Below are 56,408 nucleotides of genomic sequence, written 5' to 3'. Positions count from 1 at the left end.
CTTCATGCCGAGCGAGTAACCCTTGAACTTCCGCTTGGCCGCCGGCGTGAGTCCCACCAGCGCCAGCGCCTCGTCGGCCCGCTGCTTCGGCAGCCCGGCCGCCGCGCAGGTCACCCGCAGGTGGTTGATCCCGGTGCGGCCCTTGTGCGCGCTCGACGCCTCCAGCACCGCACCGACGTGCCGGATCGGCTGCGACAGGTCGGCGTAGCGGGCGCCACCGATCGTCGCGGTTCCCCCCGTCGGCGTGACAAGGTTGAGCAGCATCCGCAGCGTGGTCGTCTTGCCGGCACCGTTCGGCCCCAGGAAGCCGGTCACCCGGCCCGGCGCGACGGTGAACGACAGATTGTCGACCGCCCGGACATTGCGATAGACCTTCGTAAGGCCGGAGACCACTATCTGGCCACTTCCGGCCGTTGGGCTCAGTCGCCCGTCGGACATCTCTCTCCCCTCCGTGCGGCGCCGCCCTGCCGGCCACGCCGTCACCCAGCGTCGACATTGTGGGCCGCGCGGTCAATCAGGATGGCGGTCAATCAGGATGATTGCGTAACCGGTCGTCATACCTGGGCAGGAGCCCGTCCTCCTACAGCACGAGCCGCGCGGCATCTGGGGAGGAGGGGCGAATCTACCAGCTCGGACGAGCTGCCGGGGGACGGCGCGCTGCCGGGGCGGCGCGCGAAGCCGGCCGTGCCGGGCGATACCACATCCCGTTCACCGGATCGACACGCCACCGGCCGTCGGTCGACACGTCCAGGGCAGTCCAGGGGCCTACACAGAGACCATGGCCGTTCTGCTCACCGCCCCGGCACAAACCGGGACCAGCGGATACACCCTGCTGATCGCCGACAGCGCGTCGCAGGTTGCCGCCGCACAGCGCCTCCGGTACGCCGTCTTCGTCGAAGAGTTCGGCGCGAAGCTCGACTCACCGGTGGCCGGACTCGACGTCGACGAGTTCGACCCGTACTGCGAGCACCTGATCGTCCGGGAGGACGAGTCGGGCGCGGTGGTCGGCACGTACCGGATGTTGACGCCGGACCGGGCCGCCCAGGCCGGCCGGCGGTACGCCGAGGGCGAGTTCGACCTCTCCCCGCTCGCCCCGCTGCGCGACGAGCTGGTCGAGATCGGCCGGTCCTGCGTCGACCCGGCGCACCGGACCGGTGCCGTGATCAACCTGATGTGGGCGGGGATCGCCCGCTACCTGCAACTGCGCGGTCTGCGCTGGCTCGCCGGCTGCACCTCGGTACCGCTGGACGACGCCGGGGCGACGGCGGTCGGGGTCTGGTCGGAGGTGCGACGTCGGCACCTGTCGCCGCCGCCGATGCGGGTCCGGCCACACCGGCCCTGGCTGGCCGAACCGGCCGGCGTGGCCGCGCTGGCGACCGCCGAGGCGGAGGTACCGCCCGGGGCGCCGGCCGCCGCCCGTGGCCGGGTGGCGATGCCGCCGCTGCTCCGCGGCTATCTGCGGCTGGGCGCCTGGGTCTGCGGGGAGCCGGCGTACGACCCGGAGTTCGACGTCGCCGACTTCTACGTGCTGCTCTCGATGGACCGGATGCCCGAGCGGTACCGCCGGCACTTCCTCGGCCCGGACCAGTGAACACCCGTACCCGCACGGTCCCGGACCGGCCCGGACCGGTGGACACCCGTACCCGCACGGTCCCGGACCGGCCCGGACGGGTGGACACCCGAACCCCGACCACCCCGGACCGGCTCGCGGCGGCGCACGCCAGTGGATCGCTCTGGCGGCCGCACTCGATCTGCGGGCCGGCCTGCCTGCCCGACCCGGGCCAGACGCCGAGGGCCTCCGGACCGCGCCAACTGGGTCGGCTGGTGGCACTGGTCGGCGCCCTGCTCTTCGGCGGGGTGCTGCTCCCGGTGCTGCCGGTACTTCCCCGGTCCGGTCGGCAGGCCGCCGGGCGGGCCTGGGCCCGCAGCGTGTTGCGGGCCGGTGGGATCCGGCTCGACGTGCGGGGCCGGCCGCCGCTGCGGCGGGCGCTGCTGGTGGCCAACCACGTCTCCTGGCTCGACGTGGTGACGATCCTCGCCGTGACCCCGGCCCGGCTGCTGGCAAAGCACGAGGTGCGGAACTGGCCGCTGATCGGGCCGCTGGCGGCGCTCGGCGGCACCATCTTCATCGACCGGACCCGGCCGCGCACCCTGCCACAGACCGTGGCCGAGGTGGCGGACGTGCTGCGCGCCGACGGGGTGGTCGCGGTCTTTCCCGAGGGTACGACCTGGTGCGGCGTGCCCCGGGCGACCGGAAGCTGTGGCTGGGCGGTCCGGTTCCGTCCGGCGATGTTCCAGGCCGCCGTCGACGCGGCGGCCCCGGTGGTGCCGGTGCACCTCGGCTACCGCATCGCGTTCCCTGCCCGACGCCGGGCGGCCGGCGCGGTCCGGGGCGCCGACACCACGGCGGCGGCCTTCCTGGCCGAGGAGAGCCTCTACACCTCGGTACGCCGGGTACTGGCGCTGCGCGGTCTGGTGGTGACCCTGACCGCGATCGACGAGCCGTGGTCCGACGGTCCGACGGACCGGCGCCGGCTGGCCACGGCGGCCGAGTCGGCGGTACGCGCGACCGGTCCCACGGCCCCGCCGGAGCGTCCGGCCGGCGGGGTACCACTGGAGCTGGCTGCCTGACACCCTCGCCGGGCCGCCCGGAGAGGCGTTCCGGAACGGTGCTCCCCGGGTCGGCCGGACCGGTGTTCCGGAAACGCCCGGTGCTGCCGGGTCGGCCGACGGGCGTTCCGGAACTGCGCTCCCGGGTGGCCGGACGGGCGTTCCGGAAACGCGATGTATCGCGTTATCGTGGCAGGACGCACCTCCGCCGTCCGTGCCTGCGGCTCCCGTCGGCCGGACCGGCCAGTACCCGGGGAGTCGCCATGCCGAGCTGGACCGTGGACAGGCCGCGCCGGCTGACCCTCACCGAACCGGTCGTCCGGCTCGTCGTCCGGCTCAACTCCGGCCGGGTCAACGTGGTCGGCACTGACGGCCCGGCCCGGATCGAGATCACCCGGACCGACCGGCAGCGCCTGGTCGTCGAGCACCGGGACGGCACGTTGTCCGTCCGGCACCGGACGTTCCGGAACTGGACCTTCCGGAACTGGACCTTCCTGCTGCGCCGGTTCGGGCTGGCCGCCGGGCCCGAGATCTCGATCGGCGTACCGGCGCGGGTGCGGGTGGACCTGCGGCTGCACGAGGGCGCGGTGGTCGCCTCCGGGCTGGCCGAGACGACCGAGGTGGACGTGACGGCCGGCCAGGTCACCCTGATGGGGCTCGCGGGACAGACCAGTGCGCGGCTGGTCTCGGGGCCGGTGGAGGCGCTCGGCGTCTCCGGCGACCTGACCATGGAGACGGTCTCCGGTGAGCTGATCCTGGCCGGGGGGACCGCCGAACGGGTCCGGGCCAGTACGGTTTCCGGGGCGATCACCTGTGACCTCGGCAACCCGGGCCGGAGCGAGATCCAACTCGGCGCGACCACGGGCAGCGTGACCGTACGGGTGCCCGAGGAGAGCGACCTCGACGTGCACCTGCACACCACATCGGGGCAGATCACCACCGACTTCCCCCAACTCGAACCGGGCGCCGTGCCGAGCTGGGCGAGCGACCGCCGGGGGACCCTCGGCGCCGGGGGCGGTAGTCTCCGCGCGACCACCATGTCCGGAAGCATCGTGCTGCTGGCCCGGCGGTCGGCGGAGTGAGGACGAGATGACGACGGTGTTCGGCCACGGCCGGCTCCGGCTCTATCTGCTCAAACTCCTGGACGACGGCCCGAAACACGGCTACGAGCTGATCCGGCTGCTGGAGGAGCGCTTCCTCGGCCTGTACGCGCCGAGCGCCGGTACCATCTATCCCCGCCTTGCCCGGTTGGAGGCCGAGGGGCTGGTCACGCACGACGCCGTCGGCGGCCGGAAGGTCTACCAGATCACCGAGGCGGGCCGGGCCGAGCTGCGGCAGCGGGCCGACGAGGTGACCAGCCTGGAGTCGGAGATCCGGGCTTCGGTCTCCGACCTGGCGAAGCTGGCCGGTGAGATCCGCTCCGAGGTACGCGGCTCGGTGCGGGACCTGAAGCAGGAGCTGCGGGCCGCCGTCCGGGAGACCCGCCGGGGTGACCGGAGATCCGCCCCGGAGGCGGCATCCCCAGGGGCGGCGGCGGGTGACGGAGCGGCCGGCGGCGGCTGGTCGGCCGGGGCAGGTGCCGGGGAGCAGACCCCGGGCGGCTGGTCGGCGGGGGCGCGTGCCGGGGAACAGGCGCCGGGCGGCTGGTCGGCGGCGCAGGGGGACGCCGATGATCCGGCTGCCGAGTTCGACCGGCAACTGCTGCTCTTCGTGACCGAGGTACGGGCGCTGGCCCGCAGCGGCCGGTTCACCGAGGCCCAGTTGCGTACGGCGGCCCGGGTGCTGCACGGGGCGCTGGACGGGTTGCGCCGGCTGCTCCGCTGACCCCGTCGACTGCGCCGGCTGTCCTGCTGACCCGCCGGGTCGCGCCGTCGCCGTCGACTTGGCCGACGGCAGCACGGGTCCCGCTGACTCCGCCGGCTGTTCCGCTCACCGGGCGGCGGGTGGTGCCGTCGCGGGTGCAATGCGGGCCGAGGTGCTCTCAGAAAGTTTTCAGGGGATGCTCAGCCGAGCCGCAGCGGAGGCGCGGATGATGGCCAGATGGCAGCGACAACGCAGAGCGAGGCACGGCTACTCGTCGTCGAGGACGATCCGAACATTCTCGAGCTGCTCTCCGCCAGCCTGCGCTTCGCCGGCTTCGACGTGGCCACCGCCACCAGTGGAAGCGCGGCGGTCAGCGCGGCGAAGGAGCGGCGACCCGACCTGGTCGTGCTCGACGTCATGCTGCCCGACCTCGACGGCTTCGAGGTGATCCGGCTGCTCCGCGAGGGCGGCACGCGTACCCCGGTGGTCTTCCTCACCGCCAGGGACGCGACCGACGACAAGATCCGGGGGCTGACCCTGGGCGGGGACGACTACGTCACCAAGCCGTTCAGCCTGGAGGAGCTGACCGCGCGGATCCGGGCGGTGCTGCGGCGTACCGCGACCGGCGAGCACGCGCCGTCCCGGCTCACCTTCGCCGACCTGGAACTGGACGAGGAGACCCACGAGGTGCACCGGGCCGGCAAGCGGGTGCAGCTCTCGCCTACCGAGTTCAAGCTGCTGCGCTACCTGATGCTCAACGCCAACCGGGTGCTCTCCAAGGCGCAGATCCTGGACCACGTCTGGAACTACGACTTCCGGGGCGACGACAACATCGTGGAGTCCTACATCTCCTACCTGCGGCGCAAGATCGACACCACCCAGCCCCGGCTGATCCACACCCTGCGCGGGGTCGGTTACGTGCTCCGCAAGCCGGCGGCGTGAATGTCGCCCTGCCGCTGAAGGGGCGGCTCCGCGCCACGCCGCTACGGGTCAAACTGGTCGCCTCCGTGCTCGTGCTGGTCGCCGCCGCGCTGGTGGTGATCAGCGTGATGACCGCCTTCTTCCTGCGCAGCTATCTGGTCGGCCGGATCGACGACGAACTGGCGAGCTTCGCCCGGGACGCGGACGCGCAGCAGGTCCAGCGCCTCTACGAAGACGTGGCGGCCGGCCGCAGCGCGCTGCCGACCGACTACCTGATCGTGCGGGCCGACCGGGAGGTCGGCATCTTCAACCCGCTCTACGACCGGACGCTGAACGAGAACAACCTGCCCGCGCTCAACGACGCCAACTGGTACGAGCAGCACGCCGGGGGCGACTTCTTCACCGTCTCGTCGACCGACCACAGGTTCCGCTGGCGGATGATGGTCGTGCAGTGGCCGAGCGGCACCTTCCTGGCGGTCGGGCAGCACCTGACCGACGTCGACCTGGCGGTCAAGGAACTGATCTGGATCGACGTACTCGTCGGCGGCTCGGTGTTGATCACGCTTGCCGCGGCGGGGGCGGCGATCGTGCGTACCAGTCTGAAACCGCTCGTGGAGATCGAGCGGACCACGGCCGCCATCGCCGGCGGCGACCTCTCCAGACGGATACCCGATCCCGAGCCGGGTGAGGCGGAGGCGAAAACCGAACTCGGCCGGCTCTCCCGGGCGTTGAACGCGATGCTCAGCCAGATCGAGGTGGCCTTCACCGCGCGGGCCGCCTCGGAGTCGGCCGCCCGGGCGGCCGAGACGAACGCCCGCAGCGCGGCGACGGCGGCCCGCAACGCCGCGCTCGCCGCCCAGGCGTCCGAGTCCCGGGCGCTGCGCTCCGAGGAGCGGATGCGGCAGTTCATCGCGGACGCCTCGCACGAACTGCGTACCCCGCTGACCACCATTCGGGGCTTCGCCGAGCTCTACCGGCAGGGTGCCGCCGGGTCGCCCGAGGACACCGCCCGGCTGATCCGCCGGATCGAGGACGAGGCGGCCCGGATGGGGCTGCTCGTCGAGGACCTGCTGCTGCTGGCCCGGCTCGACCGGGAACGGCCGCTCACCCTGGCGCCGGTGGAGCTGTCGGTGCTGGCCAGCGACGCGGTGCAGGCCGCCAAGGTGGTCGCGCCGGACCGCTCCATCAGCCTGGAGATCGAGCCGGGGGCCGGCTCCCTGGTGGTACTCGGCGACGACGCCCGGCTGCGGCAGGTGCTCGGCAACCTGATGACCAACGCGCTCACCCACACCCCGCCGACGGCGGCGGTGACGCTGCGGGTACGGGCCGAGCGGGACGATGCGGTGATCGAGGTCGCCGACACCGGTCCGGGGCTATCGCCGGAGCAGGCCGAGCGGGTCTTCGAGCGGTTCTACCGGGCGGACGCCGCGCGTACCCGAGCGGCGGGTGGCGGGGTCAGTACCGGGCTCGGGCTGGCCATCGTCGCGGCCCTGGTGGCGGGGCACAACGGCAGCGTCGAGGTGGTCGACACCCCGGGCGGCGGTGCGACCTTCCGGGTCCGGCTGCCGCGCGCACCGGAGGTCTCCGAGGATCCGGAGATTGCCGAATCAATCGACGTAGAGTGATTCTCAGCCAATATCCAGGCGGACTCAAGGTAGGTCGCAGAGCGAGGGGGCAAGGTAAGGACATGAGCGACTTCGAGACCGACCCGCAGCGGCGGCCGGTGACCGCCGACCGCGAGCACTCGCACCCCACCGCCGAGCTGCCGCGCGACGATCGCGGGCAGTCCGACTCCGGCGCTTCCACCGCCGACCCGGCCGACCCGGCCGCCGCCAGTCCCGCCGGCTACACCGGCTCGACCGCCAGCTTCGCCGCCACCGGTGCCTCGGACGGCACCCCGGCCGGCGAGCGGTCCGAGTCGTCGACCGCCGTACCGCCCGCCGCCGCCGAAGCGTACGGTGCCGGGGCGTACGGAGCGGCGCGGCCGAGCGCCGAGCAGCCCTACAGCGGGGTGCCGGCCTCCGGCCAGCCGTACGCGGGAGCGCCGGCCTCGGGCCAGCCCTACGGTGGTACGCCAGCCTCCGGACAGCCCTACGGCGGCAACCCCCACGCCGCCGCCCCCACCACCGGGCAGCCCTACGGCACCGGCCAGTACGGCGCGGCGCCCGCCTCCGGTCAGCCGTACAGCATGCCGCCGACCGGCCGGACCGGTGGCGTTCCGGCGCAGGCCGGCAACAGCCCGTGGCAGGTACCGACGGGTGGTCAGCCCCAGTCGCCCTGGACGCCGGGGCATCCCGGTGCCGGGGCGCCGCCCCAGCCACCGCACCTCGGCGGCCCGGTGCCGCCGCCCTGGGCCACCCCGGGCACTCCGGCACCCTCGTCCTCCGGCCCGGGCCGGGTCGGCCGGGCGGCGGCGATCGGTGTGGCCGCGCTGGCTCTGATGGTCGGCTCCGGCCTGGCCGGCGGGGCGATCGCGACGGCCCTGGACGACTCGCCGACGGTGACCAACCGGACCTACTCGGCGGCCCCCGTGATCAACTCGGCCGACCTGCCGAAGATCGCCGCCCAGGTGCAGGACAGCGTGGTGTCGATCAGCACCGGCAACACCGAGGGCTCGGGCGTGGTGATGAGCGCCGACGGCTTCGTGCTGACCAACAACCACGTGGTGGCCGCCGCGAACGGCGGTACCGTCAAGGTGTTCTTCGCCGACGGCAAGAACGTCGACGCGAAGGTCACCGGCACCGACCCGAAGACCGACCTGGCCGTGGTGAAGGCCGAGGGGGTCTCCGGGTTGACCCCCGCGAAGTTCGGCGACAGCGACGCGATGCAGGTCGGCGACCAGGTCCTGGCGCTGGGCAGCCCGCTCGGCCTCCAGGGGTCGGTGACCGCCGGCATCATCAGCGCCCGGGACCGGACCATCCGGGCCGGTAGCGAGGGCGAGCAGCAGAACCCGTTCGAGCAGCCGCAGCAGCAGGGCGGCGCCAGCTCGATCTCCGGGCTGTTGCAGACCGACGCCCCGATCAACCCGGGCAACTCCGGCGGCGCGCTGGTCAACACCAACGCGGAGGTGATCGGCATCAACACCGCGATCCTCACCGCCGGTCAGGGCAGCGGCAACATCGGTGTCGGCTTCGCCATCCCGAGCAACAAGGCGACCGCGGTCGCCGAGGCGCTCCAGCGCGGCGAGAAGGTCAGCCACCCGTCGCTCGGGGTCCAGGTCAGCCCGGCCGAGAACGGCGGGGCGCTGATCGGCGGGGTCGTGCCGGACAGCCCGGCCGCCAAGGCCGGTCTCCAGCAGGGCGACGTGGTCACCCAGTTCGGCGACACGAAGGTCGGCGATGCTGACGATCTGGTCGGGGCCGTACAGGCCGGCAAGGTGGGTGACCAGGTGCAGGTGACGTACACCCGAAACGGAGTCGAAAAGACGGCAACCGTGACGCTCGCCGAAACGTCGTAAGGAAAGAGCGACCGTACGCTTCCGGGCAGACCTTCCGCACGACGGAAGTAAGCCTCCTCCCCAGAGCGGCGGGCGACATGACCAAGGGGGTTGGTCAGGTCGCCCGCCGCTCCTCCTTTCCCGCGCTGTGCGGCCCGGTCCCGCTTCACCTGGTCGGGGTGAGCCTGGCTCACCCCGACCAGGGCGAATATCGGGGTTGGCCTGGCAGGACCGATCCGGCCGCCGGCCGACGACCGCGAGCACCCGGGGAGGAGCGGCCGATGAGTACCGCGACCATGGCGCGCAGCGACACCGACATCCAGCGCGACGTCCTGGCCGAGCTGGCCTGGGACGCCCGGGTACGGGCCAGCGAGGTCGGCGTGTCGGTCTCCGGCGGCATCGTGACCCTGACCGGCTGGGTGGACAGCTACGCGAAGAAGTGGGCCGCGGAGCGGATCGCGCACCGGATCCGGGGCAACCGGGCGGTCGCCAACGACATCGAGGTACGCCTGTCGGGTACGGCCGAGCGCACCGACACCGACATCGCGACGGCGGCGAGCCGGGCGCTGGAGTGGGACGCCTTCGTGCCGATCGGCCGGATCGAGGTGACCGCCGCCAACGGCTGGCTGACGCTGCGCGGCGAGGTCGAGCGGGGAGACCAGAAGCGCGCCGCCGAGCGGGCCCTACGCCGGCTGACCGGGGTACGCGGGGTGACGAACCTGGTCGCCGTGCAGCCCGTCGGCGACCTGCGCGAGGAGGACCTCAAGCGGGACATCCGGAGCGCTCTCGCCCGGCGGATCGACATCGACGCCGACCTGATCGAGATCGAGGTCGACGAGGGGACCGTGGTGCTCACCGGCGAGGTGCGGTCGTGGCTGGAGCGGGAGGAGGCGGAACGGGTGGCCTGGGCCGCGCCCGGGGTGGGCGAGGTCGAGATGCGGCTGCGCCTCGCGACCTGATCCGTGTCGGCCGCGTCGCGAGGGAGGACGCCTCCGTGAGTACGAACCCGTCCGAGCCGGCGCGGCCGGAGCGCCCGCTGCGGATCGCGATGGTCGTCCCGCCCTGGTACGAGCTGCCCCCGCCCGGCTACGGCGGACTGGAGCAGGTCTGCTCGGCCCTGGTCGACGGACTGGCGGCCAAGGGGCACGAGGTGACCCTCTTCGGCGCGGGTACCGGGACGGGCACCGCGGCGCACTTCGTCGGGACCGTACCGGAGTTGCAGCACCATCGGCTGGGCCAGACCCTGCCGGAGTTGGCCCACCTGACCCGGGTCAACCGGATGATCTCGCCGGAGTCGTTCGACATCGTGCACGACCACACCACCGTCGGCCCGTACGCCGCCCACCGGTCGGTGCCGACGGTCGCCACGGTGCACGGCAAGCCGACCGGCGAGTTGCGGGAGGTACTCGCCGACGTCGACCCGAAGGTCGGACTGGTGGCCATCTCGCACACCCAGCGCCGGCTGGCTCCGGAGCTGCCCTGGGTCGCCACAGTGCACAACGGGATCGCGACCGGCAACCTGGTGACCAAGTCGGCCCCGGGGATGGGCCCGGTGCTCTGGCTCGCCCGGTTCAGCGCCGACAAGGGCCCGGACCTGGCCATCGAGGCGTGCCGGGCGGCCGGCCTGCCGCTGGTGCTGGCCGGCAAGTGCGACGAGCGGTCCGAGCGCCGCTATCTCGAACAGGTCGTCGAGCCGATGCTCGGGCCGGACGTGACGGTGCTGCGCAACCCGGACCGGGACGCGACGGTGCGGCTGATGCTCGCCGCCCGCTGCCTGATCATGCCGATCCGCTGGGAGGAGCCGTTCGGCATGGTGATGGTGGAGGCGATGGCCACCGGTACCCCGGTGGTGGCGCTCGACCGGGGAGCCGTGCCGGAGCTGGTCCGGCACGGCGAGACCGGGCTGATCTGCGACGACCCGGCCGAGCTGGGGCCGGCGCTGCGCGAGGTGTCCCGGCTCGACCCGGCCGCCTGCGTGGCACACGTGCGCCGGGAGTTCTCCGCCGAGCGGATGGCCGAGGACTACGAGCGGGTCTACCGGAGCTTCGTCGAGCCGGGCCTCGAATCACCGGTCCGGCCGGCGTCGGCGCCGACCGTCGCCTGGTGACACCCGCCCGTTCGGCCACCGTCGCGGGCGACCGCTTGATTTCGGGTACGACGTCAGCCACGCTCTGCGTCGGGTAGTGGACGCGAGCGCGTGAGGGTGGGATCGGGCCTTACTCTGCATGCCGCAGCGGGACGCGGAGGGCAGGGGTCGGTGGCCGTCGTCGAGAGCCGGGTGAGCGTCTGGGAGGCGCTGGCCGGCCGTGCTCCGGGCAGTCCGCTCGGCCCGGCCGACTCGGGGCTGTGGACCGCCGTCGTCGAGCGGCTGAACCCGGCCCGGGCCCGCCCGGTGCTCCGCCCCGGCATCGAGCGCGCCGAGCTGGTCTCGGTACGCGGCGTCTCCTACGTCATGCTCCGCTCGCCGGATTCCCGGGGTGACGCCTGCTATCTGCGACTCTCCCCCGAGGAGTGGCGGCTCGCCGAGCTGATGGACGGCTCCCGAACCGTCGCCCGGCTGGTCGCCGAGTTCGCCCGGATCGCCGGCCGGCTCGCCCCGGACCAGGTCACCCGGGTCGTCGCCGACCTGGCCGGCAACCGGATGCTGGCCGAGTTGCCGGTGGACGCGTTCCGGCCGCTGGACCGGGTACACCGCCGGCCCTGGCCGCTGCGGCTCGGCCGGGGGCTGGTGGCCGCCGCCAAGGGGCAGCGCACGGTGGTGGCCGACGTCGACTGGCTGGTCGACCTCGCCTACCGGGCCGGCGGACGGCTGCTCTTCACCCGGGTCGCCGCCGGGCTGCTCGGCGCGGTGGCGGTCGCCGGGCTGCTGCTGTTCGGCTGGACGTGGTGGGCCGGCGACCAGTCGCTCTTCCTCACCGACGGCTCGTACGCGGTCGGCGCGGCGGTGCTGGTCGGGTTGAACGTGTTCGCGCTGGCCTGCCACGAGCTGGGTCACGCGCTCGCCACCAAGCACGCCGGTCGGCGGGTACCAGCCGCCGGCTTCCTGGTCTACTTCGGCATCCCGTCGGTCTTCGTCGACACCACCGACGTCTGGATGGCCGGTCGCCGGGCCCGGATGCTCACCACGGCGGCGGGTCCGGCGGCCGGGCTGATCCTGGCCGGTCTCGCCCAGCTCGTCGGCCTGCTGGTGCCGGAGTGGGCGCCGTGGACGTTCAAGCTCGCCTTCGCCTGGTATCTGAACGCGCTGTTCAACCTCAACCCGTTCCTCGCACTCGACGGCTACTACCTGCTGATGGACTGGTTGGAGATCCCCAACCTGCGCGCCCGTGGTCTGTCGTACGTGCTGGCCCGGCTGCGCCGCCGGCCGCCGAGCTGGGCGCAACTGGACCGGGAGGGCCGGATCGTCGCCCTGTACGGCACCCTGGCCGTGCTCTGGCTGGTCATCGCGGTGAACCTCGGCTGGCGGATCTGGACCGATCGGGTCGGCGGGCTGGTACTCGGACTGTGGCGGTCCGGCTGGCCGGCCCGGCTGCTGCTGGTCGCCGTGGTCGCCGGCCTGGCCGCCCCGCTGGTCTACCTCACCGCCGGCTGGCTCGCCCGACGGGTCCGGCGGGTAAGGGCCCGCTGGGCGGAGCGGCGGCAGCGGCTGGACCTGCCCCGTCGACTGGACGCGCTGCGGAGTTCGCCGCTGGGCCGGCTGCCCGAGGCGACCCTGACCGAGCTGGCCCAGCGAGCGCGCTGGGTGCGCCCGCGTACCGGAGAGCACCTGGTCTTCGCCGGGGCCGCGCAGTCGACCGTCTTCCTGGTGGTGGACGGCGCGATGGAGGGTCGGCGGCCCGGCGACCCGGGCGGCCTGGTCCGGCAGCGGCTCGGCCCGGGTGGGGTGATCGGGCTGGCCAGCGCGCTCACCGGGGCCCCGGCGGCCCTCGACTGGCACACCGCCGGGACCGTCCTGTTGGGACTGCCGACCTCGGCGGTGGTCGCCGGGGTCGGGCCGCTGCCCGGTCCGCCACCCGCCGATCGGGCCGAGGCCGAGGCGCTCTTCGCCGAGGCGCCGGCGCTGCGCGGGCTGAGCCCGGAGGACCGGTTGGGGCTGGTCGCCGGAGCCCTGGTGTCGACGGTTGCCGCCGGTGAGCCGATCGTGCTCGCCGGGGCGAACGACGCGGTGGTGGTGGAGTCCGGGGTGATCGAGCTGCCGGACGGCACCCAACTCCGCCGGGGGACCCTGATCGGCCCCGCCGGGGAGGGCGAGCCGGGCACGGTGGCCACCGCCCGTACGCCGGTCCGGGTCTGGGCCCTGCCGGCGGTCACCGGCCTGCCGCTGCTCTTCGGTACCCCGGGCGCGACGCCCCCGGCACCCGAGCGTGCTACCCCGGGCAGTGCGCCCCGGGTCGGCGTACATCCCGACGGGGGTTATCCGCCGCTGGCCGCGCCACCCGGACCGCCCCCGCCCGGCGCGGACCCCGACGTCGACCGTCGGTTCGAGCGGAAACTCTGGTGGCTGGTCCTGCTCCTCCTGCTGCTGGCCCTGCTCAGCGCGGCGAGCAACCTGATCCCCGGCCCGGCCTGGGCGGAGATGCCCGACGACCGGGCACTGCTCGCCGCCGACTCCGGTCGGGTCGAGGCGACCGTGCACGGCCGGAGCGTGTGGCTGGCCGAGGGGGACCGGCTCTACGTCTCGGAGGGCGACCAGATCCGGGTACCGGCCCGGTCCCGTGCCGTACTCACCTTCCGGGGTGGCGGCACGGCGGTGTTCTGCGCCGGCTCCCGGGCGGTGCTCGGTCCACTCTGGAGCGACGGGGGGCGGACGGTCGACCCGCACGGCCGGCTGACCCTGCACACCGGTCGGATGCTCGCCGACACCGAGAGCCCGAGCAGCGCCTTCGCGCCGCTGTCGCTGCTGGTGGACCGGACCGGCGGCGGGATCAGCAACCGTGGAGCCGCCCGGTACGCCGCCTGGCCCCGGGGCATCGAGGTCGCCACCGGCGAGGTACGGGTCACCGGGGTACGCCAGCCGGAAGACCGCCGCCCACTGGCCTGCGGTGCCGGTACGACGCCGGACGGCACCGGATCCTCCCCGACCGGTACCCCGGGCGACCCGGAGTCGACGACCCCCGGTCTGCCGACGCCGTCCCCGTCCCCGACCGCGTCGCCGAGTACCCCCGGGCCGACGCCGAGCACTCCGGGCAGCACCCCGACCCAGACCGCCAGTACGCCGGGCACCACCCCGACCACCACCGGTCCGCCGCGTACCCCACCCCGCACCACACCCCCACCCACCACCGCCGCACCGACCACACCGCCCAGGGACACCGTCGGGCCGACCTTCTCCGGCGTCTTCGCGAAGCCGACCAGCATCTCCCGGCCGTCGTGCTCGGGCAACGGCGTCGCCACGATCGGTGGCTCGGTGGCCGACAACGTCACGCCGGCCGCCGAGATCAAGGTCTCCGCGAGCTGGTCCTTCGGTGCGGGCGAGGGCGGCTCGGTGCAGCTCGAACGGTCGGGCGCGTCGTTCCAGGGCGACGTCGTCGTTCCCTACACCCGGGCGAACAACGGCGGCGGGCCCGTCCGTGTCGACATCCAGGCCGTGGACGCCGCCGGAAACCCGTCGGGCAGCGAGTTGACGATCACCCTGGAAGCGTGCGGCGGCACCATCGTGAGGAGTTCCTAGTGCTCTGTTGGTTCTGTCCGAAGGCGGCGCGGGGCGGGTGCCGGTTCTGCGGGCGCGGCGTCTGCGAGGACCACGCCCGGTTCGGCCCGTACCTGTTGCAGGTGCACCGTTCGGAGGCGCGCGGCCGGGCCGAGGGACTGGTGGTGGAGGACGCCCTCCAGTGCGGCACCTGTCGGCCCCGCCCGCAACCGGTGCCGATGCCGGAGTTGGACTGAGCCGTCGCCGTCCGGCCGCCGGGGCTTTGTTGGTGGCGGTGCGCGGATAGCCTGGGAACGCCCGGCGCGCGGAGGAGGCGACCGTGAGTGACTTCGACGACGTACTGGAACGGCTGGTCACCGATCCGGCGTTCGCCGCCGCGCTCGCCGCGGATCCGGTCGGCGCCCTGGCCGGCTATCGGCTCGACGCGGACGAGCTGGCGCTGCTCCAACTCCAGCTCGGTGGCGGCACCGACGGTCAGCACGGCGTCGAGACCCGGGCCAACCAGTCGAGCCTGTTCGGCATGTTCACCCCGCTCGCCGGGCTGGCCGGCGCGTTGCCCGGAGTCGGCGAGATCGGCACCGCCGGCCTCGGACCGGCCGGGAGTTCCGGTGCCGCCGGAGCGGGGCTGGTACAGGGCTTCGGGGCGGCGGCCGATCCCGGTCCGGGCGTACCACCGTTCGTCGAGGCGCCGGGCTGTGCCGTGCCGGTCGGGCCGGGGAGTGCCGGCGTACCGGTGGGTGGGCTGACCGGCCTCGGCGACGAGATCGGCCGGGAGATCGGGTCGGCCACCGACGGGGCGCTGGCGCAACCGGCGGGCGGGCTGGCCGGCGCACTGGCCGATCCGGACGACGGGCTCGCCGCCGCGTTGGCCGACGCCGAGGTCGGGTTCGGGCCGGCGGCCGAGGTCGGGTTCGGGTCCGCCCCCGAGGCGGGGCCGCCGGCCGAGGTGGGCTTCGGACCGGCCGAACCACTCTCCGGTACGGAGGGCAGGCCGGCGGTACCGGAGGGTTACCGGACCCGGGTGGACGTCGACGGCGACGGGGAGTGGGATCGGCACACGTTGCAGGGCCGGGCCGACGGTGGGGTGGACATCCTGGTCGACCTCGACCGGGACGGTCGTACCGACTTCGTGGGGCACGACCTGGACGCCGACGGGCTGGTCGACATCAGCGAGTACGACAAGAACCGCGACGGCTTCTTCGAGAAGCGGATGTACGACGACGACGGCGACGGTTGGATGGACCGGACGGTACGGGCCGAGCCGCCGCCCACCGACAGCAGTCAGTGAGGGGTGGTCGCCGTGGTCAGCATCGCCACCGACCGGCTGACGAAGGTGTTTCCCGACGGCACCGTCGCGGTGGACGGCGTGAGCATCGAGGTCGGCTCGGGGGAGTTCGTCACCCTGCTCGGCCCGACCGGCTGCGGCAAGTCGACGATCCTGCGGCTGGTGGCCGGGCTGGAGGAGCCGACCAGCGGCCGGGTGCTGATCGACGGCGAGCCGGTACGGGCCGGGCCGGGCCCCAACCGGCAACTGTCGATGGTCTTCCAGGACTACGCGCTCTATCCACATCTGACGGTCGCCGAGAACATCCGCTTCCCGTTGAGCCTCGGCCCGGACTCCCCGGCCGCCGCCTCTGCCCGGGTTGCCGAGATCGCCGACCAGCTCGGCATCACCGGCCTGCTCGACCGGAGGCCGGGGCAGCTCTCCGGTGGGCAGCGGCAGCGGGTGGCGATGGCGCGGGCGATGGCGGGGGAGTCCCGGGCCTTCCTGCTCGACGAGCCGCTCTCCAATGTGGACGCGGGGCTCCGCGCCGAGCTGCGTACCGAGGTGGCAGCCCTGGCCCGGCGACTGGAGATGACCACCCTCTACGTGACGCACGACCAGGTCGAGGCGATGACCATGGCCGACCGGGTCGCGGTGCTGCGCCGGGGGAGGCTCCAGCAGATCGGGCCGCCGGGCGAGGTCTACCGGGATCCGCGGACCCTCTTCGTCGCCGCCTTCCTCGGTACGCCCCGGGCCAACCTGCTCCAGGCCGCCATCTACGCGCCCGACGGTGGTGTGCTGCTCGACCTCGGATCGCAACTGATCGAGCTGCCGCCCGGGGATCCCCGGGTACGCCCGCTGCGCGAACGGCACACCGAGCGGGTCACCTGCGTACTGCGGGCCGACGCGCTCAGCCCGGTGCCGGACCCGTCCGGCCCGGCGCCGGTGTTGCGGGGTGTGGTCCGCTCGGTCGAGAACCTCGGTCACGAGGCGCTGGTACGGGTGACGACCGGTACGGTGCCGACCCCGTCGGGACAGGCCAGCCTGGAGCAGCCGACCAGCGGACAGCACCTGTCCGAACTGCTCGCCGACGACCTGCCGGCCGGGCATCCGGTGCGGGACCGGCTGGCCCGGATGATCCCGCACCCCCGGCCGGAACAGCCACCCGCCACAGCCCGCACCGAGTACGGCTTCTATCCCGTGTACGACCCGGAACTTCGTGGCGAACCGGCCGACGCTGGTGCGGTGGTGATCCGGGTACCGATGCCGGTGCTGCCCCGGGTCGGAGAGCCGATCACGCTCGCCGTCGACCTGGATCAACTGTTGCTCTTCGACACCTCCGGCGACCGGATCCGGCTGGGTTGACCGGGCCGGGCCGGACCACACACCACGAGCGGCACCGACCTCGGCCGGTCCGTACGCTCCGGCCGGTCCGGTCGGCCGCAGCGGCGTCAGCTCGGCGTGTCAGCGCAGCGGTGCCAGTTCGGCGGTGCCGGCGCGGCGGTGTCAGCTCGGTCGTGTCGGCGCGGTCGTGTCCGCGAGCTGGTGCCGGGCCCACATCAGCGCGAACCCGAGCAGGTTGAGCCCGCGCCACCGGGCCGGGTCGGCGGCCAGGGGATCGTCGGCGGCGAGCCCGATCCCCCAGATCCGGTCGATCGGACTTGCCTCGACGAGGATCCGGTCGCCGCTGCCGAGTAGATAGTCGCGCAGGTCGGGGTGCTGGCCGAACTTCGCCACGTTGCCCGCCACGACCAGGTCGAACCGGTACTCGTCCCAGCGCGCCTGGTCGAAGCCGCGTACCCGCTGGCCGAGCGCCTTGGCCGCGCCCGGGGTGGGTGCCCGGAGAATCTGCTCGGCGATCGTGGTGTCGCCGAACAGCCGGGCCTTGCCGGCCATCATGAAGTGCTCGGCGGTGGCGTACCGGACGTCGTCGACGACGAACGGGGACGACGGCCACCACTGGCTCAGGCAGCCGGATCCGGTCGCCCCGACCCGCCCCGGCTGGTGCCCCCAGAAGAAGAGGTACTTCGGCCGGGCGCCGCCGGAGAGCAGCGTACGGAGTTCGTCGACGGTGCGGGGCGGCGGCGTACTGGCGACCATGGTGGGCAGCGTGCCAGAGCGTCGGGTCGGCGTACCACCGGTTTCGGCGCAGACCCGGGTTCACACCGCCCTGGCCAGCCGGACCAGGGCGGCGTCGAGCAGGTCGGCGTACTCGGGTGAGATCGAGCCCTCGTCGCGCCGGACCGTGACCTTGTCGCGCAGCAGCGACACCTGACCGGCCAGGTCCGCCGTCGCGCCGCCCGAGTCGGCCCGGAGGTTGCGGAGCTGGTTGCGCAGGTCCACCCCGGCGTGGTCGCGGATCTCGTTCGTCGCCACCCCGTCGTCGACGATCCGGTAGAGCTGGGACATGACCTCGCTGATCGGCGGCGGCGGGATGTTGGGATTGTCCTCCGCATCCGGTTGCCCGCCCGGGGCCGGCGTGGACGGCGGCCCGGCCGTCGGCACTCCGGGCGCCGGACTGCCGGTCGGGCTCGGCCGCGACGTCCCGTCCGGCCCGGCGGTCGGCGCCCCGGTCGTCGGCCGCGACCCCGGGCCGTCCCCGAGCGTGGAGACGATCACGACGGTGGCGGTGAGCGCGACCAGCACGGCGGCGGCGACCAGCAATACTCGGCCGGGCCGGGTTGGCACGCCGGCCGGACCCGTCCGGTCGGACGGCGGGGCCGGCCGCTCCGGGCCCGTCCCGGGTCGATCCTCCGGAGCAGCCACCTGCGGCCCGCCCGGCGCCACCGGCTGGACCGGCGATTGCGACTCCGGCCGAGCCCCCGAATCGCCCTGCCACGTCCCCGGATCGCCCTGCCACGCCCCAGGATCGCGCTGCGGCGGCGCGCTGGCTGGCTGGACTGCGGCGGCAGCGTCCCGCAGTCCCGTCGGACGCGCCTCCGCGGACGTCGGATGCGCCGTCCCGCCCACCGCCGTCGCCTGCCCCGTCGCGTCCGCAGCCGCCGCGTGCACCGTCGCATCCGTCGTCGTCCCGTGGGCTGTCACGCCCACCGGCGTCCCGTGCGCTGTCGCGTCCACCGGCGTCGGGGGCGCTGTCGCGGCCGCCGACGACATCTCCGCTGTCGCATCCACCGGCGCCGCCTGCACCGCCGCCGTCGGCTGCACCGCCGTTGGCGGCAGCGGGTGCGCCGTCGCGGTGAGAGGCGCCGCTGACAGCGTCCCGGTGGCCGGCGACGGCACGGGCACGGCCGCCGGGACCGCGCCGGGCCGGGTGTGGGACGGCATGACACGTCGCGGATCGGCGGCCAGCAGTTGGTGGCGCAGCACCTCGCCGACCTGCGCGGCCGTCGGCCGCTCGACCGGATCGCGGGCCAGGCAGCGCAGGCAGACGTCCGCCACCGGTGGCGGCAGATCGGGTACGCCGGCCAGCGTCGGCTCCGTCCCCGCCTCCAGCGCCCGGCTCAGTTCCTCCCAGGTGTCGGCCGGGAAGGGCACCCGGCCGGTCAGGGTCTCGTGCAGCAGTACCCCCAGCGAGTACGTGTCCGTCGCCGGCTGGGCCGGAAGCCCGTCCAGCCGTTCCGGCGCGACGTACGCCGGAGTGCCGAACGTCTCGCCGTCCTCGTCCTCGTCCGGGGCGCCGACCTGGGTGGCGATGCCGAAGTCGAGCAGCTTGGCGCCGGTCGCGGTCATCATGATGTTGGCCGGGGTGATGTCCCGGTGCACGATGCCCAGCCGGTGTGCGGCGGCCAGCGCCTCGGCCACCTGGGCGCAGATCTCCACCGCCGTCTGCCAGGGCAACGGGCCGGCGGTGAGTTCCGCCTTCAACTCCTCGCCGGTCAGCAGTTCCATCACCACGAAGGCGGTGATCCCGCCGTCCGGCCCCAGGGTCTCGCCGTAGTCGTGCACGGCGGTGACGTGCGGATGTACGAGCTGTGCGGCGGACCGGGCCTCCTCGCGGACCATCTCCCGGAACTTCGCGTCGGCGGCGAGTGACGCGGCGAGCACCTTCACCGCCACCACCCGGTCGAGCACCTCGTCCCGGGCCCGCCAGATCACCGACATACCGCCGGCGCCGATCCGGTCGATGAGCCGATACCTGCGGGCGAGCAGGCCGCCTGCCTGCAACGCTGCCATTGTCGGTCGCACCTGCCTGCAAAGTCGGGGGTCGCATCAGGCTGTGTGGGGGTCGTATCAGGCTCCGTGACCGGATACCTCCTGTCAACGACGGACCAACAGCCGGACACACCCAGGTTTGTCACGACATGCCGTCCGGGAACGCCACGGGTGACCACATCCACCCACGGTCGGCCGCACGCATCGACGGACGGTACCTCCGATGCGCCGAACGGTCGTCGACGCAGGCAGCGGCCACCCCGGGCCGGCGGCTCGGGGTGGGCGGCCCGTGCCAGGATGAACGGCATGGTCAGCGGTCCGGTGGCGTTCGTACTCGGCGGTGGCGGCGTGCTCGGCGCCGTCGAGGTCGGCATGTTGCGGGCGCTGTTCCGGGCCGGCATCCACCCGGATCTGGTGCTCGGCACCTCGATCGGGGCGGTGAACGGCGCACTGGTCGCGGCCGACCCGTCCGAGGCGGTCACCGACCGGCTGGTCCGGCTCTGGGCCTCGCCCGAGGCGAGCGAGGTGTACGGCGACTCGATCGCCCGGCAACTGCGCCGGTTCGCCGCCCGGACCCACCTGCACTCGCCGCGCCCGCTGCGCCGGTTGCTGGAGGCCGAACTCGGCGAGCACACCACGTTCGCGGATCTCAAGGTGCCGTTCCGGTGCTGTGCGGCGAGCATCGAGCGGGCCGCCGAGCACTGGTTCGGCACCGGCCCGCTGGTGCCGGCGGTGCTCGCCTCGGCGTCGGTACCCGGGCTGCTGCCGCCGGCCCGGATCGACGGTGAGCACTTCGTCGACGGCGGGATCGTCAACTCGATCCCGATCGGCGAGGCGGTCCAAGCGGGCGCCACGCAGATCTTCGTGCTCCAGGTCGGCCGGATCGAGCGGCCGTTGAGCCCGCCCCGCCGACCGTGGGAGATCGCCCAGGTGGCCTTCGAGATCGCTCGGCGGCACCGGTTCGCCCGGGAGATGGCGGCGCTGCCGGACGACGTGGACGTGCACGTGCTGCCGACCGGCGGGCTGGGCCCCCGGGACGACACCCCGTGGGCGTACCGGGACATGGCGGCGGTGGGTCGGCGGATCAGCCGGGCGTACACGGCGTCCCGGCGCTATCTCAGCGAACACCTGGGCGCCGGCTGATGCCGTTGCCGCCGAGGTGGGTCCGGCGAGCCGTACTCGCTCCGGGGACGGTGCTGCTCGCCGTACTCGTGGTGACGACGCTGCCGGTCTGGCTGATCATCGCCGCGGCGGCCTCGCCACTCGTCCCCGGCTACCTGCGCCCGCTCCGGGTGCTCTGGGTCGGGATCGTCTACCTGGTCTGGGACGCCACCGCGCTGGTCGCGATGTTCGGGCTCTGGCTCGGCTCCGGCTTCGGCTGGTACAAGCGCTCCCCGGCCTTCCAGCGCGCGCACTACGTACTCGCCGGATGGTTTCTCACCGTGCTGTTCTGGCAGGCCCGGTGGACGCTGCGGCTGCGCATCGACGTCGTCGGCACCGACCCGGACACGGCGCTGCCCGGCCGCCCCGAGCTGGTGCTCTGCCGGCACGCCGGGCCGGGTGACTCGTTCATCCTGATCCACGCGCTGGTCAACTGGTTCAAGCGGGAACCGAGGATCGTGCTGAAGGACACCCTCCAGTGGGATCCGGCGGTCGACGTACTGCTCAACCGGCTGCCCAACCGGTTCATCGCGCCCCGGCACCGCCGGCAGGCCCGGGTCGGCCCGACCGAGCAGGTCGGCCCGCCCCGGGAGACGCTGATCGAGCAGATCGGCCACCTCGCCCGCAACCTCGACGAGAACGACGCCTTCGTGATCTTCCCCGAGGGCGGCAACTTCACGCCCCGGCGGCGGCGCCGCGCGATCGACCTGCTCCGGGCCCGTGGCCTGGACGAGATGGCGGAGCGGGCCGAGGCGATGCGGCACGTCCTCGCGCCGCAGCCCGGCGGGGTGCTCGCCGCGCTGGACGCCGCGCCCGACGCCGGGGTCATCTTCGTCGCGCACACCGGGCTGGACCGGATGCTCACCGTCGCCGACGTGTGGCGGGAACTGCCGATGGACAAGCGGATCGTGATGCGGTTCTGGTCCGTACCGCCGGACGAGGTGCCGAAGGAGCGCCAGGAGCGGATCGACTGGCTCTTCGACTGGTGGGCACGGATCGACGAATGGGTCGATGCACATCGTGGCGGCGGCGATCCAGCGTAGGGTGCCCGGCGTGGACCAGATCTGCATCGTGACGACCGTGGTGGACGCGCGGGCGGTCGCGGACGTGCTCGCCGCCGCCGCGGTCGCCGGCCGGCTGGCGGCATGCGCGCAGGTGACCGGGCCGGTGGACAGCACCTACTGGTGGGAGTCGCGGATGGAGACCACCCGGGAGTGGACGGTGGTCTTCAAGACCGCCCCGGACCGGGTGGAGGCCCTCGTCGACCAGGTACGGGCCGCGCACCCGTACGAGGTGCCGGAGGTGCTGGTGACCTGGGTGGAGGGCGGCAACCCGGAGTACTCGACCTGGCTGCACGGGCAGACCCGCCCCTGACCGGGTACGGACCGGCCGACCCGGTCGGGATACCCGCACCGTCGGGATACCCGCACCGGGATAGGTACGCGCACTCTGTGAACCGGCTCGGCGGTGGCCGAGCATGGCGACGTGACCGCTTCCGCGAACGCGTATCCGTGCCCGGTCTGCGGGGCCGGTGCCGACCTGGCGACCGGATGTCCGGGCTGTGGCCGGGCTCCGGATCCGACCGCCGCCGAGGTGATCCGGCTCGGCGTGGAGATCGCCGCGCTCGGCGGGCGGGTGGAGCGGGCCCGGCAGGCGTACCTCGGTCTCGACGCCGCACTGTGGCAGCTCCGGCGGCGCCGCGACGCGCTGGCCGAGCAGGTCCGGGTCGCCGCCGCGTCCGCCCGGGTGCCGGCGCCCGCCGCTCCCGGCACACCGCCCGCCGGTTCCGGCGGACCGGCCGTGATCGCCGCGTCCGGGCCGCAGGCACCGCCGGCTCCCGCACCGGTACGCCCGGAGACCTCCACCCGGACCGTGCAGAACGTGCTCTTCATCCTCGGCGGGCTGCTGGTCGGCACGGCGGCGATCGTCTTCACGGTGGTGGCCTGGGCCACCGTCGGGGTCGGCGGCCGGGCGTTGATCCTCGGCACGCTGACCGGGCTGGCCCTGGCCGCGCCACTGCTCGCCCAGCGGCGCGGGCTGACCGCCACCGCCGAGACGTTCGCGGCGATCGGCCTGCTCCTGGTGGTGCTCGACGGGTACGCCGGATGGACCGTGGACCTGTTCGGCGTGGCCGGCTGGCCGGCGGTCCGGTACGCGGCACTGGTGCTCGGGGTCGGCGCGGTGGTGGCGGGGGGTTACCACCGACTGACCCGACTCGCCGCGCCCGCGTTCGCCGGCCTGCTGCTGGCCCAGCCGGTGGTGCCGCTGCTCGCCTACGACGCGGGGTTTGGCGCCGCCGGCTGGACGTTGGCGCTGGCCGGACTGGCGGCGGTCAACCTCACCATGACCCGGGGGCGGGGTGGCGACGGACCGGCGGACCCGGTGGGCGGTGTCCGCCGGTCCGTCGCCTGGGTCGGGTACGGGGTGGCCGGGCTCGCCTCGGCGCTCTGCGGCACGCTGGCGGTGGTCACCACCGACGGTCCGCTGGCCGTACTCGCCGGTGGTCCGCTGCTGGTGGCCGCCCTGCTGCCGATCGCCGGAGCCGTCCGGTTGCGCAGCACCGCCGCCGGGGCCGGCGCGGCGGTCGTCTTCGTCGTGGTCCTCGCGGTGGCGCTGGTCCGGGCCGCCGCCGAGACATCGTGGCCGCTGCTCGGCTCGGCCGCCGGGATCGTCGTGCTGCTCGCCGCCGCGATCACGGCCACCGCCCGGCTGCTGCCGGCCGGACTCCGGGTCGGTCCCCGGGCCGGCGGGCTGGTCGTGGCCGGCGCCCTGGCGGTGCTGACCGGCTCGATGGCGCTGGTGGTCGCGGTGGCCGTGGTACTGCGCTCGCAGCCCGCCTGGCGGGCGGACCTGACCGCGCGGTCCGGGCCGTTCGACTGGCAGCTTCCGGTGGCGCTGCTGCTGGTCACCGTGGCGCTGGTCCTGCTCGGCCGGCGGCGGGACCGGTCGCTGGTCCTGCTGGCCGGTACGGTGCTCACGCTGCTGGCGGTGCCGGCCGCGCTGGCCCTGCCCTGGTGGCTCGTCGCCGCCCTGGATTTGGTGCTGGCGGGCGCGCTCGCCCTGGCCGCTGCCGGGCCGAACCGGCCCCGGCGCTCGGCGCTGCCGATGGCCGTCGCCGCCGTGCCGCTGGCCGGGCAGGCGGTACTGGTCGGACTGGCCCGACCGGCCGGTGCCGCCGCCGTGTTCGGCACCCTCGTACTGCTCGGCGTGGCGGTCGCACTGACCGCACTCCGTCCCGCCACCGTCCCCGGTCCAGAGCCGCAGCCGCAGCCGGGACCGGAGTCGGAGTCGGAGAGTTCTGGCACATCGCCGGTACCGGCGTTCCGGCGGGTGGTGGGCGGCGCCGGGCTCTCGGTGGCGGTACTCGCCGCTCCGGCGACCGTCCTACTCGGACTCTTCGCCGCCGGGGTGCCGCCGTGGTGGCAGGCGCGGGCGGTGCTGGCCAGCGCGGTACTGCTCGCCGCCGGGATGGTACCGGTGCGTCGGGCGGTGCCGCACTACCGGCCGTACGCCAACGCGGCGCTGGCGACCGTCGCGCTGGCCGTCGGTCTGGCACCCGGCCTGCCCGGCGTCGGCGAACCCGCCGGCCCGTACGCCGCCGGGGCGCTGCTGCTCAGCCTCGGCGTGTGGCTGTCGGGCCGGGGCCGACCGCCGCACCCGACCGACACCGCCGAGCGGCAGATCGTCGCCGTACCGGCCCCGGTCGCCGTACCGGCACTGGTCTCCGGGGCGATCCTGCTCGTCCGGGCCGCCGTGGTGGCGGTACCGGCGGTGCTGACCGTGCTCGTCGCCCCGTACGACTGGCTGGGCCGGATCTGGTCGGGCCCGCCGGCCGGGGTCGGGTTGTATCCGCCCGGGATCGGCGTCGACCCGGCCGACTGGCGGCTGGACGCCGCCGACACGCTGACCCTGCTGCTGCTCACCGTGTCGGCGGCGGTCGCCGGCTGGGCCCGGCGGCGGACGGTGCACGCCGCCGCGCTGGTGGCGGCACCGCTCGCGGTCGGCACGGCGCTGGTCGGGCTGGTCGCCGCCGGGGCGCCCTGGCCGACCGTGCCCGCGCTGAGCCTGCTCGCCGGGGTGGCCGGCCCGCTCGCCGTGGCGCTCCGGCGCGGCGCCGGCCGCCGGGTCTGGCTGGTACCGGTGGGGGTCGCGTTCGGGGCGGCGGGCCTGGCCGGGCTGCTGCCGACCAGGTCCGGCACGCTCGCCGGGTTGGCGCTGGTCGGCGCGGCCGGGCTGACCGCCGGTGCGCTCGGCCGCACTCCGGCGGCCCGGGTGGCGGGGTGGCTGACCGGCGTCGCCGGCACGGCGGCACTGGCCGGCACCGCCACGGTCGCCGCCGACCTGCCGCTGCGGATCACCGCACTGGTGGTACTGGGCGTCGCCGCGCTGGCCCTGGCCGGCAGCACGGTCCTGGCCGGCTGGCGAACTGCCCGTCCCGCACCCGTCGAGGCTGAGCCGCTCGACGAGGCGGCAATCGCAACCGGGGCACTCGCAACCGGGGCACTCGCAACCGGGACACTCGCAACCGGGACACTCGCGACCGAGGCACTCGCGACCGAGGCGCTCGGGATCGAGGCGGCGCGCGGGATCGAGGCGCGCGGGGAGGGGGCATCCGGGACCGGGCTGGTCGGGGCCGGGTCGGTCGGGGTCGGGTCGGTCGGGGGGAGGGCGCCCGGGGTCGGGGTGGGTGCGGCGGTGCCGGCCCGGCGGGCCGAGGCGGGCGCCGTCGAGGTGGCCAGCCACGCGACCGCCGGGATCGCGCTGCTGCTGACGGCCGGCGAGATCCAGTACGCGGCGGCGGTCTGCACCCTCTGGGGCGTGGCACTGGGACTGCGTGCCCTGCGTCCGGCCGAGCCGGTGGCGCCGCGCTGGGCCCGGGCGGCAGCGGCCGGAGGCGCCGAGCTGGTCGCCGCCTGGCTGCTGCTCGTCTCGGCCCGGGTGGCGCTGGTCGAGGCGTACACCCTGCCGGCGGCGGTGCTCGGGCTGCTGGTCGGCTGGCTGGCGCTGCGGGCCTGGCCGGCGCTGAGCAGTTGGGTGGCGTACGGCCCGGGGCTCGGTGCCGCGCTGCTGCCGAGCCTGGTCTCGGTGGTGGTCGCCGGAGACCAGCCGTGGCGGCGGCTGCTGCTCGGCACCGGTGCACTGCTGGCGGTACTGGCCGGTGCCCGGTGGCGGCGCCAGGCCCCGGTACTGCTCGGCGGCGCCGTCCTCGCCGTACTGGCGCTGCGGGAGGTGGTCGACGTGTGGGACCGGCTGCCCCGGTGGATCTTCCTGGCCGTCGGCGGGTTCGCACTGATCGGCCTGGCGATGACGTACGAGCGGCGGCGCCGCGACCTGCGCCGGATCCGCTCGGCGGTCAACCGGATGAGCTGACGGCCGCCCCGACCGCACGGGCCGCACCAGACGGTGGTGCTACCACTACCCCGGATACGGGGGTTTTCGGGGTTACTGCCCGCAAGTATCCTCCGGAGACTTGAAATCAGCGCTCCGCCGACCGGCGTGGCGAGAAAGCGACGTTGGGAGCTACCAAATGGCGGTCCTCGCTGCCGCGCCCGAACCGGAGACGCGTCGAGGAAGTGATTACTCACGGTTATCTCGGCGGATCAGTGCGGCCGGCCTGATGGAACGCCGCACCGGCTGGTACGTGGCCCGGATCGCGCTCACCGTCGGGCTCTTCGTCGCCGGCTGGGTCGCCTTCGCCGTCGTCGGCGACTCGTGGTGGCAGATCCTGGTGGCGGTGTTCCTGGCCGGTGCCACCACCCAGGTCGCGTTCCTCGGCCACGACGCCGGGCACCGGCAGATGTTCCGGCACCGGCGGGCCGCCGAGGTGGCCGGGTTGCTGGCCGGCAACCTGGCGGTCGGGCTCAGCTACGGCTGGTGGATCGACAAGCACAACCGGCACCACGCCAACCCGAACCACGAGGACGACGATCCGGACGTCGGGGCGGGCGCGCTGGTCTGGACCGACGAGCAGGCCCAGGCCACCCGGGGCTTCAGCCGGTGGCTGGCACAGCGGCAGGCGTACCTGTTCTTCCCGATGCTGCTGCTGGAGGGGTTGGCGCTGCACGTCTCGAGCGTCCGGGCGCTGACCGACGGTACGCCGATCCGGCACCGCCGCTCCGAGGCGCTGCTGCTGGCCGTGCACGCGGTCGGCTATCTGGGTGCGCTCTTCACGGTGCTCTCACCGGGGAAGGCGCTGGTCTTCCTCGCCGTCCACCAGGGGCTGTGGGGGCTCTACATGGGGTGCTCGTTCGCGCCCAACCACAAGGGCATGCCGGTGATGACCGCCGAAGACGACCTCGACTTCCTGCGCAAGCAGGTGCTGACCTCGCGCAACGTCCGGGGCGGGGTAGTCGTCGACTTCGCGCTGGGCGGTCTCAACTACCAGATCGAGCACCACCTGTTCCCGAGCATGCCCCGGGTGAACCTGCGCCGGGCCCAGCCGATCGTCGCGGCGTACTGCGCCGAGCAGGGCATCCCGTACGAGGAGACCGGGCTCTTCGACTCGTACCGGCAGGCGTTGCGGCATCTGCACTCGGTGGGCGCCCCGCTGCGGGGCGACAAGGAGCCGGTCGAGGCAGCGCACTGACCTGGCGGAGACAGCGGCGCCCCGGTGCCCGGTCGTGATCGTCGCGACCGGCACCGGGGCGTTGTCACACCTCGAAGCGGTCGACCAGCGATCCCGGCAGTTCGGTGACCTCGGAGTCGGCCGGACGCTCGGCGTCCACCCCGTCCAATCGGCTGTAGCTGTACGTGATCTTGCCGTGTGTCGGCAGCACGCTCGGCACGTCGATGGCGATTTCGAACAGGTCACCACGGGGACTCGTGCGAGCGCTGAACGGAACGGCGCCGGCCATCGGACCGAGTTCGTCGAGCACACTCCGGCTGACGATGCGGGACCGGGTGAGATCCAGCATGCCGAGAAAGTCGTGTCCGCCCTTCCGTTCGGCGCTGACGACGCAGTTGGCGAGGTCGGCGGCGCCGGTATGGTCGCTTTCGCGCAGCACCCGGAATGGGCTGCCCGCCGGAAGGTCCGCGACGTCGCTGCGCATCCATTTCTTCGACGCGCCGGGCAGGTCAGGCATCCGCAGGTACAGGTCGGTGTCGATCTGGATCACCTCGGCCCGGAGGATGTTGTCCTCCGTGACCGCCAGCACGATGCTCATCGTGGCCTTCCTGCCGGCCGGGTCCATCCGGGTGTTGGTAATCAGCCCGGGGGCCCGCATGACGACGGTGATGACTCCCTTGTTCGTCTTCGCGGCCGCGTCCGCCAGCTTCTCCGCCGGGCCGAGCTGTGCCGGCGTGGATGTTTCCACTCCGCGCGGCGCCGCCCGGTCGGAGGATCCGCCACCGATGTCGCAGCCCGCGACCGAGAGGCCCAACAGGGCGGCGAGGATGAGCACCGGCTGCCGCCTCCACCACGGCGCCCTCGGCGAGGGCGCCGTCGACCGCAGAGTACGCACCTGCATCGTTTCCTTTCCGTTGACGAATCACGCGGACCCTACCGGCAGGATCCGACCGGACCACGAAATGGGGCGACGCGGCCACGGCCGGGGCGGCGCCATCGCCCGACCGGCCGGACGCTCATCGTAAGGGCGTCGATGCGGAGTGCGTCGTGCCGGTCGACCAGCGGTGCTGGTCACCGCGGCGCCGAATCGGGTTGGACACCACGGGAGGGAATCTCGGCGGTAAGGTCTGGCCATGGCAGAGGTGCTGGACGCGGAGGCGGTGCGGACCGAGCTGGCCGGGCTGGAGGGCTGGACCGGCGATCCGGCCGGCATCGCCCGTACCGTCGAGCTGCCCGCGTTCCGCGACGCGATCGGTGTGGTCGACCGGGTGGCGGTGGTCGCCGACGAACTCGACCACCATCCCGACATCGACATCCGGTGGCGCACGGTGACCTTCCGCTGCGCGACCCACTCGGTGGGTGGGGTGACCCGACGTGACGTCGAGCTGGCGCGGCGCATCGACGAGATAGTCCGGGGAGCGGCGTGAGATTCGAGATAAGCAAGGTCCTCGACGCGATCGAGGACCGGGTCAGCACCGACCCGTCGCTGGTACGCGCGGTGCTGGACCTGGCCGAGGTGGTCCGCTACCAGGACCTCGACGGCGGCCGGCCGGCCAGCACCATGCGACTGGGCATGGTCATCGACGCGCTCGGGCGGCACCTGGAGGAGGACAACGTCCCGGTGTACGCGGTGGTGCACCGCGCACTGCTCAGCGACGCCGACCTCACCTCCAACGAGCGGATGGTGCTCCGGCGCTGGGCCGACAACGGCCTGGTCGAGGTACTCGTCAACCCCGCCGACCGGGTGCTGGAGGTGGCCGACCTGCTCGGCCTGCCGGTGCTGAGCCGGGGCCGCTTCGACGGCATGTCCGGGCGCTTCCCGTGGGTGACCAGCGTTCCGGGCCGGCTGCTCGCCCCGCTGCCCGGGGCCGGCGGCCCGGTGCTGGCGCAGCGGGTGAAGGGCAACGTGGCGGCCACCGGGCCGTCGCCGACCGGCCGGAAGCTGCTCGCCCGCACCTGGCGGTGCAAGGAGCCCGGCTGCGTACTCTTCGGCGGTGGCGGCGGGGGTGGCGCCTTCGCCGACCTCGCCGAGATCGACCGTAAGCCGAGCGGCCAGCCGCCACCGACGCTACGCACCGGGATGCCGACCTGTCCCCGGCACGACCAGCGGCTCAGCGACGCCGGGCCGAGGCCGACCGAGGAGGTGCTGTCGATCCGGATCGGCGGCATGGTGCGGCGCCGGTTCGTGGTGACCGCCGACCGCCCGGTGGTGGTCGGCCGGGCACCGGACGACTCCGGCGGAGTCCGGCTCGGCCAGTGGCTCAACGACGAGGCGCGGCGCTGGATCAGCCGCAGTCACGTCCGGTTCGAGCTGCGCGGCGGCGACCTGGTCGCGCAGGACGTCAGCACCAACGGCTCCGGCGTACGGCCGGGTGGGTCGATGGACGAGGCCGAGCGGGTGGCGCTGGCCCGGCAGCAGTCCCGGGTGATGCGCGGCGGCGACATCGTGGAGCTGTATCCGGGCGTACAGGTGGGGCGGTCGAGCACCTGGAACTCCGGCGGCATGACGAACCCGAGTTCGGTGATGGCCGAGGCGCCGACCATGGCGATCCGGCTGCCCGACCGGGGCTGACCCGAGCGAGCGGGCCGGCCCGTCCCCGCCGGGAGAGGCCGGCCCGGCCCGGTCGAGCGCAGTTACCGCGGCGGGTTCAGCGCAGTACGGCGGCGAGCTGCTCCAGTACGTGGTCCAGCTCGTGCGCCTCGACCACCAGCGGCGGCGCGAGCCGGATCGTCGAGCCGTGAGTGTCCTTGGCCAGTACGCCTCGCGCGGCCAGCCGCTCGCACGCCTGCCGCCCGGTCATCAGCGCCGGGTCGATGTCGACGCCGGCCCAGAGCCCTCGGCCGCGCACCGCGACCAGACCCTCGCCGACCAGCCCGCGCAGCCCGGCGTGCAGCCGCGCGCCCAGCTCCGCCGAGCGGCGCTGGAACTCGCCGGTGGCCAGCAGTCGGACCACCTCGGTGGCGACCGCGCAGGCCAGCGGGTTGCCGCCGAACGTCGAGCCGTGCTCGCCCGGCCGTAGTACGCCGAGCACCTCCGCGTCGGCCGCGACCGCCGAGACCGGCACGATGCCGCCGCCGAGCGCCTTGCCGAGGACGTACATGTCCGGCTTGACGCCCTCGTGGTCGCAGGCGAACGTCTCGCCGGTGCGACCCAGCCCGGACTGGATCTCGTCGGCCACGAAGAGCACGTTCCGTTCGGTGCAGAGCCGGCGTACCCCGGGCAGGTAGCCCGGTGGCGGCACCACCACACCCTGCTCGCCCTGGATCGGCTCCAGCAGTACGGCCACGGTGGTCTCGTCGACCGCCTCGGCCAGCGCCGCCAGGTCGCCGTACGGGACGATCCGGAACCCCGGGGTGTACGGCCCAAAGTCGTCCCGGGCCTCCCGGTCGGTGGAGAAGCTGACGATCGTGGTGGTACGCCCGTGGAAGTTGCCGTCCGCGACCACGATCGTGGCCTGCCCGTCCGGTACCCCCTTGACCCGGTAGCCCCACTTCCGGGACACCTTGATCGCGGTCTCCACCGCCTCGGCGCCGGTGTTCATCGGCAGTACCAGGTCCTTGCCGCAGAGCTGCGCCAGTTCCCGGCAGAAGTCGGCGAACTGGTCGTGCACGAACGCCCGGCTGGTCAGGGTGAGCCGGTCGAGTTGGGCGTGCGCGGCGGCGACCAGCGTCGGGTGCCGGTGCCCGAAGTTCAGCGCCGAGTAGCCGGCCAGGCAGTCGAGGTAGCGCCGGCCGTCGACGTCGGTCACCCAGGCGCCCTCGGCCGAGGAGATCACCACCGGCAGCGGGTGGTAGTTGTGCGCGGTCCAGCGCTCCGCCTCGCGTACCGCCTCGGGCGTGCGCGACATCTCGTCGCCGCCCGGCGCGTCGGTCGCCTCCTGGGGGCGCAGCACGTCGTCCACGATCAATGAACCTTTCTCGACCTCCCCCTGCGGTCCGTCGGGGCCGGCGGCGCCGCGCAGTTCAGGTTGGAAAAGGTTCACTTCGTCGCCTCTCGTTCCCGCAGCACCAGGGTGCAGCACTTCGGTCCGCCGCCGGCTTTGCGCAGCTCGGACAAATCAATACCAATTGTGTCGTACCCGCGATCCCGCAGCGCCGCCGACAGTCCGGTCGCCTGAGCCGGGAGTACGACGTGCCGGCCGTCGCTGACCGCGTTCAGCCCCAGCACCTCGGCGTCGGCCATGGTCGCGAGCACCGCGTCGGGGAAGAGCCGACGCAGTACGGCCCGACTGCCCGGCGAGAACGCCTCCGGCAGGTACGCCACGGTCTGCTCGTCGAGCACGCAGAGCGCGGTGTCCAGGTGGTAGAAGCGCGGGTCGACGAGTTGCAGGGTGATCACCGGCCGCCCGAAGACCTCCTGGAGGTGGGCGTGCGCGGCATGCGAGGTCCGGAACCCGGTGCCGGCGAGCAGCAGCCCGCCGACCGGCAGGATGTCGCCCTCGCCCTCGTTGACGTGCTTCGCCTCGTGCACCTCGAAGCCGGCCCGGTCCAGCCAGCCGGCGTACGCCGGGGCCTCGTCGGCGCGCTCCGGGTCGCGGAACTGCACCGCCAGCACCCGGCCGTGGAGCACGGTCGCGCCGTTCGCCGCGAAGACCATGTCGGGCAGCCCGGGCAGCGGCTCGATCTCCTCGACCCTGTGCCCGAGGTCCAGGTACGTCCGCCGCAGCGTCTCCCACTGCCGCAGCGCGAGGGCGGTGTCGACCGGGGTGGCCGGGTCCATCCAGGGGTTGATCGCGTACTCGACGGCGAAGTACGTCGGCCGGCACATCAGGTAGTGCCGGGTCTGTGCCGGGCCCACCGGGGTACGCCCGCTGGTGGCGATGGCGTCCAACGTCATGGTCCTGCTCCTGGGGGTCGGGCGCGCCCGGCCTCCGTACGGCTCACAGGCTGGCGCCGAACCCCAACGCTATGCGGGACCGACCGACGGGAACCACCGCCGAGGCTTGCTTGTCCCGGCTGATCGTTGCGTCTGAGCAGGGACACAACAACAATCCGTTGCGCACCCTCTCTCCCGCGCCCCTCCGGGGGAAGATCACGCGATTTCAGGGAAGGAGTGGCACCGCGGGTCGGGGGTAGGCGCTACTCCAGCGAAAGAGAACGATCTTGCCCCCCGGACGCACTTCGGGGGCGGCGTCGCTGGCGCCCGGACGCACTTCGGGGGCGGCGTGGTCGCCGCCACCACCGGCCGGCGGGGCCGGAGCGGTGCACCACCGCTCCGGGCAGGTCGTTACCCGATCAGAACCGGTCGACAAACTGTGAGTCGAGCCACTCGCGGAGCCGGACGACGGTGTCGCCGTCGGTGGTGGGCCAGTCGAACTGGCCGGTCATCGCCAGCACGGCGACGACGACGGCGCCGACCCCGAGGACGATCCCGATCAGCGCGTCGGTCCTGCCGGCCACGTGTCGGCGGGCGGTCGCGGAGACCCCGCCGACGCCGAGCAGCAGGGCGAGGGTGCCGAGCACGATGCCGTACCCGGCGAGGGCGCCGGCCAGCACGAACGCGGCGGCGGCCACCCCGAGTACCAGGCTCAGCGTGGCGAGCATGCTGGCCCGGGGACGCGGACCGCGGTCCACCACGACCGGCTCGGCCTCCGGCGTACGCTCGCCGAGACCGCGCTCCGGTTCGGCCGTACGGTCGGCGTCGCGCCGGGTCTCGGCCCTCGTCCCCACCGGCGGAGTCGGGGCGACCGGCGGAGCCGTCCGCGGCGTGGTGCCGGGCTCGGCGACCGTGGTCCCGGCCCGATGCTTCGCCGAGTCGCCGTGCCTCGCCGAGTCACCGCTCCGGGCGGCACCGCTGCGCTCCTCGGTCCGGCCGGACGATCCGGTACGCCCCCGCCCGGCGTCGGCCACCGTGCCGGCACCGCTCGACCGCCCGCCGTCGCCCCGGTCGCCCCCGCCACGCCCGTCGCGTCCGTCGACGCGCCCGCCTCGGCTGTCGGCGCGCTCGTCGCGACGGTCGCGCCCGTCGCGGTTCTCGTCTCGCTCCGGCGCCGGCTCCGAATGGCGCATCAGTGATGGAATCCTGACCACAGCACACCTCCTGATCCATGCGTGGAGCCTCGTCGATGGCGTCTACGCAGCGTTGGCATCGGTGTACCCCGATGGACGATCCGCCACACCTGACGTGACGACGACGTGACGACGACGGTGCGGTGCGGGGCGATGCGGGTGCGGTGCGGGGCGATGCGGTGGCGCGTGACCCGAGTGGCGGCCCGCGCCACCGCGACGTACCGGGTCCTCAGTCGTCGTCGAGTTGGGTGAGGGTGATGGTGTCGGAGAGGTAGCCCGGCACCGAGAGCGTGAAGACCGCGACGTCGTCGACCGCGTCGTCGTCCGGCGAGCTGTAGACGGAGTACGACTTCGGGGTGCTCCAGTCGGTCGGGGTGAACGTGATCAGCATCGGCGGCATGGCCCAGACGCCGGTACCGTCGATCGTCATCCGGACGGAGACCGACTGGGTCGGCGGTTGGCTCAGCCGTACCGTGAACGAGGCGCTGCTGCCCTCGGCCACCGTCCGCGCCGCCGGGTCGGCGATCACGGCCGGCGGCTGACCCGGCACCGAGCAGGTCGCCCCGTTGACCCGCCAGTTGAACGGTGGCTGGTAGATCCCGGTGTAGCGGGCGACGAAGCCGAACGACGTCGTCCCGCCGGGCGGCACCGGGGTCATTCCGGGGATGCTCTGCGCCCGCACGTTCTGCCCGAGGATCTGCACGCTGTAGTTCCCACTCGACGCGAGCTGATGGTTGGGGGGCAGGGTGAACTCCACCAGGAGGCTGGTCCAGGGGACGTCACCGAGGTTGCGGATCCGCGCGTCGCCGAGGTAGCCGCCGGTCCAGGTGGTGGCGGTGAAGTCGACCTGGCAGGCGACCGCGGCCCGGGCGGGCGTGGCGGGGGCGGCCAGCTCGGCGGTGGCGGCCAAGGCCAGCGCGGCGACGGCGGTGGACCAGCGGCGTACGGAGATGAGTCTCATCGGATTCCCTTCGGGTCGGAGTTGGGCATGTGGAGGTGCCGCCGCAGCCCGACGGCGGCGTGACCCGTACCCACCCGCAAGGAACATCGACAGCCTCCCATGTGTCGCGGTCGTCCGGAAGGCCAGCCGGGCGGCGGCGCCCGTCCCTGAGCCCGGTCGCCCCCTCCCATGGTTGCCGACCGGGATCCTGCCTGGGCGCCGCCGCCTCGGCTGCCGGTACCGCTCGCGCGGGTCCGGCCGCCGCCGTGATGCGGAAGCGGCGATTGCCGGCAGTCCGACCACCAGAAAACGGCGTAGAAGATGCGTAGTGGGTGCCTGGAAGGCGAGTAGTAGACGCGTGGAAGGCGAGTAGAAACTACTCTCCTGCTGACATTTCCGCATCCGATGCCGGCCGTTGTCCCGCCCGGCCTCGACAGTGTCGGCGAGGAGGAGCCGTGCACCGGACTACGTCAATCCGACTCATCGTGCGCCGATCGGCGAACCCGTCGACACCCGGGCGGGTAGCCGGCCGGTTTCCGGCCTATGGCGCAGGGGGCGAGCAGCAGTTTTGGCTTCTGCGGTTGACGACGGACGGGGCGTAGGCCGGCGAACTGGACGTAGATCTCGCGTCGCGCGACGGCCTCGCCGTTTTCATCGAGGGTGTAGCCGGTGAGCCAGCACCAGCCGTGATAGGTGGGCCTTTCGGCCACCCTGGTCACCCGGAACGGCAGTGCCCGCCGACCGCCGAACTGTACGCTCGCAGCCGCCCCGACCTGCACCACCATTCCGGGGCGGGGTGGCTCGTGCATCAGGGGACCGGGATCAGAAAGCCTGGCCCGTTCGGGTCGAGTCGTACCCAGCAGTTGGCGGCATCGCCGCAGACGGGGCATCTCCCGAACCGATCGGGGCTGTGCGAGTCGGCCAGCAGATAGCTGTTGACCAGGATGTCGGTCGACGTGTACGGCGGTGGATCCGCGGCCCGGTCGGTCCAGGCGATGAAACGATTGTGCAACCAACCGGCCGGTACGTGCCGCAGATCCTCGGCGGCGTTGACGAGATGATGGGCCAGGTAGTACCTGAGTGAGACGATGCTGCCGGCGAACTCCGTCCGTAGCTGTCGTCTTCGGACCGCGCAGGGCCAGTCGTCGCCGCATCCGGTGCAGGTCCACAGCGGAGCGGCCGGGTCGTGGTCCCACATTTCCGTTCCCCGCGCTTGGGTCGTCAGAGGTTCGGCTGCCATGCAATCGATGCTTTACTAGAGCGCGAAACAATGCAATATTACGTCTTGACTGAACGATTTCCCTCTAACGATCTGTAATTACCTTCATCACGGAGAGTACTCAGTGGACATTACATATCGAATGAAAGGTTCGCTCGAAAGGTAATACCGGAGAGGGGGACTGTAGTGCAGGTAGGGGTGGACTCCACCGTTCCGCGCAGAGAGCTGGGACGGCACCTACGCCAGCTCCGCGAGGAGGCCCGGCTCACCATCAAGGTGGTGTCCAAGGCGTTGGAGTGGTCGATGCCGAAGATCTGGCGGATCGAGAGTGGGGCGACCAGCATGCGCTCGCTGGACGTCGAGGCGATGTGCCGGATATACGGTGCGTCACCGCAAATGACCGAGGCCCTGACCGGGCTGGCGAAGGAGACCAGGGCACGTGGCTGGTGGCACTCGTACGGCGACGCCATCCCCGGATGGTTCAAGCCGTACGCCGGGCTGGAGGCGGCGGCCAGCCATCTCCGGATGTACGAGCCGCAGTTCGTCCCGGGTCTGCTGCAAACACCGGCGTACGCCACCGAGGTGCTCCGGATCGTCAGCCCGGAACTCGACCCGGCTGAACGCGAGCGGACGGTCGAGGTCGAGCTGGCTCGACAGGAGATCCTCGACGGGCGGCGGGGACCGGCTCCGCAGCTCGACGTCGTACTCGACGAGGCGGTGTTGCGCAGGGTCGCCGGCAGCGGGCAGATGATGGGCGAGCAACTGCGGCACCTGGTGTCCGCCAGCCAGCAACCGAAGATCTCGATCCGGGTGCTGCCCTTCTCGGCCGGGCTCTACCGAGCCGAGCGCGCCAACGGCGGCTTCGCGATCCTGGAGTTTCCGAAGGACGGACTCGGGCGCCGCACCGAGCCGCCGATCGTCTACAGCGGCGGTCTGACCGGCGCGCTCTATCTGGAGAAGCCGCACGAGGTGGACAGCCACGCCGCCGTCTGGCGTGACTTCGAGGAGATCAGCCTCACCGAGGAGCTGTCCCGGAAGCTGATCACGACGGTCGCGGAGGAGTACGGCGGGTGACGCTGCCCGGTCACGGTCCGGCCGTGACAGCGGGTCAGCGTTAGCGAGGAGGGGAGAAACAGCCGGTAGCCTGCCGTACGTCGTCGGTGTGGGGAGACAGCGGCGACGGGCAGGTCGACCGTCGACGTGTCGGGCCGAGTCGTCGGACGAGGCCCGGTAGCCCGCCGTTGCCCGGGACCGGGCCGGCGGGCGTGGAGCGCGGATGACCGCTTCCACCTCCGCGTCCGCGCCCGACGGGAACCGACAGCCCGGCCGGCCGGCTCTTTCGGCTATCGGCGACGCCGGGCCACTGCGGCACCGCACCCGCCACCTGGAGTGGCGGGGCGCGAGGTCAGGCCCAGGCCCGGTCGAGTGCCAGCGCGAGCCGCTGCGCCCACTGCCGCGCGGTGCCGGCGATGCCGGGGTACTCGTCGACGAAGTTGGTCCAGTCGACGTCCCAGCCGAGCACCGTCTCGGCGGTGAAGGCGTCGGCCTCGGCACCGAGTTCGGCCCGCAGGAGGGTACGGACGAGGGCCCGGTCGACGGTGGTGTGCTCGGCGAGGAGCGTGGCGTCGTACAGGTCCTTGCCCTGCGGGTACGCGTCGGTGGCCAGCCACAGCAGCTTCCAGGCCAGGGACAGCGCGGCGGGGGCGGCGAGCACCGGCTCCTCGACGTGCGGCAGCACCAGCACCTCCGGTGCGAGCGGGAGCCGTTCACCGAACACGATGTCGAGCTGCACGTGGCCGTCCGGCGCATCCGGGGTGCGGAACGGGATCGCCAGCCGCCGCCCGTCGGCCCGCTCGTACGTCCAGATCGCCGACTCGGTGATCTGGTCCGCCCGCAGGCCGGCGTCGTCCGGGATGCTCCGGACAGCGGCCTTGAGGTCGTCGAGCAGTACCCGGGCGTCGGGGGTGCCGCTCTTGATCGTGTGCGGGGTGACGACGAAGTCGAGGTCGCCCGGCTCCCGGGCCGCGCTGCCGACCCAGGCCGCCATCGTGACACTGCCGCGCAGCACCAGGTGCTCGGCTCCCCAGCGGGTCGCGGCGACCGCCGCCAGGATGCGGTTCAGCGCGGTGTGCCGGGCGCTGATCCACCGCTCGCCGGTGGCCGCCACCAGGAAGGTCGGCTCACCGGCGCGGTAGGCGTGCTGGTACTGCTTCAGCGCCGGGTCGAACGCCGCCCGCTGCCGGACCGTCGGGTCGGCGGGCAGCGGCCGGTAGGTCGGCGGGTACTCCAGGGAGCCGACCGGTGCGGATCGCATCCTGTTCTCGCGCTCGGTCGCCCGGTCGCCGGCGTTCCAGGCGGGAGCGTCGGCCAGCCAACCCTGGTCGTGCGACAGCCGGTCGTCGAAGACGACGTACTCCTGCTCGACCGTCACGATCTCGACGCCGGCCGACCGGAGGGCCGCGACGAGCGCGTCGAGTCGCTGCTTGGCGGTGTCGAGCCCGACGCCGTGGCAGCGCTGGGTCACGAACCTCTCCTGCGCGCCGTCGGCCCGCTCCCGACGGGCGTTGCGGGACAACCGGGCGTCGTGCGGCGCGACCACGTCGGTGACGGCCAACAGGTGCGCGACCGTCGCGGCGGGCAGCAGCAGCTTGACGTGGTGCTCGAAGTACCGCCCCGCCGGCTCGACCGCCGCGTCCGCGTCGGACCGCGGTACCCCGACACACCACGGCGCCGCCTCGATCTTGGATCGGCACGGGTGTACGCCCACCCCGCGCAGCTCGCGTTGCCAGCGCTGCACCACGGCGTGCTGCTCGGTCAGGGTGCCCCGGCCGGTCAGGGTGAGCATCGGCTGCGAGGCGAAGACCCCACGGTCGAGCACGATGTGCAGGTACTTCACCCCGTGTTCCGCCGCGAACGCCGCCAACTCCCCGGCGTGCTGCCCATGAACCGTAATGTGGATCTCGAAGTCCCCCGACACCTCAGACACCGGCGTAGCGTACGCCGGTCCGCCGCCAGGGCTGGCCACCGTCGACCTGGACAACAGATGCGTTACCGGCGGCGGTTAGCGCTTCTGTTGTCCAGGTGAGCGAAGTGCTGGCCATGCTTGACGGGAGATGTCAGGCGGGCAGGGCGATCCAGGTGGCGCGGGCGCGGGCCAGTTCGGTGCCGTCCGGGGCGTACAGGGTGGTGTGCACCAGGGCCTTGCGGCCTTCGGCGGAGGCGAGGGCGCCGCGTACGACGCACTCGTCGCCGGGGGTGGGCAGCCGGTGCAGGAGTACGGCGATCCGGCCCAGCACGTACGGGCGGCCGGCGCCGATCACCGACCAGCCGCCGGGGCAGTCCAACACGGCCCAGACGGTCGGGGCCGAGACGTCGTCCGGGACGGTCCACGGGGCGGCGGTGCTGCCGTCGGCGAGCCGCCCGGGGAAGATGCCCAACCCGTCGGTGCGCTCGGGGCCGCAGACATAGCAGGTCGGGAACGGGTGGTCGGCGAACCCGGCGTACTCCTTGGCGGCCCGGACCGCGTCCGCGTACCCGATCGGTGGGACCACGGTGTCGACCTCGGCCTCCGCCGCGACCTCGGCCACGACGGTGCCGTCGGCGGTGCGGACCTGGCAGTCGCGCAGCGTCAGCGGGGTGTCCAGCGGCGGCGGCATCCGGAGCGTGACCTCGCCGCTCTCGCCGTGCGCGAAGAGGCCGGCGGAGTAGCCGCCGTTGCCGGAGCCGGGCGGCCCGTTGAACCGGGCGGGGATCTGCATCGGTCCGCCTTCCGCGAGGTCAGGGCCCGGGTCACGGGCCGGCGAGGAAACGATCCCACGGTACGCGGCACGCCGGCCCGGTGCGGGCGCCCAGGGTGTCCCGGACGCCCGCGGGGGGCGTCATGCTATTGCGGAAAACTGTCCACATCCAAGCGTCACTCTGTCGCTTATCATGCGGCGCTTGCGGGGATCAGCAGGGTCTTGCCCCGGGTTCGCCCCGCCTCGGCGTCCCGGTGCACCGAGGCCAGCTCGGCCAGCGGCCGGGAGTCGGCGACGTCCAGCGCGACGATGCCGGCGTCCACCAGCTCGACCAGCTCGGTGAGCTGAGCGGGATCGTTGCGGACCACGAACCGCGTCGACCGGACCGGTGAACCGGCCGGCGCCTCGACCGGGGCCGTCGCGGAGACCAGGATCCCGCCCGGCCGGACCAGCCGCAGCAGGGCGGCCCCCTGACGCGCGTCGACCGGGACCAGGTTGAGCAGCGCGTCGACCGGCTCGTCCAGCGCCTCGGCCAGCGGGGTCGCGGTGTAGTCGACGATCCGGTCGACGCCGAGTCGGCGCAGCGGGTCGGCGCTGCGCGGGCTCGCGGTCGCGATCACGTACGCCCCGGCGTGCTTGGCTAGCTGCACGGCGAAGCCGCCGATGCCGCCGCCCGCGCCGTTGACGAACACCCGCTGCCCGGGGGTGAGCCGGGCGTGCTCGTACACCGCCTGCCAGGCCGTCAACCCGGCGACCGGCAGGGCGGCGGCGTGCGCCAGCGGCACCGTGCCGGGCGCCGGCACCACCGTGCCGGCCGCCGCGACCACGTAGTCCGCGGCGGCGCCGCCGGTGTCGACCCGACCCACCACCCGGTCCCCGACGGTCCGGCTCCGCACCCCACCGCCGACCTCGACGACCGTGCCGGCCACGTCCCAACCCAGGGTGTACGGCAGCTCCAGCGCGAAGAGCGAGCGCAGCAGTCCCATCCGCAGACCGATGTCGGACGGGTTGAACGCGGTGGCGGCCACCTCGATCAGCACCTGACCGTCGCCGGGGACCGGCCGGGGGACCTCTTCGTAGCGGATCACGGAGGCGTCGCCGTACCCGTGGATTCGTGCGGCTCTCATGAACAGAAACCTATGGTGGGAGACCGAGACGGCCCATGCTTGCCGATCCCCGGTTCATATTCGATCGTCTCGATCCGGATACCGTTGCCGGGATGGACGTGCTCAGTGACGTGGTCGCGGTGATCCGGACCGGCCGGCCGAGGTCGGCGCGGCTGGCCTGGCACGCCCCGTGGGCCCAGGAGTTCGGACCGGTACCCGGAGCCGCCGGCTTCCAGGTGATCCTCGGCGGCCCTTGCTGGCTGATCCGGCCGGAGACCGTGCCTGTGCCACTGGCCGCCGGAGACGTGCTGTTCCGGCCGCACGGGCGCGGACACGTCCTGGCCGACAGCCCGTCGACCCGACCCACCGCGCCGGCCTGCGACCCGACCGACCCGCGACTCCTCGCCCGAGCCGCCGTCGACACCATCGGTCCGGCTGGCGGCGACACACTGGACGGGGAGGCCGGGCTGACGGTGACGCTCTGCGGGGCGTACGAACTCGACCCGGCCCGGACCCATCCGCTCCTGGACGACCTGCCCGAGCTGATCCACCTGCCCGCGCACCTCGGGCGGTACCCCGACCTGCGGGCCACCGTCGACCTGCTCGCCGCCGAACTCGCCTCGCCCCGACTCGGCACCGACGCCCTCGTGCCGGCGCTGCTCGACACGCTGCTGCTCTACATCCTGCGCGCCTGGTTCGACCGACCGTCGGCGACCGGCAGCGGCCACGGCAGCGGCAGCGGCCACGGCACCGGCACCGGCAGCGGCGGCGGCGGCCACGGCAGCGGCACCGGCACCGGCTGGGCAGCCGCGCTGCGCGACCCGGTGACCAGCGCGGCGCTGCGGGCCATCCACCGCGAACCGGCCCGACCGTGGACGGTCGCGAGCCTGGCCGCCGAGGCCGGGCTGTCCCGGGCACCGTTCGCCCGCCGGTTCACCGCACTGCTCGGCCAGCCGCCGCTGGCGTACCTGAGCTGGTGGCGGATGACCACCGCCGCCCGGCTGCTCCGGGAATCCGACGCGCCGCTGACCACCATCGCCGGGCAGGTCGGTTACGCCTCGGAGTTCGCCTTCGGCGCCGCGTTCAAGCGCCGCTACGGCATCGCCCCCGGGCGTTATCGACGCGGCGATCACCAGCGGGAGGTCTGAGAGCGGTACCAGTCGATATGTTGCCCAGCATGGAGATCCGCCCGTACCGGCCCGGCTGCACGTCGGCATGATCACCGCCAACCGCCCGGCCCGGGCCTTCTACGACCGGCTCGGCTTCCACGTGGTGGATGTCACGGACCCCGGCCCACTGACCTACCTTGGCCTGCGCTTCTGACCGGCGCCGCGGTTCCGCCCACCGCTGAAATGGCTGGGTACCCGCGCCCGGCGTCGGTAGCCTGAGGCGGTGTCCCCGCAGCTCCCGCACCCCGAGCCAGGGGTGCCGGACACCCGGGGACCACTGCGCTACATCTGGTGGCTGGTACGCAGCCAACCCGTCCGGGTAATGCGGGGCAGCCTGCTCGGCACCGCCTGGATGGTCGGGCTGTCGATGCGGCCGTACCTCGTCTCCCGGGCGATCGACGACGGACTGCGGACCGGTGACACCCGTGCCCTGCTGTTCTGGGTCGCCGCGATCGTCGTCGCCGGGTTCGGGCTGGCCCAGCTCGGGATCCAGCGGCACCGCACGATGACCTTCATCCGGGAGGACGCGAGCGCCCGCTCCGCCGCCGTACTGCTGCGGCAGCTCTCCCGGATCGGCGCCGTACTCCCGCGCAAGCTCGCCGCCGGTGAGGTCGCCACCCTCGGCGGCTCCGACATCACCAACACCTCGCACGTGTTGACGATGACCGGCCCGGGCGTCGGCGCGATCGTGGCGTACGCGGTCGTCGCGGTCATCCTCTGGTCGGTCTCCCCACAGCTCGCCCTCTGCGTACTGCTGGGCGTGCCGGCGGTCGCCATCCTGATCGGGCCGCTGCTGCGCCGGCTGGACCGGGCCGAGTCGAGCTACCGGCAGCGGCAGGGCATCCTCACCACCCGGGCCGGAGACATCGTCGCCGGGCTGCGCGTGCTCGCCGGGGTCGGCGGCCGGGACCTGTTCGCCCGCCGGTACGCGGCCCGGTCCCAGGAGCTGCGGGACGAGGGCTACCGGGTCGGCGCGGTCGGTAGCTGGATCGAGGCGCTGACCGTCGCGATCCCGGCCGGCTTCCTCGCCGCCGTGGTCTGGCTGGCGGCCAGGATGGCCGTGGACGGCGACATCACCATCGGGCAGCTCGTCGCCGTCTACGGCTACGTCGCGGTACTGGTCGTCCCGGTGTGGTTCCTGATGGAGGCGAGCTACCAGATGATCCGGGGCCGGGTGGCGGCCCGCCGGATCATCACGCTGCTCAGACTGACTCCGGACGACGGCACCGGCCCGCCCCCGCACGACACCGGTGGCGCGACCCCGGACAACGGCACCAGCTCGGCCCGGAACGGTGTCGGCGGCTCGGTCCGGGGCGACGGCACCGGTTCGGTTCGGGGCGGTGTCGGCGGCTCGATGGAGCGGGCCGCCCCGACCGGCCTCGCCGAGCTGCACGATCCGGCCACCGGGCTGACCGTGCCGGCCGGGCGGCTGGTCGGGGTCGCTGCCGCCGACCCGGCCGAGGCGATCGCCCTGGCCGACCGGCTCGGGCGCTATGTCGGCAGCGAGGCGACCTGGGGCGGCGTGCCGCTGGCCGCGATCGCGCTGCCCGAGGTACGGGCCCGGATCCTGGTCGCCGACCACGACTCCTACCTCTTCGCCGGTACCCTGCGGGAGATCCTGCACAGTGGACGGCGGCAGGCCGACACCGAGCTGCGCGGCGCGCTGCGGGTCGCCTCGGCCGAGGACGTCGTGGACGCCCTGCCCGAGGAGCTGGACACCCCGATCGACACCCGCGCCCGTCGGCTCTCCGGCGGCCAGCGGCAGCGGGTACGCCTGGCTCGGGCGCTGCTGGTCGAGCCGGAGGTGCTGATCCTGGTCGACCCGACCTCGGCGGTGGACGCGCACACCGAGGCGCGGATCGCCCAGCGCCTCCGGGCGGCCCGGGCCGGTCGCAGCACGATCCTGCTCGCCACCTCCCCGCTGCTGCTCGGGTACGCCGACCAGGTGGCGCACCTGTGCGACGGGCGGGTCGTCGACACCGGTACGCACGCCGAGCTGCTCGACCGTGACCCGGGTTACCGGGCACTGGTCTCCCGGGACGGCGAGCCGGTCCCGGCCGGGGGGGCCGCCGACGGTGCGGGGGCGCTGCGGTGACCGGTCTGCCGGTGGCGGACCCGGCCACCGTACGCCGGGCCGCGCGCGAGCTGATCGGCCGGGACCGGCGGGCGGTCGCCGTCATCCTGGTGTTGCACGTCGCGGCCACCGTCGCCGGGCTGGCCGCACCGTGGCTGCTCGGGATCATCGTCGACAAGGTGGTGGCCGGCGCCGGGACCGGCACGATCGACCGGTTGGCGTTGGCGATCGTCGGCTGCGTACTGGTGCAGACCGTGCTCTCCCGCTACGCCCAGTACGCCGGCCACCGGTTCGGTGAGCGCGCGGTGGCCCGGCTGCGCGAGGAGTTCGTCCGGCGGACGCTGGCGCTGCCGGTCTCGGTCGTCGAGCGGGCCGGCACCGGAGACCTCGCCACCCGCAGCTCGGTCGACGTCGCCACGGTCGGGGTCACGGTCCGCCAGGTGGTGCCGGTGGTGGTGATCGCCTCGGCGCAACTGACCCTGCTCTTCGGGGCGATCTTCCTGCTGCACCCGGTACTCGGCGTCGCCGCGCTGGCCGGTCTGCCGTCGATCGTCGCGGTGACCCGCTGGTATCTGCGCCGGGCCTCCACGGCATACCTCGCCGAGGGTGCCGCCTCGGCGGAGCTGACCGAGACCCTGACCACCACCGCCGAGGGGGCCCGGACGGTCGAGGCGCTCCGGCTCGCCGACGAACGGGTCGCGCACGGCCGGACCCGGATCGGGCAGGTCTGGGCGACCCGGCGACGTACCCTCGGGCTGCGCTCGGTCTTCTATCCCGTGGTGGAGTCGAGTTACGCGTTGCCGATCGCGGCGGTGTTGCTGGTCGGCGGCCTCTGTCTCGACAACGGACTGGTCACCCTCGGCGAGGTGGTCGCCGCCGCGCTCTACCTGCAACAGGCGATCGGCCCGCTGGACCAGATCCTGCAATGGATGGAGCAGGCACAGCGCGGCCTCGCCTCGTTCGCCCGGGTGCTCGGCGTCGGCCAGGTGCCGCCGGAGCCGCGCGGTCGCGGCTCCGTCCCGTCCGGGGAGCGGATCGAGGTCCGGGGCGCGCGCTTCGGCTACTCCGACGGCCCGGACGTGCTGCACGGCATCGACCTGGTGGTCCGGCCCGGCGAGCGGCTGGCCATCGTCGGGCCGTCCGGGGCCGGGAAGTCGACGCTGGCCCGGCTGCTGGCCGGGATCGACCGCCCCCGGCACGGCGAGGTGAACCTCGGCGGCTGTCCGGTCACCGATCTCGACCCGGCGGAACGACGCCGCCGGATCGCCCTGGTCACCCAGGAGCACCACGTCTTCCTCGGCTCGCTGCGGGACAACCTGGCCTTCGCCGCCCCGGACGCCACCGACGCAGAGATGCGCTCCGCGCTGGTCGCGGTCGGTGCCGAGTGGTACGCCGAACTGCCCGACGACCTCGACACCGAACTCGGGGACGGGGCCCGGGAGTTGAGTCCCGCCGACGCGCAGCAGGTCGCGCTGGCCCGGCTGGTACTCGCCGACCCGCACACGCTGATCCTCGACGAGGCGACCGCCGCACTCGACCCGACCACGGCCCGGCGTACCGAGCGGGCGTTGGGTGTGGTGCTGGCCGGGCGTACGGTGATCGCGATCGCGCACCGGCTGAACACCGCACACGACGCCGACCGGGTGGCGGTGATGGCGGACGGCCGGATCACCGAGCTGGACAGCCACCACGAGCTGCTCCGGGCCGACGGCGCGTACGCCGCCCTCTGGCGCTCCTGGCACGGCTGACCCGCACCCTCCTCAGCGCAGTGCCCCGAAGAAGGTCCGTACGTCGGCGACGAAGAGATCCGGCTCCTCCATCGCGGCGAAGTGCCCGCCCCGGTCGTACTCCGTCCAGTGCACGTTGTTGTTGTCCCGTTCGGCGGTCATGATGGCTCCCGGACCGGCTCGGCGGGCTCGGTGCCGGAGTCCGAGATCGTGGCCTCCTGCTCGCCGAGCCACCGGGTGTGGGTCTCCCAGGCGGACTGCTTGCTGGTGGCGAGTGCGGCGCCGATCTGCGTCCAGGAGGCGCCGGTCGCCCGAGCCGTCCGGACCGTCAACTGCCGGCCGTAGCTCGCCTTCCGCACGATCACCTCGCCGAGGGCGAGCAGCTCCAACGCCTCCTCCCGACTCAGCGGCCGGGCGTCCGGGTCGGCCCCGGCGTCGTCGTCGGGCTCGTCGCCGGCCGGGGCGAGCGCGTCCCGGAGCCGGAGCTGGTCGTATCGGGCGGCGGCGGTCAGCAGGGTGAACCGTTGCTCCAACTCGTCGGGTGTGGTCATGCGGTCCAGCCTGCCGTCAGATCACCTTGACGTCAAGTTGACTTGACGATTGCCCACGGCTGGAACCCGGGACGCCGTTCGGTCGTTAGTCCCCGACGACGGCCTCATCCGCGACCGAGGAGCATCCGGTGCCGACTCGACTCAACCCGTACCTCAACTTCAGTGGCAACGGCCGGGAGGCGATGGAGTTCTACCAGCGCGTCTTCGGGGGCAACCTGGTGGTCAACACCTTCGGCGAGTTCGGTACCGAGGGTGCCCAGGCCGACCAGGTCATGCACGCCATGCTCGAGACGGACAGCGGGTTCACCCTGATGGGCTCCGACCTGCCGCCCGAGATGGACTACACCCCGGGCAACACCATCACAGTGAGCCTGAGCGGGGACGACATGGACGAGCTGCGCGGCTACTGGACCGCACTCTCCGAGGGCGGCATCGTGTCGGTGCCGCTGGAGCGGCAGATGTGGGGCGACGAGTTCGGCGCCTGCGTCGACCGGTTCGGCGTACCGTGGATGGTCAACATCTCCCCGGCACGCACCTGAGCCGACCGGTCAGGCGGGTCGTGTACCGGCTCCCCGGATGCGCTACCCCGGGGAGCCGGTCACGGTGTCACCTGGTGCCGGCCGCCTTCTCGATGGCGGTGGCGAGTTCGGCGAGGGTGCGTACGCCGCCCCAGCCGGGTGGGAGTTCGGAGTGTTCGGCCTCGATGGCGAGCATCTCGGCGTCCTGCGCGCCCTGCATCCACATCCCGTCGACGTACGGCCCCCACAGGGCGGCTCCGGCCGGGATGGCGGACGGGCGTACCACCGTCGCCGTCGGGTACGGCCGCCAGGTCGTGAGGTCGCCCAGTACGGCGACGACCCTGGCCTGTGGGTTCAGCGCGTCGAGTGAATCCGGGGTGGCCCGGCTGCCCTTCGGCACGGCCAGGTATACCTTGCCGTCGGTGACCCGACCGGCGTCGCCGTGCAGCACCTTGTCGACGGCGACGACGAAGGTCGCGTAGGCGTTGGCCTCCCGGCGCGTCATGGCCTCGTCGGGATAGGTGACCTGGATTCCGTCGCCGATCTCGACCACGGTCCCCTGGACGATCAGATCGGCCGAGTCCACCGCGTCGGCCGGGGAGGTGAGCGGCTCGTAGTCGCTGTGCATGCCCTGGCCGGCCGCTGCGGTCAGCGCCCGCACCGACGCCGTACCCTCCTGGTCGCCGCCGACGACGGCGGACCAGGCGGCGGAGCTGAGTGCGACCGCGACGGCGGCCGTGCCCACCAGTGACTTGACGACAGTCGTGGTTCTCATCGGTGTTGCCTCCTCTCGGGATTGCCTACGGCCGGCTCAGTACGTCGCGTTGATGTGGCTGACGTCGTGGGAGTGGAAGGAGCGCCAGGTCATGGAGGTACTCGGGATCTGGCCGCTCATCATGGCGCAGTCGTGGGCGGCCGGAGAGTGATGGCCGAGCCCGATGGTGTGGCCGATTTCGTGGAGTGCGGTCTTCTGCTGGTCCTCCACGTCGTAGCTACCCTCGTTGATCTTGGCGAAGTCCATGTAGATGGCCGCCTGGTTGCACCGGTTGCTGCCCGCGTGGAAGTCCTGGCACACCGCCCGGCCGCGAAGGTTGTCCTCCAGGTCCACCCGCGACCAGACGATGTCGGTACCGCTGGCGCAGGTCTCCAGGATGTCGTACATGTCCGTCTGGTCGTCCAGCCGGTCCATCGCCCAATGCACCCGGCTACGGTGTTCCGGGAAGTTGTCCCAGGTCGTGTTGAAGCAGTACGCGTGACCGGCGCTGTCCGCGATGTAGCGGCTGCTGTTGTCGGGGAACTCGGTCGCCTGCGCGGCGGCCGGCGTGACGAACACGGCGCCGAGTACGACGACCGCGATCGCGAGCAGTCGCTGTGCCACGTCGCCGAGGCGATCGAGGCGATCTAGGCGGGTGGACGAACGCGGGACCGCTGGGCCGGGGGATCTGTCGGCCATTTCCTGCCCTCTTTCCGATGTAGACGTCAAGGCCGGGTCGGTTGGCGGTGGTGGGTGCCCGGTGCCGGATGGTCCGTGGACGCCGGATGGTCCGTGGATGCTCGGATGGTCGGTGGATGCCGGATGGTCCGTGGAGAATCAGCCTGCCAGCCGGCGGAATCGGCCAACCAGGGCCGCGAGCGGACATCGACCGGACATTGCCCGGGCGGCACCGGTCGGAGTGGGATCGCGTCGGGGTGCCGTCCGCGCTGTCTATGCTTGGCAACCATGCCCGAGGGTCACACCGTGCACCGGCTGGCAGCTCGGCACCAGGAGCTGTTCGGCGGGGAGAAGGTGCTGGCCAGCAGCCCGCAGGGGCGGTTCGCCGAGGGAGCCGCCCTACTCTCCGGGTCCGTACTCGACTCCACCGAGGCGTACGGCAAGCATCTGCTGCACCACTACGACGGCGGGCAGGCGCTGCACGTACACCTCGGGCTCTACGGGAAGTTCGCCGACGGGGACGGTGAGCCGCCGGCGCCGGTCGGCCAGGTCCGGTTGCGGCTGCACACCGACCTGCACTGGCTGGACCTGCGCGGCCCGGCCGCCTGCGAGCTGCTCTCCCCGCCGGAGGTGGACGCGCTGCGGGCCAGGCTCGGCGCCGACCCGCTGCGCGCCGGCGCCGACCCGGACGCCCCGTACGCCCGGATCCGGCGCAGCCCCACCGCGCTGTTCGCGCTGCTGCTCGACCAGTCGATCGTGGCCGGTACCGGGTTGATCTTCGTGACCGAGGCGCTGTTCCGGGCCGGCCTGCCACCGACCACTCCCGGGCGGGACCTCACCCCGGACGGCTGGCGGAAGATCTGGGCCGACCTGGTGCGGTTGATGACGGCGGCCGTCGACACGGGCCGGATCGACACCGTGCATCCCCAGCATCTGCCCGAGGCGATGGGCCGACCGCCCCGGGTCGACCGGCACGGCGGCGAGGTGTACGTCTACCGCCGGGCCGGCCTGCCCTGCCACCTCTGCGGCAGCGCGGTACTCCGGGCCGACCAGGCCGGCCGCAACTCGTACTGGTGCCCCCGTTGTCAGCGGGCACCGCGCCGGTCCCGCGCCAAGCGGTGAACCGGACCCCTGCCACGGCAGAGGTCCGGTGTTCCCCGCCCGGCCCGGCGGTGGCGCGGCGCGTTGGCCAGCCGCCGGTCAGGGCGTGACGCGGCGGATGGTCAGGTAGCCGGCCCCGGCGAGCAGGGCGGTCAACAGCGCAGGCCAGCCGACGAACCAGGCCGCCATCGGCTGGTCGACCAGCCAGCCCTCGATGTCGGACCAGAGATCCAGCCAGGTGATCAGTACGGCGACACTGGCCAGCACGAGCAGGGTGGCGGTGCTCAGCAGCCACATTCCGGTCAGCCCGAACCGCTTGTAGAAGACCGCGACGAAGATGCCGAGGAAGCCGAGCAGGATGAACGGCATCGTGTAGATCGCGATCTGGAGCAGCGGGTTCTGCTGGTCGATGAAGTTCAGCCCGAAGAACCGTAGCCGGATCCCCCAGCCGTTCGTGGCCTCCTCGATCAGTTGGCAGCAGAAGAGCAGTACGCCGAAGACGACGGACTGGACCACCAGGAACAGCGCGGTGGCCAGATAGAAGGTCCGCCGGATCACGCTCAGGGCCATGCTGAACGGCAGGAGCTGGGTGATCCAGTTGATACTGGTGACGAAGACGATGATGTAGATCGAGGCGATCGCGCCGGTCGTCGGGTTGTCCTCGATGTCGCCGATGGACAGGAAGAGGGCATAGTTCACGGCGAAGACCATCAGGAGCAGCAGCCAGGGCCAGCCGACGGTGTTCTGCCAGCCGACCAGTTGGACCCGGCTCACGGTCAGCACGCGGTTCATCGGGTGGTCTCCTTCCGGGTACCGGTGGCGTCGCCGCCGGACCGGGCCTGTGCGGTGGTGAGCCGGACGACGATGTCCTGGAGCGAGACCGCTTCCAGGTCCAGCCCGAGCGCCTTCGCCTGGGCGCGTTCGGCGGTGCCGAAGTCGCCGCGCAGGGTCGCCCGGGCGTACCGGCCGAGGGTCTCGCGGTGCAGTTCCTCGTTGCGCGCGGCCAGTTCGTCGACCGCGCTGGCCGGCCCGGCCACGGTGACCACCTGGCCGCGTAGCGCCTCGGCGGTGGTGTCCAGCAGCATCCGGCCCTGGTCCAGCAGCAGTACGTGTTCGAGCAGCTCGCCGACCTCGTCGATGAGGTGGGTGGAGAGCAGCACGGTCCGGGGGTGCTCGGCGTAGTCGGTGAGCAGGTGGTCGTAGAAGAGGTGCCGGGCGACGGCGTCGAGACCGAGGTACGGCTCGTCGAAGAGGGTCAGCGGGGCCCGGGAGGCGAGCCCGATGATGATGCCGAGCATCGAGTGCATGCCCCGGGACAGCTTCCGGACCTGCCGGCCCAGCGGCAGCCGGAAGTCCTCCAGCAGCGCCTGCGCGAACTCCTCGTCCCAGTCGGGGAAGAGCAGCCGGGCCGACTCCAGCGCGTGCCGCACCTTGAAGTACTGCGGGTAGGTCTGGCTCTCCTTGATGAAGCAGACCCGGGACATCACCGCCTCGTTCTCGTACGGCGGCTTTCCGTCGATGGTCAGCTTGCCCGAGCTGGCCAGCAGTTGCCCGGTCATGATCTGCATCAGAGTGGTCTTGCCGGCCCCGTTCCGGCCGAGCAGGCCGTGGATCCGGTTCTCCTCCAGCGTGAAGCTGACGTCGTCCAGGGCGGTGACGTCGCGGAACCGTCTGGTGAGGTGCTCGGCGCGCACCGTACTCATCGGCCCTGCTCCCATCGGTCGATCATGCGCTTCAGTTCGTCGGCGTCGATGCCGAGCTTGCCTGCCTCGGCGAGCAGTGGGTGCAGGAACTGCTGGGCGAACTCCTCGCGACGGCGGTCCCGCAGCTTCGCCCGGGCGCCGGTGGCGACGAACATGCCGATACCTCGCTTCTTGTAGAGAATTCCGTCGTCCACCAACTGGTTGACGCCCTTGCCGGCGGTTGCCGGGTTGATCCGGTGGAAGGCCGCCAGCTCGTTCGTGGAGGGCACCTGGCCCTCCTCGGCGAGCGTGCCGTCGATGATCGAGTTTTCGATCAGCTCGGCGATCTGGAGGAAGATCGGTCGCCCGTCCTCCATCAGCCGGACCCGCCCGCCGACCGCCGGGGCCTGGGCGGTGGGCCGGCCGGGCTCGGCTTCATGGGTTCATTACTCATGTAACTAACCATCTAACCAACCCGCCGCCCTGTCAAGGTCGGGGAGCCGACTCCCGGGGTTGCCTCGGCCACATCCCCTGGACCTCCGCCGAGTCGGCCGAGTCGATATATAGTGACGTCTATCTATTGATGTCCGCGCCCGCGTTCCCACCCGCCCAGGCGTGGCGATCGGCGTGGAGGTGGGCGAGATGGGCGTACGGGAACGGCTCGCGGCGGGACTGCTGCCGGTGCTGGTGGCGACGGGCGGACTGCTGGCGGTGGCGGTACCGGCCGACCGGGCCGAGGCGGCGACCTGGGAGACCCTGGTCGACGGCACGTCGTTCCAGGACCGGAACGCGCTGATGGCCGAGTGGAACTTCCGCTACCCGTGGGGCTCCGACCACAACGGCAGCGCCCGGATGTACGGCAGCGCCACCGACAACAACCACGTCTACCTCTCGCCGGCCGGGCAGCTCAACCTCAAGGCCACCCGGATCACCTGGGACGAGGGGACCAGCAGCAGTTCGCCGTTACCTGCCGATCCGCTACCACTCCGGCGCGATCCACGCCAAGGACCAGATCCTGGTCAACGACCAGTTCCCGAACTACGAGGTGAAGGGGGAGTTCCAGGCGCCGTCGAGCCGGGGCACCTGGCCGGCGTTCTGGCTGACCGGGGCGTGGAGTTGGCCGCCGGAGAGCGACATCCTCGAATACAAGGGCGACAGCCGGAACTGGTTCAACACCTTCCGCACCTCGTCGGACGTGTCGAGCACCATCGTCAACGTGTCGTCACCGGGGAGTTGGCACGAGTACCGGGTCTGGATGACCAAGGTGAACGCCACCGACGTGGACATCCACTAACTACCTGGACGGGCAGTGGAAGGCGCAGCACCGGGCGGCCGGGTTCGTCGGCAAGCCGCTCTGGGTGATCATCAACCTTCAGATGGAGGGGTCGAGCGGCAGCCCTGGGCCGAGCGCGGAGACGTTCTACCGGGCCCGCAACGTCTACATCGGACGTACCCGGAACTGAACCGGCTCAGCGCCAGCGGGTTCGGGAACGTCGACGCGAACTCAGCGCCAGCGGCGCTTGGGCGGGCGTACGGTCACCGAGCCGAATATGACCTTGGAGTTCACCTCCAGCACCGGGCCGCCGGGTGGGGCGGTGCCACGCAGCTTGGACTCCTTGCTACCGAAGATCGCCGTACCGGTGAGCCGCACCTCCACCCCCTCCGGTACGAAAATCGTCACCGATCCGAAGATCGCGGTCGCCTCGATCGTGACCACCGGGTGCGAGAGCGTGGTGTCCTGCAACTCGATGTGGCACTCGCCGAAGATCGACTGCGCCTCCAGCCGGGCCGGCACCGGCCAGCGCCCCTTGCGGGACTCGTTGCCGAAGATCGCGACCAGGCGCTCCGGAGCCGGCTCGGCAACGCCGGACTCCGACCGACGGGCCGGTACCGGAGCGCCCGTCGAGTCGGTCGGCAGGTCGTCGGTGAGCCGGGCCAGTTCACCCCGGGTCTTCGCGGCGTGCGCGGCGGTGGCCCGGTCGGCGTACTCGTCCAGGGTCAGCCGGCCTTCGGCGGCGGCCGTACCGAGCAACTCGACGACCTGCTCCCGCTCCCGGTCGGAGACCCGGATCCGGTCGGCGTCGTCCTGCGGTTCCCGCTCCATGGCGGCACAGCCTATCGGCCGCGCGCCGCCCGGTCATCGCCCGACCACTGGGGGTCTCAGGCGGAGCCGGCCAGCGCCGAGGGGCGGGACTTCCCTCCCCGACATCCGGCTCAGCGGATCGCCTCGACCGCCTTGCGGGCGGCGACCAGTACCGGATCCCAGACCGGGGCGTACGGCGGCGCGTAGCCGAGGTCGAGGTTGGCCATCTCGTCCACCGTCATCCGGTTCCACAGCGCCACGGCCAGCACGTCGATCCGCTTCGCCGCCTCGGAGAGCCCGACGATCTGGGCGCCGAGCAGCCGCCCACTGCGCCGCTCGACGATCAGCTTCACCGTCATCGGCTTCGCCCCGGGGAAGTAGCCGGCCCGGTTCGTCGACTCCACCCGTACGGTGACGAACTCGAAGCCGGCCGCCGCCGCCTCGGCCTCGCGCAGCCCGGTACGCCCCACCTCCAGGTCGCAGACCCGGGTCACGGCGGTACCGACTATCCCGGCGAAGGTGGCGTACCCGCCGCCGATGTTGATCCCGGCGATCCGGCCCTGCTTGTTGGCGTGGGTACCGAGCGGCACGTAGACGGGCTGGCCGGAGACCCGGTGCACCGACTCGACACAGTCGCCCGCCGCCCAGACCCCGGGGGTGTCCATCACCCGCATCCGCAGGTCGACCCGGATTCCACCGGTCGGGCCGATCGGCAGCCCGGCCTCGGCCGCGAGTGCGGTGTTCGGGCGTACCCCGAGACCCAGCACCACGATGTCGGCCGGCAGCGTGCCGTGCTCGGTGACCACGGCGGCGACCCGGCCGTCCCGGGACTCCAGCCCGGTCACACTGACCCCGCTGCGCACCTCCAGGCCCAGCCCGCAGAGCGCCTTGCGGACCAGGGCTCCCATGTCCGGGTCGACGGTCGACATCGGTTCGGGGCTCCGCTCGACCAGGCTGACCGACAGGCCGCGCTGGATCATCGCCTCGGCCATCTCGACGCCGATGTAGCCGCCGCCGACCACCACCGCCCGGCGCGGCGCCGGATCGCCGTCCAGCCAGTCGATCAGCGCGGCGCCGTCGTCCATGGTCTGCACGCCGAACACCCCGGCCGCGTCGGTGCGGGCCCAGTCCGGGGTCGCCGGGACCGCGCCGGCCGCGTACACGAGCTGGTCGAAGCGCTCCCGGACCTCGCGCCCGCCGTGTTCCAGGTCCCGGGCCACCACCTCGCGGCGGGCCAGGTCGATGCCGACCACCTCGTGCCGGACCCGCACGTCGACCTGGAAGTCCTCCCGGAAGGTGGCCGGATCCCGGCTGACCAGTTGGTCCGCGTCGTCGACCAGCCCACCCACCCAGTAGGGAATGCCGCAGGCCGAGTATGACGTGTAGTGCCCGCGCTCGAACGCCACGATCTCCAAGTCGCCGGCGTCCCGGTGCCGTCGGGCCTGTGACGCGGCGGACATCCCCGCCGCGTCGCCGCCGACCACCACCAGCTTCTCAGCCATCGCCGGCGCTGCCCCGGGTACGCCGGACCAGGTCCGCCAGCACGTCGGAGATCTCGTGCCGCCTGGCGTACGCGGCCCGTTGCCGGGCGGCGCCGGTGCCGTGCGCCTGCAACCGGCTCAGCAGCGCGGTGACCAGGTGCAGGTCCCCGTGCCGTTCCAGCGCCGGCTGGAGCCGGGTGAAGAGCCGGCGCATCAGGTGCCAGCCGGGCCGCAGACCACCGCCGACCGGGTCGACGCCCAGCCCTTCGAGCCCGTCGTGCGCCGCCCGCCAGTGCGCCGCCACCAGCATGTGGTGCGGCACCGGGGGCGCCGGCAGCCCGGCCGCGATGTCGGCCAGCGCGGTGTCGACCAGGGCCCGGATCAGGGCCGCGAGCAGGATCGTGTCGTCCAGCCCGGGGCAGACGTCGCCGATCCGGATCTCCACCGTCGGATACTTCGACGACAGCCGGGCGTACCAGTAGAGCATGCCCTCGTCGAGCATCATCCCGGTGCCGATCAGGTCGTCGACCAGGCTCTCGTAGTGCGCGTACGACTCCAGCCAGGGGGTCGGGGCCACCGACGGCCAGCGCTCCCAGAGCACCGATCGCCAACTCGCGTACCCGGTGTCCCGGCCGCAGTAGAACGGTGAGTTCGTGGTGGCGGCGTGCAGGATCGGCAGCGCCGGGCGGAGGTGGTTGAGCACCTGCACCGCGATCTCCGGCTCGGGTACCCCGACGTGCACGTGCAGGCCGTTCACCCCGGGCGACGGTACGACCAGCCCGAACCGCTCGATCATCTGGTGGAACCGGGGACTGTCCACCAGCGGCGGCACCGGGCCGTCGACCGGGCCGGTACCGACCGCGACCAGCCGTACGCCGGCCGCCTCGGCCGCGCCGGCCAGCCCGGTACGCAGCAGCCCGAGCGAGTGCCGAAGCGCGCTCAGCTCCAGGCCGGGCGGGGTGCCGATCTCGATCTGGCTGGTCTGGAACTCGTGCTGTACCTGCCCGCGTAGCTCGTCCGGCACCTCGGCGAGTACCGCCTCCACCGCAGGTGCCGCCGCCCCGGTCACCGGGTCGACGAGCAGGAACTCCTCCTCGACCCCGACCGTCAGTGGCTCCGGTCCGGCGTCCGGCACAGGGCTTCTCGGCGCGACCAGTCCGCTGGCCATCACCATCACCATCACCCGCCCGTCCTCGATCGGAACAGCGTCGCTGACGCGACCAGTAGCTCATTACCCTCAGTGTCGATGCCGGGAAACTCCTCTGGGACACCAATCGCGGCATCAGCGGCTCCACATCTGGCTGGATGATCGTCGTGCCTTGGGGAAGGACGCGTGCTTGCCCGCGTTGACTAGCCTGGGCGCCGTGCCGGGGACGGTGTTGAGGTCCACCTCCGGCCGGGCGGGTCCGCTCGGCGGGGTGGCGGTGCTGCTGGGCTGGCTGGCGTACGCGCTGGCCCAGGTCGGCACGCCCACCGGGCCGGCGGTCGAGGCGCTGGCCGGTGCCGCGGTGCTGGCCGCGGCGTCCCTGCTCGCGGTCGCCCTGGCCGGCCGGCTGCCGGCCGGTCGGGACGGGGCCGTCGACCGGGTACGCCAGACCGCCACGTTCCGGCAGCGGTCCCGCCGGTCCCGGATACCTCGCCAGCTCGATCCCGACGCCGCTGGTCGACCCCGGCCCCGCGCACCGTCGGCGCACCCCTCGGCCGGCTAGCGGCAGCACCGTCCGCCGCTCCGCCGGTCGATTCCGTTTCCACCTGCCCGTACGTCCGCTCGGCTGCCAGAGAGCTGCCGGGGCCGTCCCCTGTCGCGTTGCCGCAGGACGCCCCGACACCTCGGCGGCCGGTTTCGGCGTCGGGTCATCCCGCCCGGGCCGGGGTCGATCCCCGTCCGGCGTTCCGGAATCGAGCCGAGGGGTTCTCCCATGCTTGCCTTCGCACCACTCGACGGCGCCGTCGGGGCCGCCGCGCACGTCGTCGCACTTCTCGCCGCCGCGGTGCACCCGGTCGCCGGTACCGCTGCCACCGCCGTCGCGATCGTGCTGTTCACCATCGGGATACG

52 protein-coding genes and 1 pseudogene (2 of these 53 only partly in view) are annotated in these 56,408 nt (G+C 73.0%); 30 read left to right on the top strand and 23 right to left on the bottom strand.

Features of this window, described 5'->3' with window-relative positions; genetic code table 11:
• A protein-coding gene (locus Pma05_RS20430; RefSeq protein ID WP_203859021.1) for an ABC transporter ATP-binding protein crosses the window boundary here: on the bottom strand, positions 1-438 show its 5' end (the start). It extends 501 nt beyond the left edge of the window; only the first 438 of its 939 coding nucleotides appear in the window; the start codon lies at positions 436-438; its stop codon lies off the left edge, out of view.
• A 340-nt stretch (positions 439-778) separates the two neighbouring features.
• Here Pma05_RS20430 and Pma05_RS20425 point away from each other — a divergent pair, with 340 nt between their 5' ends.
• From Pma05_RS20425 to Pma05_RS20365, 13 genes are all read left to right on the top strand, one after another.
• Complete coding sequence (locus Pma05_RS20425) at positions 779-1,591, top strand: GNAT family N-acetyltransferase (RefSeq protein WP_203859020.1); 813 nt, start codon at positions 779-781, stop codon at positions 1,589-1,591.
• A gap of 80 nt (positions 1,592-1,671) precedes the next feature.
• Complete coding sequence (locus Pma05_RS20420) at positions 1,672-2,631, top strand: lysophospholipid acyltransferase family protein (protein ID WP_203859063.1); 960 nt, start codon at positions 1,672-1,674, stop codon at positions 2,629-2,631.
• A 242-nt stretch (positions 2,632-2,873) separates the two neighbouring features.
• A complete protein-coding gene (locus Pma05_RS20415; protein WP_203859019.1) occupies positions 2,874-3,692 on the top strand; it encodes a DUF4097 family beta strand repeat-containing protein in 819 nt (272 codons plus the stop codon).
• Positions 3,693-3,699: 7 nt separating this feature from the next.
• Positions 3,700-4,434, top strand: coding sequence for a PadR family transcriptional regulator (locus Pma05_RS20410; RefSeq protein ID WP_203859018.1), 735 nt, complete (start codon positions 3,700-3,702; stop codon positions 4,432-4,434).
• Between the two features lie 216 nt (positions 4,435-4,650).
• The gene (locus tag Pma05_RS20405; RefSeq protein WP_101369786.1) at positions 4,651-5,355 is read left to right on the top strand and encodes a response regulator transcription factor; all 705 of its coding nucleotides are present in this window, start codon (positions 4,651-4,653) and stop codon (positions 5,353-5,355) included.
• Positions 5,352-6,959, top strand: a complete 1,608-nt coding sequence (locus tag Pma05_RS20400; RefSeq protein WP_239312709.1) for a sensor histidine kinase — start codon at positions 5,352-5,354, stop codon at positions 6,957-6,959. The genes Pma05_RS20405 and Pma05_RS20400 overlap by 4 nt, the downstream gene beginning before the upstream one ends.
• 62 nt (positions 6,960-7,021) lie before the next feature.
• Positions 7,022-8,791, top strand: coding sequence for a S1C family serine protease (locus Pma05_RS20395; RefSeq protein WP_203859017.1), 1,770 nt, complete (start codon positions 7,022-7,024; stop codon positions 8,789-8,791).
• Between the two features lie 260 nt (positions 8,792-9,051).
• Positions 9,052-9,729, top strand: a complete 678-nt coding sequence (locus Pma05_RS20390) for a BON domain-containing protein (protein WP_203859016.1) — start codon at positions 9,052-9,054, stop codon at positions 9,727-9,729.
• Positions 9,730-9,818: 89 nt separating this feature from the next.
• The gene (locus Pma05_RS20385; RefSeq protein ID WP_203859061.1) at positions 9,819-10,877 is read left to right on the top strand and encodes a glycosyltransferase family 4 protein; all 1,059 of its coding nucleotides are present in this window, start codon (positions 9,819-9,821) and stop codon (positions 10,875-10,877) included.
• A gap of 150 nt (positions 10,878-11,027) precedes the next feature.
• Positions 11,028-14,441: a cyclic nucleotide-binding protein gene (locus Pma05_RS43510; protein WP_203859015.1), complete on the top strand. Its 3,414-nt coding sequence runs from the start codon at positions 11,028-11,030 to the stop codon at positions 14,439-14,441.
• Positions 14,441-14,656, top strand: a complete 216-nt coding sequence (locus Pma05_RS20375; RefSeq protein ID WP_130464803.1) for a hypothetical protein — start codon at positions 14,441-14,443, stop codon at positions 14,654-14,656. The genes Pma05_RS43510 and Pma05_RS20375 overlap by 1 nt, the downstream gene beginning before the upstream one ends.
• Positions 14,657-14,739: 83 nt before the next feature.
• On the top strand, positions 14,740-15,708 hold the full coding sequence (locus tag Pma05_RS20370) for a hypothetical protein (RefSeq protein WP_203859014.1): 969 nt from the start codon (positions 14,740-14,742) through the stop codon (positions 15,706-15,708).
• Between the two features lie 12 nt (positions 15,709-15,720).
• Positions 15,721-17,049, top strand: coding sequence for an ABC transporter ATP-binding protein (locus tag Pma05_RS20365; protein ID WP_203859013.1), 1,329 nt, complete (start codon positions 15,721-15,723; stop codon positions 17,047-17,049).
• Between the two features lie 141 nt (positions 17,050-17,190).
• On the opposite strand, the gene ybiA is transcribed toward Pma05_RS20365, so the two are convergent.
• Together ybiA and Pma05_RS42635 are read right to left on the bottom strand one after the other, a co-directional pair.
• The gene (gene ybiA, locus Pma05_RS20360; protein ID WP_203859012.1) at positions 17,191-17,784 is read right to left on the bottom strand and encodes a riboflavin biosynthesis intermediates N-glycosidase; all 594 of its coding nucleotides are present in this window, start codon (positions 17,782-17,784) and stop codon (positions 17,191-17,193) included.
• 60 nt (positions 17,785-17,844) lie between these two features.
• On the bottom strand, positions 17,845-19,818 hold the full coding sequence (locus tag Pma05_RS42635; protein ID WP_239312706.1) for a serine/threonine-protein kinase: 1,974 nt from the start codon (positions 19,816-19,818) through the stop codon (positions 17,845-17,847).
• Positions 19,819-20,103: 285 nt separating this feature from the next.
• On the opposite strand from Pma05_RS42635, the gene Pma05_RS20350 reads away from it, so the two are divergent.
• From Pma05_RS20350 to Pma05_RS20330, 5 genes are all read left to right on the top strand, one after another.
• Positions 20,104-20,940, top strand: coding sequence for a patatin-like phospholipase family protein (locus tag Pma05_RS20350; RefSeq protein WP_203859011.1), 837 nt, complete (start codon positions 20,104-20,106; stop codon positions 20,938-20,940).
• Positions 20,940-22,001: a 1-acyl-sn-glycerol-3-phosphate acyltransferase gene (locus tag Pma05_RS20345; protein ID WP_203859010.1), complete on the top strand. Its 1,062-nt coding sequence runs from the start codon at positions 20,940-20,942 to the stop codon at positions 21,999-22,001. The genes Pma05_RS20350 and Pma05_RS20345 overlap by 1 nt, the downstream gene beginning before the upstream one ends.
• 10 nt (positions 22,002-22,011) lie before the next feature.
• On the top strand, positions 22,012-22,332 hold the full coding sequence (gene cutA / locus Pma05_RS20340; protein WP_203859009.1) for a divalent-cation tolerance protein CutA: 321 nt from the start codon (positions 22,012-22,014) through the stop codon (positions 22,330-22,332).
• Between the two features lie 111 nt (positions 22,333-22,443).
• Positions 22,444-26,328, top strand: a complete 3,885-nt coding sequence (locus Pma05_RS20335) for an SCO7613 C-terminal domain-containing membrane protein (RefSeq protein ID WP_203859008.1) — start codon at positions 22,444-22,446, stop codon at positions 26,326-26,328.
• Between the two features lie 157 nt (positions 26,329-26,485).
• Positions 26,486-27,544 (top strand): fatty acid desaturase family protein, encoded by a 1,059-nt coding sequence (locus Pma05_RS20330; protein ID WP_203859007.1) that lies wholly within the window; start codon positions 26,486-26,488, stop codon positions 27,542-27,544.
• A gap of 64 nt (positions 27,545-27,608) precedes the next feature.
• Here the strand turns inward: Pma05_RS20330 and Pma05_RS20325 are convergent, their stop codons facing one another.
• Complete coding sequence (locus Pma05_RS20325) at positions 27,609-28,418, bottom strand: hypothetical protein (protein WP_203859006.1); 810 nt, start codon at positions 28,416-28,418, stop codon at positions 27,609-27,611.
• Positions 28,419-28,656: 238 nt separating this feature from the next.
• Here Pma05_RS20325 and Pma05_RS20320 point away from each other — a divergent pair, with 238 nt between their 5' ends.
• Both Pma05_RS20320 and Pma05_RS20315 read left to right on the top strand, forming a co-directional pair.
• Entirely contained in the window at positions 28,657-28,950 is a 294-nt protein-coding gene (locus tag Pma05_RS20320) for a 4a-hydroxytetrahydrobiopterin dehydratase (protein ID WP_203859005.1), read from the top strand.
• The gene (locus tag Pma05_RS20315) at positions 28,947-30,095 is read left to right on the top strand and encodes an FHA domain-containing protein (RefSeq protein ID WP_203859004.1); all 1,149 of its coding nucleotides are present in this window, start codon (positions 28,947-28,949) and stop codon (positions 30,093-30,095) included. The genes Pma05_RS20320 and Pma05_RS20315 overlap by 4 nt, the downstream gene beginning before the upstream one ends.
• 76 nt (positions 30,096-30,171) lie before the next feature.
• On the opposite strand, the gene rocD is transcribed toward Pma05_RS20315, so the two are convergent.
• The 6 genes from rocD to Pma05_RS44030 form a co-directional block, all read right to left on the bottom strand.
• Complete coding sequence (rocD, locus tag Pma05_RS20310) at positions 30,172-31,371, bottom strand: ornithine--oxo-acid transaminase (protein WP_203859060.1); 1,200 nt, start codon at positions 31,369-31,371, stop codon at positions 30,172-30,174.
• 131 nt (positions 31,372-31,502) lie between these two features.
• Complete coding sequence (gene ddaH, locus Pma05_RS20305; protein ID WP_203859003.1) at positions 31,503-32,360, bottom strand: dimethylargininase; 858 nt, start codon at positions 32,358-32,360, stop codon at positions 31,503-31,505.
• Positions 32,361-32,758: 398 nt separating this feature from the next.
• Positions 32,759-33,532, bottom strand: coding sequence for a thrombospondin (locus Pma05_RS20300; protein WP_203859002.1), 774 nt, complete (start codon positions 33,530-33,532; stop codon positions 32,759-32,761).
• A 229-nt stretch (positions 33,533-33,761) separates the two neighbouring features.
• Complete coding sequence (locus Pma05_RS20295) at positions 33,762-34,493, bottom strand: cellulose binding domain-containing protein (protein WP_203859001.1); 732 nt, start codon at positions 34,491-34,493, stop codon at positions 33,762-33,764.
• A 449-nt stretch (positions 34,494-34,942) separates the two neighbouring features.
• Positions 34,943-35,257 (bottom strand): hypothetical protein, encoded by a 315-nt coding sequence (locus tag Pma05_RS42630; protein WP_372441515.1) that lies wholly within the window; start codon positions 35,255-35,257, stop codon positions 34,943-34,945.
• A 23-nt stretch (positions 35,258-35,280) separates the two neighbouring features.
• Positions 35,281-35,712, bottom strand: coding sequence for a hypothetical protein (locus Pma05_RS44030; RefSeq protein ID WP_372441514.1), 432 nt, complete (start codon positions 35,710-35,712; stop codon positions 35,281-35,283).
• Positions 35,713-35,877: 165 nt separating this feature from the next.
• Between Pma05_RS44030 and Pma05_RS20280 the strand changes: the two genes are divergently transcribed.
• Positions 35,878-36,765: a helix-turn-helix domain-containing protein gene (locus Pma05_RS20280; protein WP_203859000.1), complete on the top strand. Its 888-nt coding sequence runs from the start codon at positions 35,878-35,880 to the stop codon at positions 36,763-36,765.
• Positions 36,766-37,096: 331 nt separating this feature from the next.
• On the opposite strand, the gene Pma05_RS20275 is transcribed toward Pma05_RS20280, so the two are convergent.
• The 3 genes from Pma05_RS20275 to Pma05_RS20265 form a co-directional block, all read right to left on the bottom strand.
• Positions 37,097-38,677, bottom strand: coding sequence for a nucleotidyl transferase AbiEii/AbiGii toxin family protein (locus tag Pma05_RS20275; protein WP_203858999.1), 1,581 nt, complete (start codon positions 38,675-38,677; stop codon positions 37,097-37,099).
• Positions 38,678-38,807: 130 nt separating this feature from the next.
• Positions 38,808-39,449 (bottom strand): PaaI family thioesterase, encoded by a 642-nt coding sequence (locus tag Pma05_RS20270; protein ID WP_203858998.1) that lies wholly within the window; start codon positions 39,447-39,449, stop codon positions 38,808-38,810.
• 170 nt (positions 39,450-39,619) lie between these two features.
• Complete coding sequence (locus Pma05_RS20265; protein ID WP_203858997.1) at positions 39,620-40,555, bottom strand: NADP-dependent oxidoreductase; 936 nt, start codon at positions 40,553-40,555, stop codon at positions 39,620-39,622.
• A 92-nt stretch (positions 40,556-40,647) separates the two neighbouring features.
• Here Pma05_RS20265 and Pma05_RS44350 point away from each other — a divergent pair.
• The 4 genes and pseudogenes from Pma05_RS44350 to Pma05_RS20250 all read left to right on the top strand — a co-directional run.
• A pseudogene (locus tag Pma05_RS44350) lies at positions 40,648-41,233 on the top strand (cupin domain-containing protein); the annotation flags it as partial.
• 125 nt (positions 41,234-41,358) lie between these two features.
• Positions 41,359-41,682, top strand: a complete 324-nt coding sequence (locus tag Pma05_RS44345) for a helix-turn-helix transcriptional regulator (protein WP_425567747.1) — start codon at positions 41,359-41,361, stop codon at positions 41,680-41,682.
• A gap of 244 nt (positions 41,683-41,926) precedes the next feature.
• Positions 41,927-43,798, top strand: coding sequence for an ABC transporter transmembrane domain-containing protein (locus Pma05_RS20255; protein WP_203858995.1), 1,872 nt, complete (start codon positions 41,927-41,929; stop codon positions 43,796-43,798).
• Complete coding sequence (locus tag Pma05_RS20250) at positions 43,795-45,525, top strand: ABC transporter ATP-binding protein (protein ID WP_203858994.1); 1,731 nt, start codon at positions 43,795-43,797, stop codon at positions 45,523-45,525. The genes Pma05_RS20255 and Pma05_RS20250 overlap by 4 nt, the downstream gene beginning before the upstream one ends.
• A gap of 12 nt (positions 45,526-45,537) precedes the next feature.
• On the opposite strand, the gene Pma05_RS43505 is transcribed toward Pma05_RS20250, so the two are convergent.
• On the bottom strand, positions 45,538-45,666 hold the full coding sequence (locus Pma05_RS43505; protein WP_275414720.1) for an alpha/beta fold hydrolase: 129 nt from the start codon (positions 45,664-45,666) through the stop codon (positions 45,538-45,540).
• Positions 45,663-46,055, bottom strand: coding sequence for a hypothetical protein (locus Pma05_RS20245; protein WP_203858993.1), 393 nt, complete (start codon positions 46,053-46,055; stop codon positions 45,663-45,665). The genes Pma05_RS43505 and Pma05_RS20245 overlap by 4 nt, the downstream gene beginning before the upstream one ends.
• Before the next feature lie 128 nt (positions 46,056-46,183).
• Here Pma05_RS20245 and Pma05_RS20240 point away from each other — a divergent pair, with 128 nt between their 5' ends.
• Positions 46,184-46,594, top strand: coding sequence for a VOC family protein (locus tag Pma05_RS20240; protein ID WP_203858992.1), 411 nt, complete (start codon positions 46,184-46,186; stop codon positions 46,592-46,594).
• A gap of 67 nt (positions 46,595-46,661) precedes the next feature.
• On the opposite strand, the gene Pma05_RS20235 is transcribed toward Pma05_RS20240, so the two are convergent.
• Together Pma05_RS20235 and Pma05_RS20230 are read right to left on the bottom strand one after the other, a co-directional pair.
• Positions 46,662-47,348, bottom strand: coding sequence for a hypothetical protein (locus Pma05_RS20235; protein WP_203858991.1), 687 nt, complete (start codon positions 47,346-47,348; stop codon positions 46,662-46,664).
• Positions 47,349-47,384: 36 nt separating this feature from the next.
• Positions 47,385-47,951 carry a hypothetical protein gene (locus Pma05_RS20230; RefSeq protein ID WP_203858990.1) on the bottom strand — a complete coding sequence of 189 codons (567 nt, stop codon included), beginning with the start codon at positions 47,949-47,951 and terminating at the stop codon, positions 47,385-47,387.
• 342 nt (positions 47,952-48,293) lie between these two features.
• On the opposite strand from Pma05_RS20230, the gene Pma05_RS20225 reads away from it, so the two are divergent.
• On the top strand, positions 48,294-49,127 hold the full coding sequence (locus tag Pma05_RS20225; RefSeq protein WP_203858989.1) for an Fpg/Nei family DNA glycosylase: 834 nt from the start codon (positions 48,294-48,296) through the stop codon (positions 49,125-49,127).
• Positions 49,128-49,205: 78 nt separating this feature from the next.
• On the opposite strand, the gene Pma05_RS20220 is transcribed toward Pma05_RS20225, so the two are convergent.
• The 3 genes from Pma05_RS20220 to Pma05_RS20210 are packed head-to-tail and all read right to left on the bottom strand — an operon-like array spanning position 49,206 to position 51,165.
• Positions 49,206-49,898 (bottom strand): ABC transporter permease, encoded by a 693-nt coding sequence (locus Pma05_RS20220; protein WP_203858988.1) that lies wholly within the window; start codon positions 49,896-49,898, stop codon positions 49,206-49,208.
• Complete coding sequence (locus Pma05_RS20215; RefSeq protein ID WP_203858987.1) at positions 49,895-50,809, bottom strand: ABC transporter ATP-binding protein; 915 nt, start codon at positions 50,807-50,809, stop codon at positions 49,895-49,897. The genes Pma05_RS20220 and Pma05_RS20215 overlap by 4 nt, the downstream gene beginning before the upstream one ends.
• Positions 50,806-51,165: a GntR family transcriptional regulator gene (locus tag Pma05_RS20210; protein ID WP_203858986.1), complete on the bottom strand. Its 360-nt coding sequence runs from the start codon at positions 51,163-51,165 to the stop codon at positions 50,806-50,808. The genes Pma05_RS20215 and Pma05_RS20210 overlap by 4 nt, the downstream gene beginning before the upstream one ends.
• Positions 51,166-51,833: 668 nt before the next feature.
• Here Pma05_RS20210 and Pma05_RS20205 point away from each other — a divergent pair.
• Entirely contained in the window at positions 51,834-52,082 is a 249-nt protein-coding gene (locus Pma05_RS20205) for a LamG domain-containing protein (RefSeq protein WP_203858985.1), read from the top strand.
• 210 nt (positions 52,083-52,292) lie between these two features.
• Here the strand turns inward: Pma05_RS20205 and Pma05_RS20200 are convergent, their stop codons facing one another.
• The 3 genes from Pma05_RS20200 to Pma05_RS20190 all read right to left on the bottom strand — a co-directional run bounded on the left by Pma05_RS20200 (position 52,293) and on the right by Pma05_RS20190 (position 55,526).
• Entirely contained in the window at positions 52,293-52,892 is a 600-nt protein-coding gene (locus Pma05_RS20200) for a DUF1707 SHOCT-like domain-containing protein (protein WP_203858984.1), read from the bottom strand.
• A gap of 110 nt (positions 52,893-53,002) precedes the next feature.
• On the bottom strand, positions 53,003-54,373 hold the full coding sequence (locus tag Pma05_RS20195; protein WP_203858983.1) for an FAD-dependent oxidoreductase: 1,371 nt from the start codon (positions 54,371-54,373) through the stop codon (positions 53,003-53,005).
• On the bottom strand, positions 54,366-55,526 hold the full coding sequence (locus Pma05_RS20190) for a carboxylate-amine ligase (RefSeq protein ID WP_203859059.1): 1,161 nt from the start codon (positions 55,524-55,526) through the stop codon (positions 54,366-54,368). The genes Pma05_RS20195 and Pma05_RS20190 overlap by 8 nt, the downstream gene beginning before the upstream one ends.
• Before the next feature lie 163 nt (positions 55,527-55,689).
• Here Pma05_RS20190 and Pma05_RS20185 point away from each other — a divergent pair, with 163 nt between their 5' ends.
• Both Pma05_RS20185 and Pma05_RS20180 read left to right on the top strand, forming a co-directional pair.
• Positions 55,690-56,061 carry a DUF6412 domain-containing protein gene (locus Pma05_RS20185; RefSeq protein ID WP_239312702.1) on the top strand — a complete coding sequence of 124 codons (372 nt, stop codon included), beginning with the start codon at positions 55,690-55,692 and terminating at the stop codon, positions 56,059-56,061.
• A 210-nt stretch (positions 56,062-56,271) separates the two neighbouring features.
• Positions 56,272-56,408, top strand: partial view of a YidC/Oxa1 family membrane protein insertase gene (locus tag Pma05_RS20180; RefSeq protein ID WP_203858982.1) — the start only. 721 nt of this gene lie beyond the right edge of the window; 137 of the gene's 858 nt are visible here — the first part of the coding sequence; it begins with the start codon at positions 56,272-56,274; the stop codon falls past the right edge of the window.

Origin of the sequence: Plantactinospora mayteni (genome assembly GCF_016862935.1) — a bacterium.
Classification (GTDB): domain Bacteria; phylum Actinomycetota; class Actinomycetes; order Mycobacteriales; family Micromonosporaceae; genus Plantactinospora; species Plantactinospora mayteni.
This window is presented reverse-complemented; position numbering and strand designations above follow the sequence as displayed.

Excerpts from the sequence above, each read along its gene's own strand:
- Pma05_RS20425 (WP_203859020.1), top strand. The coding sequence starts at position 779 with ATGGCCGTTCTGCTCACCGCCCCGGCACAAACCGGGACCAGCGGATAC.
- Pma05_RS20415 (WP_203859019.1), top strand. The coding sequence starts at position 2,874 with ATGCCGAGCTGGACCGTGGACAGGCCGCGCCGGCTGACCCTCACCGAA.
- Pma05_RS20410 (WP_203859018.1), top strand. The coding sequence starts at position 3,700 with ATGACGACGGTGTTCGGCCACGGCCGGCTCCGGCTCTATCTGCTCAAA.
- Pma05_RS20405 (WP_101369786.1), top strand. The coding sequence starts at position 4,651 with ATGGCAGCGACAACGCAGAGCGAGGCACGGCTACTCGTCGTCGAGGAC.
- Pma05_RS20395 (WP_203859017.1), top strand. The coding sequence starts at position 7,022 with ATGAGCGACTTCGAGACCGACCCGCAGCGGCGGCCGGTGACCGCCGAC.
- Pma05_RS20390 (WP_203859016.1), top strand. The coding sequence starts at position 9,052 with ATGAGTACCGCGACCATGGCGCGCAGCGACACCGACATCCAGCGCGAC.
- Pma05_RS20385 (WP_203859061.1), top strand. The coding sequence starts at position 9,819 with ATGGTCGTCCCGCCCTGGTACGAGCTGCCCCCGCCCGGCTACGGCGGA.
- ybiA (WP_203859012.1), bottom strand. The coding sequence starts at position 17,784 with ATGGTCGCCAGTACGCCGCCGCCCCGCACCGTCGACGAACTCCGTACG.
- Pma05_RS42635 (WP_239312706.1), bottom strand. The coding sequence starts at position 19,818 with ATGGCAGCGTTGCAGGCAGGCGGCCTGCTCGCCCGCAGGTATCGGCTC.
- Pma05_RS20350 (WP_203859011.1), top strand. The coding sequence starts at position 20,104 with ATGGTCAGCGGTCCGGTGGCGTTCGTACTCGGCGGTGGCGGCGTGCTC.
- Pma05_RS20345 (WP_203859010.1), top strand. The coding sequence starts at position 20,940 with ATGCCGTTGCCGCCGAGGTGGGTCCGGCGAGCCGTACTCGCTCCGGGG.
- Pma05_RS20330 (WP_203859007.1), top strand. The coding sequence starts at position 26,486 with ATGGCGGTCCTCGCTGCCGCGCCCGAACCGGAGACGCGTCGAGGAAGT.
- Pma05_RS20320 (WP_203859005.1), top strand. The coding sequence starts at position 28,657 with ATGGCAGAGGTGCTGGACGCGGAGGCGGTGCGGACCGAGCTGGCCGGG.
- rocD (WP_203859060.1), bottom strand. The coding sequence starts at position 31,371 with ATGTCGCGCACGCCCGAGGCGGTACGCGAGGCGGAGCGCTGGACCGCG.
- ddaH (WP_203859003.1), bottom strand. The coding sequence starts at position 32,360 with ATGACGTTGGACGCCATCGCCACCAGCGGGCGTACCCCGGTGGGCCCG.
- Pma05_RS20300 (WP_203859002.1), bottom strand. The coding sequence starts at position 33,532 with ATGCGCCATTCGGAGCCGGCGCCGGAGCGAGACGAGAACCGCGACGGG.
- Pma05_RS20295 (WP_203859001.1), bottom strand. The coding sequence starts at position 34,493 with ATGAGACTCATCTCCGTACGCCGCTGGTCCACCGCCGTCGCCGCGCTG.
- Pma05_RS42630 (WP_372441515.1), bottom strand. The coding sequence starts at position 35,257 with ATGGTGGTGCAGGTCGGGGCGGCTGCGAGCGTACAGTTCGGCGGTCGG.
- Pma05_RS44030 (WP_372441514.1), bottom strand. The coding sequence starts at position 35,712 with ATGGCAGCCGAACCTCTGACGACCCAAGCGCGGGGAACGGAAATGTGG.
- Pma05_RS20270 (WP_203858998.1), bottom strand. The coding sequence starts at position 39,449 with ATGCAGATCCCCGCCCGGTTCAACGGGCCGCCCGGCTCCGGCAACGGC.
- Pma05_RS20265 (WP_203858997.1), bottom strand. The coding sequence starts at position 40,555 with ATGAGAGCCGCACGAATCCACGGGTACGGCGACGCCTCCGTGATCCGC.
- Pma05_RS43505 (WP_275414720.1), bottom strand. The coding sequence starts at position 45,666 with ATGACCGCCGAACGGGACAACAACAACGTGCACTGGACGGAGTACGAC.
- Pma05_RS20245 (WP_203858993.1), bottom strand. The coding sequence starts at position 46,055 with ATGACCACACCCGACGAGTTGGAGCAACGGTTCACCCTGCTGACCGCC.
- Pma05_RS20235 (WP_203858991.1), bottom strand. The coding sequence starts at position 47,348 with ATGAGAACCACGACTGTCGTCAAGTCACTGGTGGGCACGGCCGCCGTC.
- Pma05_RS20225 (WP_203858989.1), top strand. The coding sequence starts at position 48,294 with ATGCCCGAGGGTCACACCGTGCACCGGCTGGCAGCTCGGCACCAGGAG.
- Pma05_RS20220 (WP_203858988.1), bottom strand. The coding sequence starts at position 49,898 with ATGAACCGCGTGCTGACCGTGAGCCGGGTCCAACTGGTCGGCTGGCAG.
- Pma05_RS20215 (WP_203858987.1), bottom strand. The coding sequence starts at position 50,809 with ATGAGTACGGTGCGCGCCGAGCACCTCACCAGACGGTTCCGCGACGTC.
- Pma05_RS20210 (WP_203858986.1), bottom strand. The coding sequence starts at position 51,165 with ATGGAGGACGGGCGACCGATCTTCCTCCAGATCGCCGAGCTGATCGAA.
- Pma05_RS20200 (WP_203858984.1), bottom strand. The coding sequence starts at position 52,892 with ATGGAGCGGGAACCGCAGGACGACGCCGACCGGATCCGGGTCTCCGAC.
- Pma05_RS20195 (WP_203858983.1), bottom strand. The coding sequence starts at position 54,373 with ATGGCTGAGAAGCTGGTGGTGGTCGGCGGCGACGCGGCGGGGATGTCC.
- Pma05_RS20190 (WP_203859059.1), bottom strand. The coding sequence starts at position 55,526 with ATGGTGATGGCCAGCGGACTGGTCGCGCCGAGAAGCCCTGTGCCGGAC.